The organism is Collinsella sp. OF02-10, assembly GCF_003463445.1.
Lineage (GTDB): Bacteria > Actinomycetota > Coriobacteriia > Coriobacteriales > Coriobacteriaceae > Collinsella.
The window spans coordinates 52,298-96,881 of sequence record NZ_QSCW01000010.1; the positions used below are offsets into that span (position 1 = coordinate 52,298).

Genomic DNA, 44,584 nt, shown 5'->3' on the forward strand with positions numbered 1-44,584 from the left:
GACCGCGATGGTCGACGCCCTTTTTGTGCACGGGGATTGAGCTGGTCTGCACCACGGTGGAGGAGGCTATCCCCCCGAGCGGCTTTTCAGGCAAAGTTAAGTTGTTTAAACATATACACGAATCATTGAAATACAACCGCTTTAATGCAAAACCGTTAACAGGTAAATATCAACTGGTATTAAATTAAAAGACCTCTTTACCTGCGGTTTACATAACTGGTATCTATATTGTATTTTATGCATTGTGGCATAGACGAACCGTCTTAGAAGTTGCTCCCCGGTGGGTTCTTGCAATGCGCTAGGTAGGTTCTCGTTGATGTTGGGGTTTGTGTTCGATCCGACGATTCGCCGTATTCCACACTGTGTTATAGGAATTAGGGGACAACTATGGACGCACACCGCTCACGGTCGCTGGGTATGGCGGCCCTGGTCTTTATTTTAATTAGCCTCACCGCCGCAGTTTTTCACGGCGCAGCTCCCGTGCGCGCCGAGGACGTGACGACGCCGACGCCGATTGTGATTGATGATAAGACGGCGGACATTACGGTTGGGCTGTATGCCGACGAGAACCATACTCAAGAGCTCAGGGATCCTGTAACGTCCACTTCGACGCTCTATGGAGCTTTCTCGGCACGGTTCATAAGTGGTAAGGCGCCTACGCCTCAGAACTACATCGCTGTCTACGAGCTCCCCGATACCATAGTCGTTGACAATAACGCCGGTGGCGACCTCATGGAGGGTCCGGAGGCTACTGCTGAAAAGGCTGGTACGTGGGAGATCAAGGGTAATAAGGTCATCTTTACGTTTGATAAGAGCTGGCTTGATGAAAACCCCGCAGAAATTTCAGTTGGAGCAAATTTTTCATTTGAGCTGGCAAATAAGAACGCCGGGTCCGACGGCAGAGCATCCATCGAGTTTCCCGGTGCGGGATCAATCGATATTCCAACTAAGGATGGCGCCGTCACGGGGGAGAAGTCAGGAGCCTTCTCCCAGGGTGCCGACGGCGTGGCCAAAGTTACGTGGACCGTCAAGCTTACCGTCGAGTCGTACGCCACGAACGTTAAGTTCACTGACAGCCTGGGCGACAACTTCGAGTTTGTGGACGGCAGCTTCACACTCGATGGCGAGAAGCTCGACCCGCAGCCGACGTTCGGCGGCCAGACCGCGACCCTCGATAATCTGGGCTACCTCACCCAGGGGGAGCACACGGTCGTCTATGAGACGAAGCTAAAGAGCGGCGTTTCAGCAAGCAACGGCGAGTGGATAAACGACCAAGAAGCATCCAAGAACACGGCGGCGTGGGAGTGGGGCGGCTCGAGCGATCGCCAGAGCGACTCTGCGACTGGTGTTCCCAGCAAGTTTCGCTACGACATGATCAACAAGTCCAACGGCTCGGGCACGCCGTCCGACATCACGTGGACTGTCACACTCAACCAAGGCGAGCTCAAGGCCGATATGAGCGGCTACACGTTTACCGATACGCTTGACGCTAAGCAGGCCTATATAGGGAGCTACACGGTATACAAGGGCAGCTCGGGGTCGGAGGTTCTTGAGACTCGCACGCTCGGTCCGTCGCAGAACTCGTTCACCTACACGTTCCGGACCAATCTTGCAGACAAGTACGCCACCTACCGCATCGTCTATCACACCAAGATGAAAGACGCGAGCTCGTACGACACCGTGCGCAACGATGCGACCATCGAGCGGGGGGGGACTCCGTTTCCGGTACCGATGAAGGCAGTTTCACGCCGCAGCTGACGGGTGTTGTGCCGATCACCAAGAGGCTCGTGAGATCCAATGAGGCGGCGACGACGGGCAGGGCGACATGGGAGACGAAGGTCGCGCTGAAGGCGATCGTCAATGCGGTCCATCCAGGCGAGGTGACGGTGAAGGACACGTTTCAGTCGGCATGGTCGCAGAAACTTGGTGTCGACGAAAACTCCATTACCATTAAAATCGGCGATACCGTGCTGGAACGGGGTGCCGACTGGAATCCAACGGCTAGCTTTCTGGGTAATGAAACAAAGAAAAACTACGACCTCAAAATCATCGTTACCAACAAAGTGAAAGACGCCCTCGAGAAAGAGGACTACGCTGTTATCACCTACGACACCACATCAGAAGCGCTGTCGGGCTGGTACTCAAACTTTGCGTCGGTCAGCGCGCCGGGCCTGAAATTACGGTGGCCGTTCACCGAACCCGTCAAGTACGTTGTCAACCGAGAAACGAAGCCCGCGGTCGAGAAGCCGGAAGCGGAGTCGAAGGTGTCTTGGGTTGAGAACTTCGATTGGCATACCGTTGACGGCTCGGATGAGAAGGGCGCCTGGATCGTCGACTGGACGGTGTATGCAAACCGCCAAAAGGGTAATAAGGGCGCAAATGGCGAGTTCGAATACTTTGGAGCTGGAAAGCTGGGCGGGAAACCGCTGAATATCGTCGACACCCTTCCGAACGGTATGAGCTATGTCGCGAATTCCGCAAAGTTCACGCTCGTGCAGAATCCCTACGATCAACATACGGGGCTTGGGCGCGGAGGCGAGGCCGAGGAGGTCGTTAAGAGTCAGACGCTTGCCGCCGGCAACGTTAGCAGCAGGGGCAACACGGTCACTTTCTCCATTCCCACGACGGAACTCGGCGACTACGCCGGTTACGCCAAACTTACGTATCAGACGGCGGTCAAGCGCAGCGAGCTCGATGTCTCTAAGAATAAGGTGAAGTTCACCAACTCGGCAAGCGCCGAGTCGGGAGACAAGAAATTCGATACCGGTAGCGGCACCGTCACCATCAAGAACAACGTCATCAAAAAGACCGGTGAGCAGGTCGGTAATAGCAACCGTATTAAGTACACCATTCTTGTTAACGAGTCTGGCGTTGCCCTTAAGAATGGCACCGACTTCCTTGAGCTCGTCGATACCATGGATGCCAAGTGCACGCTGGTGCCGTCGACGCTTAAGGTCTATGAGCGGGTGAATGGTGCCTGGTCACCGCTGGTTGATAAGGACCATTCGTCGAAGATGGAGCAAGTCAAGGATGAATCTGGCTCGCGTACGAAATTGACTCTTGAGGTGCCCGACGAGAAATACCTCAAGGTCGAGTACGAGGTTATCCCGACCGGAAACCCCGGTGAAGAGGTGTCTCTTTCCAATACCGCCAAGCTTACGGGTGTGACGGAAGGCACGGCGATTGACGAGCAAATATGGACCATCCAGAACGCTTCTGCCAGTGCGGGCGGCAATGGTTACGGCATCACGATGACCAAGTACGATGCGCAGCAGGTTGGAGCGACGCTCAAAGGGGCGGAGTTCACGCTCTACAGCGTGAATATGGACCAGGTTGCAACGGCGGGTATCGAGAATGCAAGGACTGAGTTTGAAACCGCCACGACCGACGACAACGGTAGGATCTCGTTTGGCGAAGAAAAGAAGGCGATGACCAATTGCGAGCTCTACCAGCTTGTGGAGTCGAAGGCGCCTGTTGGCTACGCCAAGGCCGAGTCCACGTGGATCATGCTCAGGGGCAGCGCGAGCAACGAGGATTATCAAACTGCGCTAACTGAGGCGAAGGCCATCGTCCGCGGCGCGGAGATCATCGGTGATGACAAAAAGGACGAGATTTGGGTCTATGACAATCGTCTAAGGGGATCCGCGACAATCCGGGCTAGAAAAGTGCTTGAAGGCGGAACCTTCAAGAAAGGACAGTTCTCGTTCGAACTCAAGGATGGCGACGACAAGGTGCTCCAGACGGTGACCAACGACGCCGAGGGCAACGTCTCCTTCAACGTCGACTACAACAAGGCGGGAATCTATACCTACACCATTTCCGAGGTCGAGCCCAAGGGGGCCGTCGACCATGTTAAAGATCACATCACCTATGACACGACCCCGCGAAAAGTCACGGTTGAGGTGACGAATGGCGCGGACCAGCTCAACGCCGTAGTTACCTACAACGATAGCTCTCAGGATCCGCCGACCTTTACCAACAAATATTCGACCACGCTTCCTGAGGCGGGCGGGGCTGGCTTGACTATGACGTATCTGGCTGGTGCATCGCTGCTGTGTTTTGCTGCGACATGGATGCATGCTCGCCGCCATCGCGATCAAGATCGAGGTGGTCGCCGTGAGTAGGCTTTGTCGCCACTTGTTGGCAGTCGCGACGATAGTTACGGTTGCCATGCTCTCTCTTGCAATGTTACCCGGGACGGCCCGCGCGGCAGGTACCGGTGCCATTACGGTGGACGGTACAGTCGCGACGCGGTATGACGCGTACCAGCTCTTTTCGGCGACCGTTGTCGACGATGACGATGCTGGCCAAAAAGTTGCAACCGATGTAACGTGGGCGAACGATGCCGTTTGCCAGGCCGTTCTTCCCGTGCTTCATGATGCCGGACTTGATAGCTCGGCATCGACGGCGCAAGAGGCTGCCGAATGGATTAATGCTGACGGGCACATGACGACCGCGCTGACGGCAAAACTTGCCCGCGCAATTGCCAAAGCAGGCGCCGTGTCCGTGGCCCTTAACGCGGGCACGGCGGCCGAGCTACCCTGTGGCTACTGGCTCATCGTCGCCAAAGACGACGCCATCGCCCAGAACGAGGCCGGCACCGCGCCGATCATGACCCTGGTCGGCGGCAGCGCCGTCACCGTCAAGCCCAAGGCGGCGACCCCCAAGGTGTCCAAGCACGTGCTGGAGGACAGCACCGCCGCCTGGCAGAAGGCCGCCGACGCCACGGTCGCCGACGACCTGTACTGGCGCCTCTCGGCCACGGTCCCGGCGGGCCTTGCCGCCTACGACACCTATACGGTGCGGTTCGCCGACACCATGAGCGCGGGGCTCGACCCCTCCAAGGTCGCCGCGAGCATGCGCGTGTACGCGGCGGCGGGCGCGGACGGCGGCTTCGACGCCGTCTCGGCCGGCAAGGACGGGCGCGCCGGCACCGAGCCCGCGCAGGGCTGGACCGACATCACGGCCCAGTGCGCCACCAAGGTAGCGGCGGACGGGACCTTCGCCGTGCGCACCGGCGACCTGATCGCCGCGCTCGGCGGGGCCGACGCCTTCGCCGCGGGCGCCCGCGTGGTCGCCGTGTACAATGCGCCGCTCAACAGCGCATGCAACCACGGCATCGCGAAGGGCAATCCCAACGAGGTCTACCTGCGCTATCCGCGCTCTCCCCTCGCCGACCAGTCCGGCGATGCTGGATTCACCCGCACGCCGAGCGATGACGCGTGCGCCTACACCTGGGGACTCAGTCTGATCAAGCGCTCAAGCTCGGACGATAAACCGCTCGCGGGCGCCAAGCTGCGCATCATCGATGACCGCGGGCGCATTCTAACGACTGACGGCTCGTGGTCGACGGATGCCGCCGCGCACGTCACCACGGGCGCGGACGGCCACGTGGAATTGACCGGTGTGGACGCGGGTGTCTACACCGTCGAAGAGGCCGCGGCTCCCAAGGGATACGCCGCCTTTGAAGGCAAACGTACGGTGACGGTTACGGCCGAGGGCCTGGACGTTAAACAGGTGACGGCCGCGAAGCCCAAGGTGACCGTGTCGGTCGAAAGCCCCCTACGGGTTGATACCGCCGATGCCGGGACGGGTTCGATTGAGCTGTCGGTGCTCAACACCCCAAGCAAAGAAGCAAGTCGAGGCTTTATGCCCTCGACGGGAGATAGAGCGTTGGTGCTGGTGGCGGCTTTGGCTGCCATCGGAGTGGCGGCTATTGTTGTCGCGCTCGTCATCAAGCGGGGAGGAGGTCGCCGTGAAAAATAATTGTCCCCCCTTGCTCAATGGCGTACTGCCTCCGTAGCGAGTGACGCGCAGGCCTACCGACCCGATGATCATTGGTTTTGAAAAAGTTACTAGAGAACCCTCCATGAAAAAGCGGGGCACCCGGTCGATGCGATCGGGTGCCCCGCCTCGTTTGTTGGTGCAAAGTAACCTGACCCCTTTGCACCACCACAAAGGTGCCTGTCCCCTTTGTGGTGGTTGGCGGCTAAGCGGCGGGGAGTTCCGGCGTATTAGCCGGCTGTTGCGACTTGAGGTGGGCGTTGCGCCAGATGATCTGGATAACGTAGCCGAGCATAAAGACAAAGGCCACGCCGCTGATGAAGCCGCCTACGAGGGGGATTGCCGTAAGCGCGCCTGCGATCACGCCGCCGGCGACTGCCATGGCGTAGCGGTTCTGGCTGTGTCCGACCATGCGGGCGATCGCGCAGCCCGCGAAGGCACTCGACACCAGCGCGATGCCAATAACACCGCACATGAGGGCTCCGGCAAGCGACAGACCAGCGATAGAGATAATTAGCAGTAGGACGGCGGGGACGATAGCAATCGTGCCCAGAAGACCGCTCACCCACAGGGGCATGGGGCGCTGGTGGAGCATGCCGGCGGCGCCGGCGGTCGCGCGCGGAAAGACGAGCTCGAGCAGCAGAGCGACAAAGCAGGTCGAGAGGGCCGCGGCGACGATGCCGCCGATGACATCGTTGGCGGTGGAAGTATCTTCGTTTTCGGTGCGGTCGATCTTGAGCGCGCCGACCTCGGCTCCCGTGGCGCGCTCGGGGTCCTCGGAGACGTGCGCGTTCACGGTGCCGGTGATGTGGGCGTTCTTGCCCAGGATGAGCTTGTCGGCCCAAACCTCGACATCGCCCTCGACGGTGCCATCGATGGTCACCGTGTCGCCCGCGAGCGCTGCCGACTTGGTAGAGCCGCGCAGGGCAACCGTCTCGCCTATCGCATAGAAGCAGTTGGCGGTGCTGTCGGAATTGAGTACGACATGCTGACCGACGACCGTGACGCTGCCATCAACCGTAGTCTTGGCAATGTCGATGGTGCGCGCCGCAAGACGAACGGCGCCGCCCACCGTGCAGTCGCGGATCGAGAGGGTATCGCCCGCAGCGATGATATCGCGGTCGATGGAGGTGTCGTCCAGGTTGAGGCTCTGACCTGCCCAGTACAGGTCACCTTCGACGCCGGACGGAGTGGCGTCATTGTCGGTCGCAAGTACGTTGCCTGCGGTGTCCGTGCCGGCAAGAGCCGTAGCGGGAAGTGCGGTGAGCGCCAGAGCGATGAGCGCGAATAGGATGGTGATGCGGCCCCACGCTTTACGGCGTTGGGTCGACGGGAATTGATTGTGGGGCATAGTGAATCCTTCGTCAGATGCTCGATATGCACCTAACAGGGTACCCAACGCGTGGGCGCTCTAAAAGAACCTCTCGGTTGCATTTCGAAGGATGAGCCCGCGCAATCTACTTTTTGTGGTGCAAAAAGCGCGCGATGTCCTCTTCGGTGGGGCTTTTGATGTCAAAACGCAGCGACAGCCAGCGCAGCCCCATGGTTACCGCAACGCATACGATCAACGCGGTGATGTTGCTGACGACACCGCTCATGACAAGGCATACATAGCTCGCCGAGCCGGCGATGGCTGCGATGGCATAGAAGTTGGTGCGCTGGAAAATGCCCGGTACCACGCCCATAAAACTGTCGCGCAGCATGCCGCCGCCCACCGCGGTGAAAAAGCCCATCATGATGCACACCGCCGGCGCAAAGCCGTAGACCAGTGCTTTGTCTGCTCCGGTGGCGGCGTAGATGCCGACTGAGATGATGTCGAGCAGGGGAATGAGTTTTTCGGGCTTGTCGACGATTGCCGGGAAAATGTAGATGATGGCTGCCGTGGCAATGGAAAGCGGGAGCGCCATCGGCTGGTTGAGGATGTAGACGTTGCCCACCTGCAGCGTCATGTCGCGCAAGAGACCGCCGCCCAGACCGCAGACCACGGCGAGCGCGACCGCGCCCACCAAGTCGAGCTTGTGCTCGCGCGCGACCAGCACGCCTGAGATCGATGCCGCGACAACAGCGAACATCTCGAGCCAAAACGGAATAGCGACCATGGCATCCGTGGCGTGTGAGGTAACGGTCATAGCGGCGACGACGGGCAAGATGGGGTCCTTTTGGTTGCGGGTTTAGACAATGCCCGTACATAGTACATGGTTGGCGGGCGTGGTGACCCTATTGCTCGGTAAACGGTCGGGACTGGGAACGGTCATGGGTACCAAACATGTACATCAGCCTTCAAGGATGTCGAAAAATGTCGGTTTTGGAGGGTGACGTACATGTTTGAGATTCAAGGTGAAATCGAAAGCAATGGGGGCGTGGCTGAATAGGAGGGATGTCCAAATTTTGAGCGGAGCTCAAAATTTATTCGGTCGGCTTGCACCGACCGCACTGCGCTAAAAACGCGCCAGTGGCGCGTTTTCTTTACGCTCCGCGCCCTGGCGGGTTCGAATCCCTCCTCCTCCGCCGTATTTGCTTGTAAGGGACTCTAAACAAAAAAGCCCCCGTTTTCGGGAGCTTTCTCAACCAAAATGGCGGAGGAGGAGGGATTCGAACCCTCGTGACCTTATACAGGCCAAACGGTTTTCGAGACCGCCGCATTCAACCACTCTGCCACCCCTCCGCGTGGGGTAAAAACAAAGCAGGCTCGAAGGCCTGCTTTGGAATTAACTGGCGGAGAGTCAGGGATTTGAACCCTGGAGACGCTTTTGACGCCTACACGATTTCCAATCGTGCTCCTTCGGCCACTCGGACAACTCTCCGTTAAATGCGAAAGTCAGTATACACGAGGAATCGCAAAGTGCAAACAGAAAAGTTGGCATTTTTTAAAACGCTTGGCCGTGCTTGGCGCTGCAGTGGGGCTTGAGGTGCCAAAAAACGGCTTCCGACCAGCGTGGTTGATCAACTCAATTGTTCAAAAAAGGGTATTCATAAGCGACTTGGCAATGAATTTAAAAATCTTTGGGTGGTGCTGTGGGCCACTGGTATGCATTTTGCGACCACAGCCTTGTGCCCGCTGACCTGCGGCTTGGCTCAGCTTGTCCCCACGGCACCGTATCTTGAACACAGATCCGTCAAGCATTTGGTCAGCATTTGGTTGGAATGCGCATGAAGTGCCGTGTGAGCATGGACATATGTGGAGGTCATGAGGTTGTAGCTGCATATTCTTGCAGCCTGGGAGGTTGAAAGATATTATTACCGAGTCTTTTCCTGCTTCAGGCGCACCTTCACGACCTGAAGCCACATTTGCCCAGAGGAGGTGACAATATGAAGGCTTATGAACTGCTGTTCTTTGTTGACCCGTCGCTCGACCCCGAGACTCGTCTCGCTGTTATGAAGCGTATCGATACCACGATCGCTGAGGGCGCTGGCAAGGTCGACTCCGTTGACGAGTGGGGCAAGCGCAAGCTCGCCTACGAGATCAACGACCTCACCGATGGTGACTACACCCTCATCAACTTCCACGCAGATCCTACCCAGATCGCCGAGCTTGATCGCGTCCTGCGCATCACCGACGCTGTGGTCCGCCACATGATCGTCCGTCGCGACGACCAGGAGTAAGACTGTCGTTTTGGACTGGGCTTGTGCCCCAAGAGGAAGTAGTGAGTTATGAGCATCAATCGAGTGAACATCACCGGTAACCTCACCCGCGATCCCGAGCTGCGCGCCACCGCCGGCGGAACCCAGGTTCTGTCCTTTGGCGTCGCCGTGAACGATCGTCGCCGCAACGCGCAGACTGGCGAGTGGGAGGACTATCCCAACTTTGTCGACTGCACCATGTTCGGCACCCGCGCCGAGGCCGTGAGCCGTTTCCTGGCAAAGGGAAACAAGGTCGCGATCGAGGGCAAGCTGCGCTACAGCTCTTGGGAGCGCGACGGCCAGCGCCGGAGCAAGCTTGAGGTCATCGTCGATGAGATCGAGTTTATGAGCTCCCGTGGTGGCCAGGGTGGCTACGACCAGGGCGGTTACGCCCCCGCAGCTCCCGCGCCCGCAGCACGTCCTGCCGCACCGGTGGCTACGCCGCCCGCGGTCGACGTCTACGATGAGGACATTCCGTTCTAAGGGTTGTTCACCTATTTTTGAGTGAGAGGCGGCTTCGGTTCGCCGAAGTTGCCAAACGAAAGGTATTTTGACATGGCTAATGATTTTTCTGCACGTCAGCCGCGTCGTAAGTACTGCCAGTTCTGCAAGGAGAACACTGAGTTCATCGACTATAAGGACACTCAGCTTCTCCGTAAGTACATGACCGACCGTGGCAAGATTAAGCCCCGTCGCGTCACTGGCGCTTGCACGCAGCATCAGCATGACATCGCCAACGCCATCAAGCGCGCCCGCGAGATGGCTCTCCTGCCGTACACCGTCCCCGTGGTTTCCTCTCGTGGCAACCGCGACCGCGGCTAAGAAGGGAGACGCATCATGAAGGTTATTCTTCTCGATGAGATCAAGGGCAAGGGCGGCGAGGGTGACGTCGTAGAGGTCGCTCAGGGTTACGCTGAGAACTTCCTGTTCCCCAAGAAGCTCGCTGTTGCCGCCACCAAGGGCAACCTCAAGCAGCTTGACGAGCGTCGCAACAACATCGCCAAGCGCGAGGCCGTCCGTCTGGCTACCGCCAACGAGACCAAGGCTGCCTTCGAGGGCAAGACGGTCACCGTTGACGTCAAGGTCGGCGACGAGGGCATCCTCTTTGGCTCCGTTACCGCCGCTATGATCGCTGACGCCATCAAGGCTCAGCTCGGTATGGACATCGACCGCAAGCGCGTCGAGCTCGGTAAGCCCATCAAGGTTGCCGGTGCCCACACCGTTGCCATCTCGCTGTACCGCGAGATCAAGGCCGAGGTTGTCGTTCTCGTCGGCGTTACCGCCGAGGAGCTCGCTGCCGAGGCTGAGGTCGAGGAGGCCGCTGAGGTCGCCGAGGCCGAGACCGCCGAGGTCGAGACTGAGGCTGCTGCCGAGTAGCATTTGCTGCAACGCAACAATCTTGTTCTAAGAAGGGCGCTCTGGGAAACCAGGGCGCCCTTTTGTTTTTTGCGCTGAGTGAGTGTCATGGTGAACGTTGCGTCGAAGTCCTATATACGGGACCGTTCATCCGTTTGGTTCGGTGATGATTGGCGGCGCGCGGCGCGTTTTGGGACCGTGGCTGATACTATGGATGCTCGCAAGCGATATGAATGAGGATGCTCATGGCATATGACGATAGGGAGACCGGGCTGACGGTTGAGGACCGCGGCTCCAAGTTGGGTCTTCCCCAAAACCAAGATGCAGAGGCCAATGTACTGGCCGCTATGCTGCTATCGCCCGAGGTGGTCGAAGAGGCCCAGGTCGAGCTGCAGCCCGATGACTTCTACCGGCCCATTCATAAGACCATCTATACCGCGATGGTCGATATGTACAACAGCCGCATTCCCATCGACTCCATCTCGCTGATCGATTACCTGCGAAGCATCAACAAGCTTGATGCCGTGGGCGGCGAGGCCTACATTTTGGAGTTGATGGGTCAGACCCTGTCGCTCGTCAACTGGCAGCACCATGCCGCTATCGTTCGCCGCGATTCGATGCTGCGTGAGCTGATCGGCGCCACCAACGAGATCAACGCGCTGGCCTATAACGCTCCCACCGATACCAAAGAGGTCGTGGAGCTGGCCGAGAGCAAGTTGCTCAAGGTCACGGCGCGCGAGGTCAAGTCGAGCTACAAGACGTTGACCGAGTTTATGGTCGAGGCCTATAACGAGGCCGAGGAAGTGTGCCAGGCCGGTGGTCAGGCTGCGGGCGTGCCCACGGGTTTCCCGTCGCTCGACCGCATGCTCATGGGTTTCCGCGAGGGTCAGCTCATCATTATCGGCGCTCGCCCTGCTGTGGGTAAGACGTCGTTCGCCCTGAATCTGGCACTCAACGCTGCCGCTGCCGGTTATACCGTCGGCTTCTTCTCGCTGGAGATGTCGGGTAAGGAAATTGCCCAGCGTCTGATTTGCGCCTATGCGATGATCTCGATCAGTGACTTTCGCATGGGCCGCATTAGCCCCGAGCAGTGGGCCAATATCAACGAGGCCACGCAGACCTTGTCTAAGCTCGACATTCTGATTGACGATACGCCCGGCACCACGGTGACCGAGATCCGCGCAAAGAGCCGCCGCATGCTCCACAACAAGGAGAAGGCCATCATCATCCTGGACTACCTGCAGCTGGTGAGTCCTCCGCCGGGACGTCGCTCCGAGAGCCGTACCGTCGAGGTCTCCGAGATGTCGCGAGGTCTGAAGATTATGGCCAAGGAGCTCAAGATTCCGCTGATCGCGCTGTCGCAGCTGTCGCGTCAGGTTGAATCCCGTACCGGCAAGCGCCCGCAGCTGTCCGACCTGCGTGAATCGGGCTCCATCGAGCAGGACGCTGACATTGTTATGTTCTTGGACCGCTCCGCCGATGAGGCCGAGGCCTCGCGTGACGATCGACCCGACGAGGGCGTTACGCGTATCGTCGTGGCCAAGAACCGTTCGGGCCCGATCGGTGACGTCGACCTGATGTTCCTGCCGGCATCCACCAAGTTCTATGAGCTTGATGGGGCGCATACCGAGGAGTAGGACAGGCGCCCGTTGCACGGGTATACTGGGAATGTTTTGTGCTTCTGCGTGCCGGCGTGGCACGTAGACAGTCCATGAATGTAAGGAGTAAACATGCCGTCAACCGTTTTGGTCGGTGCCCAGTGGGGCGATGAGGGCAAGGGTAAGATTTGCGACCTGGTCGCCGGCGACTTCGATGCCGTCGTGCGCTATTCGGGCGGTAATAACGCCGGCCACACCATCGTCGTCAACGGCAAGAAGTACGGCCTGCACCAGGTGCCCTCCGGCATCATGTATTCCGACCATGTGTCGGTGATCGGTAACGGCTGCGTCGTCAACCCCAAGGTTGTCCTTGAGGAGATTGACATGTTCGAGGCCGACGGCATCACCACCAAGAACCTCAAGATCAGTGGCAACGCGCACATCATCATGCCGTACCACATCGATCTGGATGGTGCTTTTGAGCAGAAGCTCGGCAAGAAGAACATCGGTACCACCAAGCGCGGCATCGGTCCGTGCTACCAGGACAAGATGGCCCGCATCGGCCTGCGCATGCAGGACATGCTGGACGAGGCGCTGTTCCGCGACAAGCTGGAGACCGCTCTTGCCCGCGTGAATCCCGAGCTCGAGCTCATCTACCACCTGCCCACCTACACCGTGGACCAGATCTGCGACGAGTACCTGCCCATGGCCGAGCGCCTGCGCCCCTACATCACCGAGACGAGCCTGCTGCTCAACAACATGATCGACGAGGGCAAGGACCTGCTGTTCGAGGGCGCCCAGGCGACGCTGCTCGACATCGACCACGGCACCTATCCGTACGTGACGTCTTCTAACTGCACCGCTGGCGGCGCCATCACCGGCTCCGGCGTCGGTATGAAGAATGTCGACCGCGTGCTGGGCGTCATGAAGGCCTATATCACCCGCGTCGGTTCGGGCCCCATGCCCACCGAGCTTTCCTATGAGTCCGAGGCCGGCCACACGCTGACTGAGGAAGGCTATGAGTACGGCGTGACCACCGGTCGCCGTCGTCGTTGTGGCTGGTTCGACGGCCCTATTGCCAACTATGCCTCGCGCGTCAACGGTCTCACCGATATCGCCCTGACCAAGCTCGACGTGCTTTCGGCCTTCGACACCATCAAGGTGTGCGTGGCCTACGACGTCGACGGCGAGCGTTACACGAGCGTGCCCGAGCATCAGGTGCGCTTTGAGCAGGCCAAGCCCATCTACGAGGAGCTCCCTGGCTGGAAGTGCGATATCACCGGTTGCCGCAGCTTTGACGAGCTGCCGCAGGAGGCTCAGGACTACGTGGCGTTTATCGAGGATCTGGCACACACCCGCGTGACGTTCATTGGCGTCGGCGCCGATCGCGAACAGATCATCAACCGATTCTGGAAGTAATCGGCACTATTCGGTTATTGCGATATACCCCTTTGCAGCCCAAGCGGGCGGCCGAGGGGTATATTTGCTTGCAAAGGGCTCGCGCGGAGCGAGCCATTCATCCATAGAGGAGGCACCCTTGAAGGCGGACACTCAAACCATCGACATCCTGTTGTTGGGCAGCGGCGGCCGCGAGCACGCTTTGGCAGCTAAGCTCGCAGCATCACCGCGCGCCGGCAAGCTCTACATTGCGCCGGGTAACGGCGGCACCGCGAGCTGCGGCGAGAACGTGGTTCTCGACGATTGCGATCCTGCGGCCGTGGCGGCGTTTGCCCAGAGCCATGGATGCGGACTCGTGGTGATTGGCCCCGAGGCTCCGCTCGTGGCGGGCGTGGCCGACGCCGTGCGCGCGGCGGGTATTCCCTGCTTTGGTCCGGGTGCCGAGGGTGCCCAGATGGAGGGCTCCAAGCTATTCTCCAAGCAGCTCATGGAGCGTGCCGGCATTCCGACGGCCGCCTATGGCTCGTTTACTGACGAGGCTTCGGCTCTCGCCTATGTGCGTGAGCAGGGTGCCCCGCTGGTCGTGAAGGCTGACGGCCTGGCCGCAGGCAAGGGCGTTATCGTGGCGACTGAGCTCGAGCAGGCCGAGGAGGCCGTGCGCGAGTGCTTTGGCGGCACCTTCGGCGATGCCGGCAACACCGTGGTTATCGAGGAGATGCTTGTTGGTCCCGAGTGCTCGCTGCTGGCCTTTACCGACGGCAAGACCGTGCGCCCCATGGCCACCTCGCAGGACCACAAGCGCGCGCTCGAGGGCGACAAAGGCCCCAACACCGGCGGCATGGGCGTTTACAGCCCGGTGCCCATCGTGACCGACGAGGAGCACGCCACCATGGTGGCGGTCATGGAGCAGACCGTTGCCGAGCTTGCTGCCGAGGGCATCGACTACCGCGGCTGCCTGTACGGTGGCTTTATGCTCACCCCCGCCGGCCCCAAGGTGCTGGAGTTCAATGCCCGCTTTGGCGACCCCGAGACGCAGGTCGTGCTGCCGCGCCTCAAGAACGACCTGGTCGAGGTTATGCTCGCCTGTGCCAACTGCGAGCTTGATCAGATTGAGCTCGACTGGCGCGACGAGTGGGCCGTGGCTGTTGTCCTGACGAGCGCGGGCTACCCCGGCAGCTATGAGAAGGGCAAAGTCATCACCGGCATCGCCGATGCCGAGGCCATGGAGAACGTGACCGTGTACCATGCCGGCACCGCCGTGGTGGACGGTCAGCTCGTGACCAACGGCGGCCGCGTGCTTGCCGTGACCGCGCTGGGCGACACGTTCGAGAACGCTCGCAACCTTGCCTACGAGGCCTGCGAGAAGATTGATTTTGAGGGCAAGACTCTGCGTCATGACATCGGCCTGCGCGCGCTGCGTGGCCGCGACGCCTGGGATGCCTAAAGTCCGAGAGGAATGAGACGGATGGACGAGAAGAACGAAGAGCTCGTGGACGCGCAGATCGTCGAGGAAGATAGCCGCGCGTACGGACACGCCGAGGGCGAGCCGGGTGGCGAGGTTGTCGACGAGCCGATGCTGGTGCTGGGCGATGACGACCCGCACGATGCCGAGCTGCACGAGAAGATTCTTTCGGAGGAGTGCGCCTGGAAGGGCAAGATCCTCGACGTCCACCGTCTTGAGGTTGAGCTGCCCAACGGCCACCGTAGCGCCCGCGACATCATTCGCCATCCGGGCGCGGCGGCCGTTGTGGCGCTGACCGAGAGCGGCAAGATCGTGCTGGTGCGTCAGTACCGCACCGCTATCGACCGCGTGACGGTTGAGATTCCCGCCGGCAAGCTCGATCCGGGCGAGGACCCGCTCGATTGCGCCAAGCGCGAGCTGCACGAGGAGACGGGCTTTAGGGCCGGCCGCATTCGTTTTTTGACGTCGATTGTCACGACCTGCGGCTTCTGCGACGAGATCATTCATATCTACCTGGCCACCAAGCTCGAGTTCGATGCGCCCAACCCCGATGATGACGAGTTCGTCAACGTGGACCTCGTGCCGCTGCACGAGCTGATCGACGCCGTGCTCGACGGCAAGATCGAAGACGCCAAGACCGTCGTAGGCGCCTTGGCCTGCGATAGCATCGCGCATCGACTTGGTGGAGCCGAACTGTAACGAGCGGGGATGATCCCGCAGGTTTGTGTAAGTCAGCGAAAGTGCTCCATTTGAGACAAGGTGGCCTAAAAGAGGAGGGAAGCGTATGGATATACGCGACCGACGATTGAAGGCCAGATTGTCCAAATGGAGCACTTGCAGCGTCGAGACGAAACGCGGTTTGGTAAAACCGCGTAAGGTGATTATGCTGAAAAGGTTTCTCTCGTATTACGAGCCCCAGATGGGGCTTTTTGTTGCCGATACTGTTTGCGCTCTGGTGCTTGCCGCCATTGACCTGGCGTTCCCCATTATCCTGCGCAATTTGACCGGTGGGCTCTTTACTCAGGGTCAGGCTGTCATTATGCAGGCGCTCGGCATGATTGCGGTGGGCTTGGTGCTGATGTATGCCGCCCGCTGCGCCTGCCGCTATTTTGTGAGCTATTGGGGTCACGTGATGGGCGCGCGTATGGAGTCCAAGATGCGCGAGGACCTGTTTGACCAGTATGAGCGCTTTAGCTTTGCGTACTTTGACCGCAACAGCTCGGGCGACATGATGAGCCGCGTGGTCAACGACCTGTTCGATATCTGCGAGGCGGCGCACCACGTGCCCGAGTGGATCATCATCTGCGGCACCGAGATTATCGGCTCGTTTGTGATCCTCTTTACCATCGCCCCGGTGCTGGCGCTCGCCATGGCCGTGGTGACGGCGGCGTTTGCGGTCATCATGTTTTGGCAGAACATGCGCATGCGCGAGGTCTTTAGCGACAACCGCAAAAAGATCAGCGGCATCAATGCGCAGCTGCAGGATTCGCTGGCGGGCATGCGCGTGGTCAAGAGTTTTGCCAATGAGGAGACCGAACGCTTCAAGTTCCGCGCCTCCAACAATCGCTACCTTTCGTCCAAGGAGAACATGTATCACGCCATGGGCGTCTATACCGCGACGTATGGCCTGCTCTCGGGTGTGCTCTATGTGATCGTGGTGCTGCTGGGTGGTTGGCTCGTTGCCCAGGGTCAGCTGCAGGCGGTCGATATGGCGACGTTTGCACTCTACATTTCGCTGTTCTGCACGCCGCTCGAGACACTCGTCAATTCGGCCGAAACGTATCAGAAGGCCATTGCCGGCTTTAAGCGCATGGACGAGGTGCTCTCGACCGCGCCGGATATCCAGGACAAGCCGGGCGCTACGGATCTGCAGGTGACTGCCGGCGCCGTGGAGTATCACGACGTGTGCTTTAACTACGAGGATGTTGAGCTGGGCGAGGGCGATGCCGACGAGCGTCCCGTTATCGACCATATGGACCTGTCCATCAAGCCCGGGCAGACCATCGCTTTGGTTGGTCCTTCGGGCGGTGGCAAGTCCACGACCTGTTCGCTGCTGCCGCGCTTTTATGACGTGGCTGCCGGATCCATTAGCATCGACGGCCAGGACGTGCGCGATGTGACGCAGCAGAGCCTGCGTCGCGCCATCGGCCTGGTGCAGCAGGATGTCTATCTGTTTGACGGCACGATTGGCGAGAACATCGCCTACGGCAAGCCGGGCGCTACGGCAGGAGAGATCGCCGAGGCCGCCCGACGTGCCAACATCGATGCCTTTATCGAGTCGCTTCCACAGGGCTATGACACGGTCGTGGGCGAGCGCGGCAGCCGTCTTTCGGGCGGACAGAAGCAGCGCATCGCCATCGCGCGCGTGTTTCTCAAGAACCCCAAGATCCTGATCTTGGACGAGGCGACGAGTGCTTTGGATAACGAGAGCGAGGAGGCGGTGCAGGAGTCACTCGAAGAGCTGGCGCGCGGCCGCACCACGATTATCATCGCCCACCGTCTCTCGACCATTAAACACGCCGATGAGATTGCGACCGTTGAGCATGGTCGCGTTGTGGAACGTGGCACGCACGAGGAGCTTCTCGCCCGTGGCGGCACCTATGCCCGTTACTATCGAATGCAGTTCGAAGGTGCGCGTGCGCACGAGCTCGACTGATTGATATGACAGGAAGATTATGGCTGATAAGAACCCTTTGACTCCGGAAGAGGTGACGGAGTTATTCTCCGAAATCGATGCATCCGGTGTCTTGGATCCCACGCTTGCCAAAAAGCGAACCGAGCGCATGCGTGAGAAGGAGGCTGCGGCCAAGCGCGGTGACAAAGCGGCGCTAGCGCAGCTGCGCAGCGAGGACCGTGCGAGCCAGGCAAAACATATCGACCCGCTGTCCGAGGACGATTCTTCGGGTTCGCAGGTGAGTCATACCATTACGAAGACCGCGATGGCCGTGGTCATTGGTATTTTGGTGCTGATCGTGGGCATGCAGATTGGCTACGGCGTGATGCGTCGTCTGAACACCGCCAACCTGTCCGAGAGCGTTTCAGTCGATACCGTTTCGACGGCGCTGAAGGGCGGCCTTGAGTGGGGTAACGGCTTTACGCAGTTCCCGCTCGACTTTACCGTCGATGAAGCTGATGAGCGTACGGGCACGGTCGAGGTGACGGTGTTGGACACATCGTCTGCCAACGAGCTCGAGCTGCTGTCCAACGGGCAGATTCAGGCCGCTGCGCTTGCGACCAACGCGCTGCTCAACGATAAGATCGACCGCGTGGTGTATAACGTTCACGCCTATATCGACGAGGATAGCAACATTCAGCACGATTCCTTCTTTGGCATGTTTCCCGCGCGGGGTCATCAGAGCGCCATTTTGACGTTTGTGTGGACCAAGAGCTCATCCAACGCCACGAGTATCGACTGGAAGATGCGCATCGTAAGCATGGACGACACCATTGCCGAGCGCATTCAAAAACAGGTGAACTCGGTTTCGTCGCTGATCGAGGACCCGGTGGTGAGCCAGACCAAGATTGACGAGGAAAAGGCCGAACGTGACCTGGAGCATCGTCTGCATGGCCGCGAGATTTTCCGCGGCGGCAAGCCCGATCGCTCACCGTCCGATCTGCTGGAACAGGACAAGCAAAAGTAAGAGGCCATTATCCCGCGTGAGCCACAAGCCCACGCGGGATAATTTTTCTGGGACGGGGATTAAATAATCATTATGCATAGAAAGTCATAATTATCATTTCGTAAACATTTCGATGAAATTAACGCCATGAGGCATGCTTGCGGTTACAATACCGCGAGGCCTAACTACACACCTTTAAGCCGGTCCTGTGAGACCGGGAAGGAGAATTATGGCGAACAACCATACCGCGGGCGCTGCCGCCCGCACCTTCGCGCCCAGCGAGCTTTGCCAGCGTATGCTGGCCAAAACCAGCAAGGGCACCTGCGGTCCCTGTATCCTGTATCTTGAGGATGGGACCATTTTTTATGGACGTGCATGCGGCGCCGAGGGCACCGCGACCGGCGAAGTCTGCTTCAACACCTCGCTCGAGGGCTACTTTGAGGTCATGACCGACCCGAGTTATGCCGGCCAAATTGTAACCATGACCTATCCGCAGATCGGCAATTACGGTATCGACGAGACCGATGTCCAGTCGGCCTTCCCCGGCGACGCCGTGCGCCCTGCGAGCGCTCCGGCTATGCGCGGCATGATCGTTCGCGATATGTGCGCCACGCCTTCTAACTGGCGCTCGGCCGTCAGCGTGCCGGAGTACGTGCGCGCTCACGGCATCGTCGCTATCGAGGGTATCGACACCCGCGCTCTGGTGCGCCATCTGCGCGACAATGGTTCCAAGATGGGCATTATCTCGACCGAGATCTTCGACGTCGACGAGCTTGCCGAGCGCTTGTCCGCTGCGCCCACGCTGGTAGGCGAGAACCTGGTCAAGACCGTAAGTTGCCCCGCGCCTCACGAGTTTGTGGCCGCCGACCTGCCTGCCACGCATGACTTTGCGCTTGCGGCTGCCGCTCCTGCCCGTCACAAAGTGGTCGCCTACGACTGCGGTGTGAAGCGCGGTATTCTGGAGGGCCTGGTCCGTGCCGGCTGCGATCTCACCGTCGTGCCGTGGGATACGCCCGCCCAGCAGGTGCTCGACATGAATCCCGATGGCGTCTTTTTGTCCAACGGCCCCGGCGACCCCGATGCCGTGGTGGAGACCTATGAGCAGGTACAGCAGCTGATCGGCAAGGTGCCGGTCTTTGGCATTTGCCTCGGTCACCAGATGATCAGCCTGGCCTGCGGCGCCCAAATGGAAAAGCTTAAATTCGGTCACCGTGGCGGTAACCAGCCGGTCATGAATCTGGTGAGCCGTCGCGTGGAGATCACCGCGCAAAACCACGGCTTTGGCCTGCTGTTCCCCAGTCTGGGCAAACTGATTCCGGAGCTTTCCGGCGGCGAAACCGAGTATGCGGCCGACGGTGACCTGCGCGCCTGGGTGCGTCGCGGCATCGCGCCGGTCGTGATGAACGAGCGCTTTGGTCGCATTCGCCTGACACATGTGAACCTCAACGACGGCACCGCCGAGGGCATCCAGCTGCTCGACGCCCCGTGTTTCTCGGTCCAGTACCACCCCGAGGCTTCGCCTGGCCCCACCGATGCCCACTATCTCTTTACCGCCTTTACGCGACTCATGGACGGCGAGGAGAACTACCTGGACATCGACACCGCGAAGGACCGCCTCGCCGGCTGGAATTTCGCCGAGTCCGAGAACGCTGCGACCGAGGAGAACTAACATGCCGAAACGTACTGACATCAAGCGCATCCTCGTTATTGGTTCGGGCCCCATCGTTATTGGCCAGGCCTGCGAGTTCGACTACTCCGGCGCCCAGGCCTGCAAGGTGCTCAAGGAGGATGGCTTTGAGGTCATCCTGGTCAACTCCAACCCGGCGACCATCATGACCGACCCGGGCTTGGCCGACCGCACCTATGTTGAGCCCATCACCGCCGAGTTTATCGAGCGCGTAATCAAGAAAGAGCATCCGGACGCGCTGCTGCCCACGCTGGGTGGCCAGACCGGTCTGAACGCCGCTGTTGAGCTGGCAAAGGACGGCACGCTCGACAAGTACGGCGTCGAGATGATCGGCTGCGACCTGGCCGCTATCGAGCGCGGCGAGGACCGCAAGCTCTTTAACGAGGCCATGGCCGAGATCGGCCTGGAGGTCGCGCGCTCGGGCTATGCCTACAGCGTGGCCGACGCCGAGGCTATCGCCGAGCGCGTGGGCTATCCCTGCGTGCTGCGTCCGAGCTTTACCCTCGGCGGCGCCGGCGGCGGCATCGCTCACACCCACGAGGAGCTCGTCTCCATCGTGGGTCAGGGCCTCGAGCTCTCGCCCGCCCGCGAGGTGCTGGTCGAGGAGTCCATCGAGGGCTGGAAAGAGTATGAGATGGAGGTCATGCGTGATCATGCCGGCAACGGCATCATCGTGTGCTCCATCGAGAATCTCGACCCCATGGGCGTGCATACCGGCGACTCCATCACCGTGGCGCCGGCGCAGACACTAAGTGACCTTGAGTACCAGCGCATGCGTGTCGCGTCGCTCGCCATTCTGGAGAAGATCGGCGTCGAGACCGGCGGCTCCAACGTGCAGTTTGCCGTGAACCCTCAGACCGGCCGCCTGATCGTCATCGAGATGAACCCGCGCGTGAGCCGTTCGTCCGCGCTGGCCTCCAAGGCCACGGGCTTCCCCATCGCTAAGGCCGCCGCGCGCCTGGCCGTGGGCTACACGCTCGACGAGATCGTCAACGACATTACCAAGGCAACGCCTGCCTGCTTTGAGCCCACGATTGACTACTGCGTGGTCAAGGTGCCGTGCTTTGCCTTCGAGAAGTTCAAGGGTACCGACCCCACGCTCACCACGCGCATGAAGGCCGTGGGCGAGATCATGGCGATCGGCCGCACCTTTGAGGAGGCCTTCGGCAAGGCCATGCGTTCGCTGGAGGACGGGCATCAGGGCATTTGTGCCGGTGGCAAGGAAGGTGCCGACAAGCTGAGCGACGATGAGCTCGCTCAGGCCGTGGCAACCCCGACCGAGCACCGCATCTTCTTTGTGGTCGAGGCCCTGCGCCGTGGCTGGGACATCGCCCGCATCCATGCCACCTGCGGTATCGATCCGTGGTACCTCAACCGTATCAACGACATGGTGCAGGTCCAGGAGAGCATCCGCGGCCTGCGTGTGGAGGATATCGACGCCGACGCGATGCGCCTGCTCAAGCAGTACGGCACGAGCGACGCCGAGATCGCCGCGCTGACCGGCTCGGACGAGCGCTTTGTGCGCGCCTATCGCAAGGGTCTGGGCGTGGTTCCCAGCATGAAGACGGTCGATACCTGCGCGGCCGAGTTCTCAAGCGCCACGGAGTACCACTACAAGACGTACGAGAACATCTACCGCACGAGCCCGGATGCCAAGAAGTGCGTGGCTCCCGACGAGACCACGCCGGCGGACAAGCCCAAGGCGATGATCCTGGGCGCTGGCCCCAACCGCATTGGCCAGGGTATCGAGTTCGATTACTGCTGCGTACACGCGAGCTACGCGCTGACGGCCCGCGGCTTCGAGACCATCATGGTCAACTGCAATCCCGAGACCGTCTCGACAGACTATGACACGTCCGACCGTCTGTACTTTGAGCCGCTCACCTACGAGGACGTCATGGATGTCATCGATGTTGAGCGTCCCGACGGCGTCGTGGTGACGCTCGGTGGCCAGACCCCGCTTAAGCTGGCGCGCATGCTCGAGGAGAGCGGCGTGAACATTATGGGCACCAAGCCCGATGCCATCGACTTTGCCGAGGACCGCGAGCGCTTCGCCGCTCTGCTCGACAAGCTGGGCATCATGTACCCGCCGGCGGGCCAAGCCACCTCGTTTGAGGAGGCCGAGGCCGTGGCCGCGCACATTGGCTACCCGCTGCTGGTGCGTCCAAGCTACGTGCTGGGCGGCCGCGGCATGATGATCGCCTACGATGCCGAGCATCTGCGCGATTACATGGCCGAGGCTGCGCGCATTAGCCCCGACTACCCGGTGTATCTGGACCGCTTCCTGGAGGGTGCGATCGAGTCCGACGTCGACGCCCTGTGCGACGGCGAAGAGGTCTACATCGGCGGCATCCTGGAGCATATCGAGGAGGCCGGTATTCACTCCGGCGACTCCGCGACCTGCATTCCGCCGTTTAGCTTTAGCGAGAGCCTGCAGGCGAAGCTTCGCGAGACCACGCGCCGCATCGCGATGGCGCTGGGCGTACGCGGCCTGGTCAACGTGCAGTACGCCATCAAGGGCGAGACCGTCTACGTGATCGAGGCCAACCCGCGCGCGAGTCGCACCGTGCCGTTTATCTCCAAGGCCACCGGCGTGCCGCTGGCCAAGTGCGCGGCGCGTATCATGGCGGGCGATTCCATCGCGAGCCTGGGCCTGCCGAGCGACGAACGTCAACTGGACTGGTTCTGCATGAAGGAAGCCGTCATGCCCTGGGGTCGTTTCCCGGGCGCCGACGTCATCCTGGGGCCTGAGATGAAGTCGACGGGCGAGGTCATGGGTATCGCTAAGAGCTATCCTGAGGCATACGCCAAGACGCAGCTGGCGATCGACTACAAGCTGCCCGACCCGAGTTGCGGCAAGGTGTTCATTAGCGTGTGCGACCGCGACAAGCGCCATATCCTTTCGGTCGCCCGTATCCTGCGCTATCTGGGCTTTGACATCTGCTCTACCGAGGGTACGGCGCGCGTGCTGCGTGGAGGCAACGTGACGTGCGAGATCGTGGAGAAGATAAGCGGCCCGCACGACGGCGAGCGCCCCAACATCGGCGACCTCATCGCCGATGGCAAGATCGCGGTGATCATCAACACGCCGTACGGTCCGGGCTCGCGCGGCGACGGCTATCTGCTGCGCACCGAGGCAGTGCGACGCGGTGTGACCTGCGTGACCGCGATGTCTGCCGCCAACACGTACGTGAGTGCCATCGAGGCGGTGCGTGAGGACCAGCAGGGTCACGGCAGCGCCAACGACATGGGCATGGACGTCATCGCCCTGCAGGACCTGCCGCAGCACACGGTGTAGATTGACCTGTCCGGCCGGGGCGGAGGGGGCCGAGTTTCCCCCTTCGCTCCGGCTGCAAGCAGAGTCGCTCAGTGGGAAACTCGGCCCCCTCCGCCCCGGCCTGCGGTGACTCGGCTGCACCGTGTGCTGCCGAAGGGGCTTTGCGCGATGACTAGGGCTGAATAGAAAATGAGTGTGGGCGCCGTCGTTCGTTTGAACGACGGCGCCCACGTTTTGGATTTATTGGGCTGTGGCGGTGAAGGTTGTTTTGTCGGCGGCGATGTGCACGTGCAGCTTTGCCTGACCGTCGCAGCTGATGAGCACGCCTACCTCGAACGGGGTTCCCGTCTTGTCGTAGGTCGAACGCACGATGCGCATCGCCGCCTTACCGGTGTTCTGTCCCAAAAGGCGCGCCTCATGCTTGTCGAGGTTGACCGTCTCGTAGACGGCATCGACGCTTGCGGGCAGGATGCCGGTCTTTTCCGCGATATAGGCGTAGAGCGAGCCATCCACGTCTTTGCGTGTGAGCTCGGGGCAAAGTGACACGGGGATATAGACGTAGTTGAGCTCCATGGGTTTGTCGTTGGCGAGACGCAGGCGGCGAATCTCCCAGACGGGTGTCCCCTCGGGCACTTTGAGCCCAGAGGCGATGCCGCGGACGGCCGGTATGCTTGAAAAGGCGAGAATCTGCGAGCTCGGAACCCGTCCCGCTTCGCGCATCCGCGCGCTGAAATTCAGGGCCAGGTCGATGCCGGGTGCTGAGGTTTGGGGTTTGATGAACGTTCCCTGCCCACGTTTGCGCACCACGCGCCCCTCGATGACGAGATCTTGGAAGCAACGGCGCACGGTCGAGCGCGATAACTCTAGCCGCTCACAGATTTCGAGCTCGCGTGGCAGCGGCGTCTTGGTGTCGAACGCCTGGCTGGCGATAAGCAGGGCGATTCGATGTTTAAGTTGGACATAGAGCGGCGTATCACCGCTGCGGTCGAAGGGTTCGGAGGCGAGAAACGAGATCATATCCATGGGGTACCTCCATATCGTGGGCGTACGTGACATGGTCTGACACTGCGGGGCAAACCGGAGATGCCAGGCCCGATTCTTGCTGGTATGTATGGTGCATAAGGAACATAAAACATTTATCAGACAATCTACCTGCTATTTTAAAAATAATTAGAAGAAAAAATAATTTAGGCACAAAAATAGTTGCTACCGTTAACCGATGAATAGTTGCCGTTCGCAACTATTTTCTTGTACCGAACATGCCCCGGCGCAACAATAATCTCAGCAAAAAGCAAAGCCGTGCGACACACGGCAGGTCGAGAGGAGACCGCATGCGGTATCTGGTAATGGTCAGTCACGGAACGCTCGCTCCCGGACTGCACAGTGTCCTCAAGATGCTCGGCAATGACGCCCCGAACATCTTGTCGACGAGTCTCGTGGACGGCATGGGCGCTGACGAGTATGTCGAGAACGTCAAGGCGATGCTCGCTCCCGTTACCGCCGATGACGAGGTTGTCCTGCTTGGTGACATCCTGGGCGGATCGCCGCTCACCAATGCCATGAACACGCTGGCCGAGAAGGGTCTGCTCGCCCACACCATTGCCTTCGGCGGTATGAATCTGCCCATGGCTATGACCGCCATGATGGGGCTTGCCACCATGGACCTGGATTCCCTCAAGCAGATGATGCTGCAGGAGGGCAAGAACGGTATGTCCGAGCTCGTTGTCCCGACCGATGACGCCGACGACGAGGACGACGACATCTAGGCAGCGCATCCGCCCAAATTTTCGTGATGGAGCGGGGGTTAAGAGGAAAGACCCCCGGTGATAAAGAAAGGGAGAACGCATGATTTCGTTCATCCGTATTGATGACCGTATGATCCATGGACAGACCGTTACCCGTTGGGCCCTCGAGTATCCCTGCGACGGTCTTATCGCCGTCAACGACGCTGCAGCGTCCAACCCCGTGCTCAAGGAGGCCTACAAGAGTGCCTCGGGCAAGAAGACGTTCGTGTGGACCAAGGAGCACTTCAAGGAGGTCTCCGAGAAGGTTATCAAGTCTCCGACCAAGTACTTCCTGATCACCAAGAACCCGCTCGACATGAAGGAACTTCTCGTCGATTTTGGCTTTAAGCCCGGCATGGACCGCATCATCGTCGGTCCCTGCAACGATCGTCCCGGCACCACCAAGCTTGGCAACAACCAGTCGATCACGCAGGAAGAGGCCCAGGCGCTCGAGGATCTCACCAACGCCGGCTACACGGTCGAGTTCGCCCTTATCAAGGAGAAGTCCATCGGTGAGTGGCCCAAGTTCCGCGGTCAGTTTGGCTTCTAGTTAGGCGCCAGCCGCATTTTGGTATCTACAGCCCTTGGTGAAAGGGGCTGAGGAATAAAGAAAGGGGAAAGCATGGCAATCAATGCATTCCAAGCCGCGCTGTTCGGCCTGTTCGCCTGCCTGGCATCACTGCCTGGCATGGGCGGCACGACGATCGGCAACTACACTCTGGGTCGTCCTCTGGTCGCCGGCCTCATCGTCGGCATCATCATGGGCGATATGCAGACGGGTATCCTCGTCGGCGCTGCCATCCAGGTTGTCTACATCGCTCTCGTGACCCCCGGCGGGACCGTCTCCGCCGACGTCCGCGCCGTGTCCTATATCGGCATCCCGCTGGCGATCCTCGCCATCAAGAACTCGGGCATCGATCCCGCCTCCGCTGAGGCTGCCGGCATGGCCGCATCCCTCGGTGCCGCCGTCGGCACGCTCGGCACTGTGCTCTTCTATGGCACCGCCACCATCAACCTGGTGTGGCAGGGCATGGGGTGGAAGTGGCTCGAGAAGGGCGATCTCCACAAGCTCTACTTGGTCAACAACGTTCTGCCTTGGATCGGTCACATCGTCTGCTCGTTCCTCCCGACGTTCATCATCACCATGGGCGGCACCGCCATGGTCGACCTCATGAAGACCTACATGCCCATGGACGGCATCGCGATGAAGACGCTGTTCACCGTCGGCTCGCTGCTGCCTACCGTCGGTATCGCCATCCTGCTCAAGCAGGTCATCTCCAAGCCGACGGACTTTCTCACGTTCTTCTTCGGCTTCACCCTGTCCGCTGTCATGGGATGCAACCTGATTGCCGCTGCCGGCATCGGCTGCTTCTTCGCCCTGATCAACTATGAGATCGCTTCGCTCAAGATCGACCTCGCAAACGCTCCCAAGGCGGCTATCGCCTCGGGCTCCGATGATGAGGAAGAGGAGGACATCTAATGGCAGAGAAGAAGAAACTCTCTAAGAAAACGCTTGCCAAGTCGTTCCGCAACTGGTCCTATGGCAACCTGACTTGCTTCTCGCAAGAGCACATGCAGACCTTCGGTTACCTGTGCGCCATGCTTCCGATCGTCGAGGAGCTCTACGACACGCCCGAGGAGCAGAAGCAGGCCCTCCAGACCTACTCCGCGTTCTTCAACACCGAGCCGCAGATCGGCACCATGATTGTCGGCGTCACCGCCGGCCTCGAGGAAGCTCGCGCAAACGGCGAGGCCATCGATGACGACGCCATCAACGGCATCCGCGCCGGTCTCATGGGCCCGCTCGCCGGCCTTGGCGACTCGCTGATCGTCGGCACCCTGATCCCGATCCTGCTCGGTATCGCCCTCGGTCTTTCTACCGGCGGCTCCCCGCTCGGCGCTATCTTCTATATTGTCGTGTGGAACCTGCTCATGTTCCTTGGCATGCGCTTTGCCTACAACCAGGGCTATGAGCTCGGCGGCAAGGCGGTCGAGGCACTGGTCGGCCCCAAGGCAAAGGCTCTTCGCGATTCCATCGTGATGGTCGGTACCATGGTCATCGGTGCAGTCGGTGCTACCTGGGTCTCCATCACCTGCAGCCCCAACCTGGTGCTGCCCGGTGGCGGCAAGTTCCAGGACACGCTCGACGGAATCTATCCGCACCTGCTGCCCATGATCTTCATCATCTTCTGCTGGTACATGATGACCAAGAAGAAGGTCAACCCCATCGTCATGATGCTGATCCTCGTTGTGATCGCATTTGTGGGCGTTCTCATTGGCTTCTTCGATCCGGCGCTGAGCTACTAGTCATCATCCTTTGACCCCCTGCAAGGCCGTGCGGCCTCAGCCGCACGGCCTTCTGATTTTACGCCGCCCTTCAAGGGCAATATGGCCAGCGACCTCCATCGCCTACACGACACCCGCTATATTGCTCTTGAAAGATGACGTATTCGATAAACGATGGACTTGCGCATGATGCACACTTTGCACGAGGAGGACCATATGCACGAGAAACACGGACACGACCTTTCGCGCGACGACTTGATCCGCGAGGCAAAGATGCAGACCGATGCTATTCAGCGGCTCAACGTTTGGCTGCGCCTGGGCTATTCGCTCGTGGCGATTGGCTTTTTGATGGGGATGTGGGGTATGCAGGGAGGCCCCGGCTGGGGTGTCCCCGTGGGCATCGTGTGCCTGGTGGTGGGCACTCCGCTTTCGATCGTGCTTAAGGTTGGCACGACCAACGCCAAAAAGAATGTCGAGCGCATGCTTGAGGCCGCGGGTATCGACGTTGAGGAGCTTATGCGACGCAAGAAGGACGAGCAATAGACTTCCGCGTCGGGGTATCATAAATAATTGTTGCGAATGTTAACTAATGTACGGCAAATGACGGTTTTATGGCCCTTCTAGAGTTGCAAAGGACAATATCCCCAGTGGATTACGATGACGTTGCTCGAAAACTGATCGTGTACTCACGTTCCCTTGCCAAGGGATCCTTGAGTGCTGCCGGCGGCGCCAGTGTGGGCGAGGCGCCGGTTTTACAGTATCTATCGGGTATTGACGGTGATGTCATTCCCTCCGAGATTGCCAAGAAGCTGAAATTCTCCCGTGCGCGCATGTCGCATATCTTGGATTCACTCGAGAGCAAGGGTTACGTTCAGCGCAGGACCGATCCAAACGATCGTCGGCGTGTGCTGGTGAGCATTACCGAGGAAGGCCGTGATTTCGCGGCGAAAAAAAATGCCGAGAGTGTGGCATCGCTCTCGAAACAACTCTCAGCGCTCGGCGAGCACGATGCTCAGGAGCTCGTGCGCATCCTGAATAAAGCCTACAGCCTTACCTATGATGCCGACGACTACCTGGACAATCTATAAGGATAAAGACAGACATTTAGGTGCATCATGAAATGCACCCGGGACAGTTGTGCCCATCAGCCACCGTCAACATCTCATTCCAAACCAAATCAGCCAACGTACGTCATGGCAATCCCCGGTAGGTCGCAGGGCGCTTCGCGGGCGGGCCAGGCTTTATCTGAACGACTTTGCGAAGCAACCGGAGTGAAGATAAAGCCTGGCCCGCCCGCGAAGCGCCACAAAGACCGCAGGGACGGGAGCAGCTATACTACTCTCAGTAGTTAAGGGTCGCGGATTCGCTGCGTCACCGCTCTCAACAGGAGGTCTATGTTTATGGCAGATCAAAAGCCGGTTGTCGGGATCATCATGGGTTCCAAGTCCGATCTGGGCGTTATGGAAGGCTGCACCGCCGAGCTCGAGGCACTGGGTGTGCCCTATGAGCTCGTCATTGCGAGCGCGCACCGCACGCCGGCGAAGGTCCACGAGTGGGCTTCGACTGCCGCCGATCGCGGTATCAAAGTGATTATCGCCGCCGCCGGCAAGGCCGCTCACCTGGGTGGTGTCGTGGCTGCCTTTACGCCGCTGCCGGTTATCGGCGTGCCTATGAAGACGAGTGACCTGGGCGGTATGGATTCGCTGCTGTCGATGGTGCAGATGCCTTCGGGCGTGCCCGTGGCCTGCGTTGCCATCAACGGTGCCAAGAACGCCGCCATCTATGCCACACAGATTCTGGGTGCTTGCGACCCCGAGTACCGCAAGGTTATCGAGAAGATGAAGCAGGAGATGGCTGACGCCTAAGCGTTCCGCCGTTTCACCGCAGTATAAGGAGAGCCATGTCCGATTATCAGGGAAAACGATTCAAGGCTTCTCAGATTCCCGATCCGTCGAAGCCGGGTGCTGCCCGTGCGGCACAGCAGGGTCGGACATCCTCTCCTCAGCAGCCGCGCGCGCCGCGCCCCGTGACACCGGCGACGCATCGTCGACAGGACGCGCCGGCCGCATATCGTCCTTCGTCTTATAGCTCCGCTAAGAAGCCGCCCCGGTCTTCATCGCATGCCGCGCCGTCGGATCGCACCGAGCCGCCGTGCAAAAAGCGCCACTCCATTATTCCCATTCTGCTCATCATCATCGGTATCGGTCTGATTGTCGCCGCCGCCGCTATTTTTATTAATGCCCAGATTGGCTATAAGCAGGCGAGCGATTCGTATCAGAAAATCGAGAAGCAATATGTAAGCGATAAGGACGCCAGCGGCGTGCCGATTATCGACTTTGATGCGCTTGCTCAGACGAACCCCGAGATTGTGGGTTGGATTTACGTGCCGGGAACCAACATCAACTATCCCGTGGTGCAGACCAACAACAACTCCAAATACCTCAACACGCTGTTCGACGGAACGGCTAACGCGTCCGGTGCCATTTTCCTGGATAGCGATGACACCGCGCCGGGAATGGTCGACCAGCAGACCACGATCTACGGCCACCATATGAACGACGGATCGATGTTCAACGTGATTTCGGACACCACTGATCAGGCGACGTTCGATAGCATCGAGTTTGTGTACTACATCACGCGCGATGCGACGTATAAGCTGCGTCCGCTGGCGACCAAGGTGGTCGAGGACACGTATGCCAAGGCGCGCACGACCAATTTTGAGGGCGACGACGGACTCAAGAACTACCTGTCCGAGATGCTCGACGGCGCTTCCGCCGTGGCGAGTGATGCTACCGATCGTGCCGCTTCGGCAACTAAGGTTGTAACGCTTGTGACCTGTCGTTCGCTGTCGCTGAGCAACACACGCGCCGTCATGGTGCTCACGCCGGTCGAGGAATAAGTTGTTCGAGAGTAGCTAAAAAGGCCCCGTCCCAAATTGGCTACTCGACGACGGTAAGGGAGAAATGATGCTCGAGAGTGGCAAATTGATGCCTTCGATTGATGCTTGGCTGCGCGAGGCCAAGGCCGATGCTTCGGCGGCAGGCTGTGGGATGTATCTGACGCATAACGGTGTGGTGCGCGCGACGCCCAAGGCCGAGGTGCGCGGAGTCGAGACCGATGGCGTGGCGCCAGGCCACAGGGTGGGCGGCATGGTCTTTGACTACGACGCCGAAAAGGTACGGTCTGCTATCGAGGCCACGCGCGCGATGCCGGGTATCGGCTATGTGCGTGTGTGGCTGGCAAGCGGCGAGCTTGCCGTAGGTGACGACATCATGCTCGTGCTTATCGGCGGGGACATTCGCCCGCACGTGGTCGATGCGCTGCAGGCGCTCGTTGGCACCATCAAGAACGAATGCGTGAGTGAGGTCGAGCGCGAGGCGTAGAGGCTTGCGTCGATAGAGGGATCGTTTATAAAAATGCCCACCGGTACGTGTGATACCGGCGGGCATTTTGCGTTTTGGGCGCGGTGAGCGCTACACGCGCGTCGCATCCTTGGGGCTCATGGTCATGCTCTGGAAGCGGTTTTCCATGTACTCGTTATCGAAGTGCTCTCCGTAGAACTGTGCGACGGGAATGTCCGGCTCCGTGCCGTTAACGCGCTGGTACCAGTAGTCGAGCGACTGCAGCGTCATGACGCCGTCGACCAGCATGATAACGGTAAAGATGACGGTGGCCGAGTAGCGGCTCTTCCAGGGGATCTTGTTGATAAGCTTAAGCAGCCTCGGCAGCAGCAGCTTGATCCAGATGAGGCCGCCCAGGCCCCACAGGCAGGCGAAGCCCGTGCAGGTGCGTCCGCCCGTGAGGACCACGAGCGGATCGGGCAAACCGAACAGCGTTATGTGCGAGTAGCTCCACGAGACCACGCCAAACGCGGTCTGCATAAACCAGCCCACGAACACCTCAAAGCTGGCGCCGAGCAGGGCGCTCACCAGGAAAATGATGATGGGGTTCTTTTTGTAGAAGCGGTTAAGCACCATGGTCATGAGCACGGCGCCAAATCCGTAGATGGGGCTGAAGGGGCCAAACAGCATGCCGGCGCGGTTCTGATAGACGCCCGGGTCGTCGACTGTCATGTGCCAGATGTCCTCGGCGATCAGGCCGAGTATGCAGCAGACAAAGAACACCCAGAACAGGTTGAAGTAGTTGAGCTTGATGTAGCCCTCGCCGGTTTCATCGCGGCCGAGCATGCCCTCGGCGGCGGCGTCGCGGTCGAGCATCTCCTGCAGGCGGCGCTGCAGTTCGCGCTCCTGACGAAGCGTGGGGTCGACGGTTGCCGAAAGTGCAACAAGGATGCCGAGCTGGATCGCGGGACGCAGCAGGAAGGGCCCGATGCCCTGGAGCATCACGTCGACCAAAAGCTCGACGACGGTGAATGCAATAAGGATGTAGGACAGGCGGGCGGCGTTGCGGCGCTGGTTTTTGATAAGGTCCAGGCCAAAGATGATTAGGATGACGGCACTTGCCGCAGAGAGCATGATGCCGGCGACGATAAGGCCGACTGCGACGAGCGTGTTGTCGCCGAGCTTTTCGGTGGCGTTGCCGTTAACAAGTGCCGTGATGACCTGCCACATAAAGGCAGCGACCGACGGGAGCGTGCCCACGCCGGAAAGGATGCACAGGACGGCGTACACCTTAATGATGAGGGGAATCTTCTTGACCTCTGTGGCGCTGGGGACGCTGGGGTCGAGTTCGTTTCGATCCATACAGAACCTTTCTCGCTTTGTTGTAGGTTATAAGGATACGCCGCCGACCTGCCAAAAGACAGGACGAACGTCCCAATTGCAACTTTGTAATCCCCAACGGCGGACGCGGCGGCCATCTGGGGGCGCGGGCACTTACACTGGACAGACCGATAAAATGTTTGGCAACAAAACTGATTATTAGCTCGGTGGGCTTTTAAAAAGCGCTGCTCATGCGCTGGGGAGCACGTCGCGCCGTGCGTATAATAAGGCGGGTAACGCCAAAAATACGAGGCTCTGAGGGGATACCATGTCTCAAGAAACCATCCGCGCGGCCGAGCGTGCCGCGGGACAGGTGAACACCATGTCGACGTATGATCCGGACTCCGACCAGCTGCATGAGGAATGTGGCATTTTCGGCGTATGGGCGCCCGATCGCGACGTGGCTCGACTGACGTACTTTGGCCTGCGTGCGCTGCAGCACCGTGGCCAGGAATCGGCTGGAATCGCCGTGGGTGACGGCGGCACGGTTATGGTCCGCAAAGATCTGGGCCTGCTCGACCGCGTGTTCTCCAACGCCGACCTGTCGACGCTCTCCGGCCAGCTGGCCGTGGGCCACGTGCGCTATGGCACCGCCGGCGCCAAGAGCTGGGAAGCCTCGCAGCCGCATCTTTCCACCATCAACAGCGTCATTATCGCGCTTGCTCACAACGGCACTCTGGTCAACACCGACGAGTTGCGCCGTCAGCTGATCGAGCTGGGCGTGCCGTTCCTCTCCAATTCGGATTCCGAGGTCGCGACCAAGCTTATCGGCTACTTTACCCAGCGTACGGGCCACCTGCGCGAGGGTATTCGCAAGACCATGGAGCTCGTGCGCGGCGGCTACGCCATGACGCTCATCAACGAGCAGGCGCTCTACGCATTCCGCGATCCACACGGCATTCGCCCGCTCGTGCTGGGCAAGCTGGTGGACGAGGGTCTGGACCAGGCCGATGCCGCAGCCGTTTCGCAGCTGCCGTCGCAGGACGGCGCCGCGACGGTCGACTCCGCCGTCCGTGTCACGCGCGCCGGCGGCTGGGTCGTTGCTTCCGAGACCTGCGCACTCGACATCGTGGGTGCCGAGTACGTCCGTGACGTCCGTCCCGGCGAGATCTTGCGCATCAGCGCCGAGGGCCTGGTATCCGAGCAGGGCGTGCCTGCAGCCGAAGAGCCCGCCAACTGCATCTTTGAGCAGGTCTACTTTGCCCGCCCCGACTCCATCATGAACGGCAAGAGCGTCTATGCCTGCCGTTACGACATGGGTCGTCAGCTGGCACATGAGGAGCCTGTCGAGGCCGACCTGGTCATCGGCGTGCCCGACTCCGGCCTGCCGCCTGCGGAGGGGTATTCGCACGAGAGCGGTATTCCCTTTGGCGAGGGCCTTATCAAGAACCGCTACGTGGGCCGTACGTTTATCGAGCCTACGCAGGAGTTGCGCGCCATGGGCGTGCGTATGAAACTCAACCCGCTGCGCGACAACATCGAGGGCAAGCGCCTGGTCGTCATCGACGACTCCATCGTGCGCGGCACCACCATGGTGCAGCTCGTCAAGATGCTGCGCAACGCCGGCGCCAAGGAGATTCATATCCGCATCAACTCGCCCGAGGTCATCTGGCCGTGCTTCTACGGTATCGATACCGACGTGCAGTCGCAGCTTATCAGCGCCAACAAGACGGTCGACGAGATTTGCGAGTATATCGGCGCCGATTCGCTGGCCTTCCTTTCGGTCGAGGGCCTGCTTAAGGTCATGCCCAAGGGCGGTTACTGCGATGCGTGCTTTACCGGCCGCTACCCCGTGGCGATTCCTGAGAGCTTTGGCCGCGACAAGTTTATGGAGGGCTTTAAGCCCCGCAACATGGACAAGCCGCTGCACTTTGACGACGACGCCGTGATCGAGAAATACGACGACCGCAGCTGGGAAGAGGAGCACGGCGAGGCATAAAACCTGCCATATGGGGACAGGTTTATTTTGGTAGGTTTTACCTGCTGTTTTGTTGATATGACGGCGCGTGCTGTTATGGCGCGCGCCGAAATGAACGCAATTATGAGCACCGTTTGGCGCCCGCGCGGCGCGACGGTAGTGGGAGAGGAAGGCTCAGATGAGCGACAGCAAGCATGTGACGTACGAGGACGCCGGCGTCGATACCGCCGAGGGCGGCCGCGCCGTCGACGCGATTAAGCAAATGGTCAAGGACACCAATCGCCCCGAGGTTATCGGCGGCATCGGTGGCTTTGGTGGCCTGTTCTCGGCCGCCGCGCTTAAGGATATGGAAGACCCGATCCTGATCAGCGGTACCGACGGCGTGGGCACCAAGCTCGTGCTCGCCCAGATCATGGACCGTCACGAGACGGTGGGCCAGGACCTGGTCGCTATGTGCGTCAACGATATTCTGGCTTCGGGCGCCGAGCCGCTGTTCTTCCTGGACTACGTTGCCATCGGTCACATCGAGGCCGAGCACATGGCAAAGATCATCAAGGGCGTGGCCGACGGCTGCAAGCTCGCGGGTTGCGCGCTCGTGGGCGGCGAGATGGCCGAGCACCCGGGCGTTATGGCTCCGGCCGACTACGACCTTGCCGGATTTACCGTGGGCGTCGTCGACCGTCCCAAGATGCTCGACCCCGCAAACGTCCGCCCGGGCGATGTGATCCTGGGCCTGCCTTCCACCGGCGTGCACTCCAACGGCTACTCGCTCGTGCGTAAGGTCATTGGCGTCGACGGCGTTAAGCCGGGCACGCCCGAGGCCGTCGCTAAGGCCGAGGAGCTGAGCCGTCCGCTCGAGGAGCTCGGCGGCGCGTCGCTCGCCGACGCCCTGCTGGCCCCCACGCGCATCTACGTCAAGCCGATCCTTGAGCTGCTGCGCGGCGGCGCTCCGGTGCATGCCATCGCCCACATCACCGGCGGCGGCATCACCGAGAACCTCAACCGCGCGCTTGCCGACGACGTTGACGCCGTGGTCACCCGCAACGGTGCCGAGATGGGCTGGGACGTTCCGCCCGTCATTACCTACGTGTCGCGCCAGGCCGAGCTTGCGCCCAACGAGGCATGCAAGACCTTCAACATGGGCGTCGGCCTGTGCCTGATCGTCGCCCCCGAGGACGAGGCCGCCGTGACCGAGGCCCTGGTCGCGCTGGGCGAGAAGCCGTTCCGCGTGGGCGAGTGCGTCGAGGGCACCGGTGAGGTCGTGTACTCCGATGAGCACTAACGAGCAGATGACTGCCGCCGAGGGCCTGGGCTTTGTGCCCTACACCCGTCCGACCGGCACCGATACGGCCGAGCCGCTCAAGATCGGCGTGCTCATCAGCGGTTCTGGTACCAATCTGCAGGCGCTGATCGACCTGATCGCCGCCGGCAAGCTTAATGCTTCGATTGAGCTTGTGGTGTCGAGCCGTCCTTCGGCCAAGGGCTTGCAGCGTGCCGAGCGCGCGGGCATCCAGACGCTGACGCTGTCCAAGGATGTCTATGCCGAACCCATCGCCGCCGATGAGATCATTGCGCACGAGCTGCTCGAGCGCGGCTGCGAGTATGTGGTCATGGCCGGCTACATGCGCATGGTGCGCACGCCTCTGCTGGCGGCGTTTCCCAACCGCGTGGTGAACCTGCACCCGGCGCTGCTGCCGAGCTTTACCGGTGCACATGCGATTGACGATGCCTTTGCGCGCGGCGTCAAGGTGACCGGCGTGACCGTGCATTTTGCCAACGAGATCTACGACAACGGTCCCATCATCGCTCAGCGTGCGCTGGCTGTTGAGGAGGGCTGGGATGTCGATACGCTCGAGGAGCACATCCACGCGATTGAGCACGTGCTGTATCCCGAGGTCGTGCAGATGCTCGCCGACGGCCGCGTCCACGTGCTGGAGAGCGGCAAGGTCGCAATTGATGCGCCCCGCGGCTAGCGGCGCACAGTACAATTTAGTTGAGTGGTCAGGGTGGTCATTGGCGCCAAGGCGCGCGTGGCCACCTTTTGTTTTGGGTAGTCATCGGGGACGTTCTTGAATGACTAGGTGAGAGAGGTGAGCGCATGGCGGATAACGAAGCGCTGTTTGCGCCTGAGCTGGTGTTTTTTGATTGGGAGTGTGCGACGCCGGATGAGGTGTTCGCGCGGCTTGAGGGCGAGCTTGTACCGCGTGGCTACATTGCCGACGGTTGGTTCGACGCCGTTCGCACGCGCGAGGATGCCTATCCCACGGGTCTTGCCATGCCGGCGGCAAACATTGCCATTCCGCATACCGATCCGGGGTTTGTGGCCAAGCCCTATATCGCGGTGGTGAAGCCCGCCGCGCCCGTGACATTTAACGCTATGGCTGGCATGGGCGCTCCGGTGCCGGCGCAGATCGTCATCAATCTGGGCATCGCCGAGCCGGGCGGCCAGGTCGAGGCCCTGCAGGCGCTCATGAACATCTTTATGGACGCCGATGCCGCAGCCGACGTGCTCGGCCAGACCACGTCCCAGGGCATGGTCGACGCCATCCGCCGTCACTTCTAAGGTGCCGGCTGCCAGAGCTGTCCCCTTTGCACCAAAATGGTGCAGATTAACCTGTCCCCAATGCACCAAGCGTGCCGCGGGGGCTGCGTTGTGACACAATGGCGTTTGTTCGATTCGTTATGCGAAAGGCCAACTATGGCAAATAAGAAAAAGAACCCCGCACCCGAGCCGACGCCCGAGCAGCAGGCTCGCGCCGCCTCCAGCTCTCGCAAGAAGCAGCGCAAGACCCGCGTGTCCAAGACCGTCAAGATCGTTCTGGTGGTCATCGGCGTGCTGGCAATGCTGCTTTCCGTCTCGGCCATGGCGTGCTCCGGCCTGATGTCGCAGGCAGAGGATACCTCGGGCTACAAGCTTACCGGCGGTGTAGCTGCCACTATCAACGGCACCAACCTCACCGAGGACACCGTGACCAAGCAGATCATGAGCATGCGCACGTCCTACGGCTACACCAAGGACAAGGACTGGGCGCAGTACCTGGTCGACAACGACCTCACGCCCAAGAAGTACCGCAAGCAACTCATCGACTCCTACACGCAGCAGATTCTGCTTCAACAGGCACAGAAGGAGAACGGCGTGACGGTGTCGGACGAGGAGGTCGAGAAGGCTTGGAAGGACGCATGCAAGAGCGCGGGCGGTGCCAAGGCCTTTAAGAAGACCCTCAAGACCTACGGCTATACCGAGGATACCTACAAGGATTCGCTCAAGGAGAGTCTGGCGCAGCAGAAACTCAAGGATGCCGTCGCGCCCACGAGCAAGCCCAAGGACAGCGAGATCGTCGATTACATCAACGAAAACCTGTCCAGCTACAACGACGCCCGCCGCTCGTCGAACATCCTGATCAAGGTTGATTCCGACGCTTCCGACGAGAACAAGGCTGCCGCCAAGGCCAAGGCGCAGGAGTGCCTGGACAAGATCAACTCCGGTGAGCTGAGCTTTGAGGACGCCGTTGAGCAGTACTCCGAGGACACCGGTTCCAAGGAGAAGAAGGGCGATGTGGGTTGGGATAAGCTCACCACCTTTGTCGACAGCTACCAGACGGCGCTCGAGGGGCTCAACAAGGGCGACGTGAGCGAAGTCATCGAGTCGACCTATGGCTACCACATCATCAAGTGCACCGACTACTTCCATGTCGATAATCAGGTTGATGACATCAACCAGGTGCCCAAGGCCATCAAAAAGTACGTCTCCAACGTGGTGAAGACGCAAGCGGCCAGCACTGCGTACAGTGAGTGGCTGGAGCAGTACAAGAAGGATGCCGACATCACCGTCAACCCCATGCCCAAGGACGTACCCTATAACGTGAGTCTGAAGGGCGTTACCAAGAGTTCGACCGACGATTCGTCGACGACTGAGTAATCATGGGGCGGTGCTCGCGCGAGTGCCGCCCACGCTATTAGAGAGGATTTGCAGATGACCAACGAAGAGCTGCAGAAGGAAATGATCGCGGCCATGAAGGCTAAGGACAAGGTTCGCCTGTCCATCATTCGCCAGGTCAAGGCCGAGGTGAAGAATATCGAGGTTAACGAGCGCCGCGATGTGACCGAGGAAGACGTCAACAGCATGATCAAGCGTCTGATTAAGCAGACGAGCGAGACGCTGGAGATGTCCATCAAGGCCGGCACCGACCAAGAGCGTACCGACAACCTGACCGAGCAGGTCAAGATTCTGGAGAGCCTTCTGCCCGCGCAGGTTTCGGGCGAGGAGCTCGAGGCCCTGATCGAGCAGGTCATCGCCGAGCTGGGCGCCACGTCCAAGAAGCAGATGGGCCAGGTCATGGGCGCTCTGGGTAAGGCCACTGGCGGCAACTTCGATAAGCCGGCAGCAGCAAAGATCGTTGGAGCCAAACTCGCATAGGGGCCTAGCGGTACATAGTTGATATCGAGGGGGCGTGACCATTGCGGTCGCGCCCCTTTTTGCTGGGCTGGGCACTCATTGGGGACAGACTCAAATTGAGTGCCCACGGGGGGTACTCATTTAAGTCTGTCCCCAATGAGCACCAACGAGCAGGTGAAAGATTGCGGGTTCTTTACGGGGATGTAGTGTGGGCTGCGGAAACGTGGTTCTTTCCGTACAATAGTTCAACTCGTGTAAACGCAGGGAAGGGACATTCATGGCAGACATGATCGAGATCAAGCATCTCAACAAGTACTTTGGCGACCTGCATGTGCTCAAAGATATCAACCTCACCGTCAAGCGCGGCGAGAAGCTCGTAATGATCGGGCCCTCTGGTTCGGGTAAGTCGACGCTCATCCGCTGCGTCGATTATCTTGAGGAGCCCACGTCGGGCGAGGTCATCATCGACGGCACGCCGCTTACCAAGAAGAATCACCTGGAGATGGCTCGCAAGTATAGCTCCATGGTGTTTCAGCAGTTCAACCTGTATCCCAACATGACGGTGCTGGGCAATCTGACGCTCGCGCCCATCAAGCTGCAAAAGAAGAGCAAGGAGGAGGCGACCGAGATCGCCATCGCCGCGCTCAAGCGCGTTGGCATGGCTCATAAGGCCGGCGAGTATCCGCAGAACCTCTCGGGCGGTCAGCAGCAGCGTATCGCTATCGCCCGTGCCCTGTGCACTAAGCAGCCCATCATCCTGTTTGACGAGCCGACCTCGGCGCTCGACCCCGAGATGGTCCAGGAGGTTCTGGACGTTATGATTGAGCTTGCGCAGGAGGACATCACCATGATCTGCGTGACGCATGAGATGGGCTTTGCGCGCCAGGTGGCCGACCGCGTCATCTTTATGGAGGACGGCCGCATTCTGGAGGAGGGCACGCCCGAGCACTTCTTCGATAACCCCGAGAACCCGCGCTGCCGCGAGTTCCTGTCCAAGATTCTGCACTAGGCGCGGTGATGGACATGACGGATATGACGAGGGCGGCTGTATCGCGCCGTCACTTTTTGCAGCTGGCTGGCGCCGGCATGCTCGCGCTGACGGGGACCGCGCTCACCGGTTGCGGCAACTCTGCCAGCGGCGAGGCCTCCGACAAGGGGTCCAAGCTTGCGACCATCAAGTCGCGTGGCCACCTGAACGCCGGCGTTAAGAAGGATGTTCCCGGCTACGGCTATTACGACACCGCCAAGGGTCGCTTTGAGGGCATGGAGGTCGATCTGTGCTACCAGATCGCCGCTGCCGTCTTTGGCGTGAGCTACAAGGAGGCCCGCGCCCAGGAGCTGGTCGAGTTTACCGACGTAACGCCCAAGACGCGCGGCCCGCTGATCGACAACGGCCAACTCGATGTGGTCGCGGCGACCTACACCATCACCGACGAGCGCAAGAAGAGCTGGGATTTCTCGACGCCGTATCGCACCGACTACGTGGGCCTCATGGTCAAGAAACGTTCGGGCTTTACCTCGATTGAGGACCTGGACGGCAAGGTCATCGGCGTGAGTCAGGGTGCCACCACGCAGGGCCTGATCGAGCAGATGATCAAGGATAACGGCTTTACCTGCGAGCCCGAATTTAGGGTCTTTAGCGGCTACCCCATCATCAAGAGTTCGCTCGACGCCGGCAATATCGACGTCTTTGCCATGGACCGCTCCACGCTGGCCGGCTACATGAACGAGACTGTCGAGCTACTGCAGCCCGAGGTCAAGTTTGGCGAGCAGGGCTACGGCGTGGCGACCAAGAAGGGCTGCGACCTCTCGGCCGTGGTCAATCAGGTGGTCTGCGATCGCTTGGCCGACGGCTGGCTCGATCAAGAGGTCAAGACCTGGGGTCTTGTGTAGGCGCATCGTCCAAGGAAGGAATCAAATGCTCGAAGGATTGTTTGACGCCGACCGCTGGTCGACGACATTTCAAAACATGGGGCCCTTCTGGGAGGGCTTTGGCGTGACGCTGCAGGTGGTCGTTGCTGGTCTGCTGCTGTCGCTGGTGCTGGGCACGCTGCTGGGCGTGTTCTCGACCACCCGTTCGCGTGTACTGCGCGCCATCAGCCGCGTGTACGTTGAGTTTTACCAGAATACCCCGCTACCCGTGCAGGTGCTCTTTATGTATATGGCTGGCCCGCAGTTTTTGCAGGCTATAACCGGCGCCGACCAGCCGGTGCGCATCGCGCCGTTCGTGCTGGGCTTCTTGGGTGTGGGCCTGTATCACGCGGCCTACATCTCGGAGGTCATCCGCACCGGTATCGAGGCGGTTCCGCGCGGTCAGATGGAGGCGGCCCAGAGCCAGGGCTTCACCCGTGCACAGGCATACTGGTACATCGTGCTGCCCCAGACGTTCAAGATCATTCTGCCGCCGCTGTGTAACCAGGCGCTCAACCTGGTCAAGAACACGTCGGTGCTGGCGCTTGTGGCCGGTGGCGACCTTATGTACCGTTCCGACAACTTTGTGAGTCTGTACGGTTACCTGCAGGGATACATCGTCTGCTGCCTTATGTACTTCATCATCTGCTTTCCGCTCGCCATGCTGGTGCAGTGGCTCGAGCGCCGCTCCAAGGAGCGTCCGCGCGGAGTGAGCCTGGCCGAGCTGGGGCTCGACAACGTAGAGGAGGCCTAGCGCATGGAAATCTTCAACGCGACCAACCTGCTCTACATTTGGGGCGGTTTTGTTAAGACCATCGAGATCTCGGCGCTGTCGATCTTTTTCTCGCTCATCTTTGGCACGGTGCTGGCGCTTGTTAAAAGCTATGCGCCCCGCCCGTTCCGCATTTTGGTGAGCGCCTATATCGAGCTGTTCCGCTGCACACCGAACCTGCTGTGGATCCTGTTTATCTACTTTACGGTGCAGGGCTTGGACATCGTGATCTCGACCATCGCCTTTGCGCTGTTTACCAGCGCCGTTATGGCTGAGATCGTGCGCGGCGGTCTTAACTCGATTCCGCGCGGCCAGTTTGAGGCGGCGCAGAGCCAGGGCTTTGGCTTCTTTGCCACCATGCGCTACATCATTCTGCCGCAGACGTTTAAGACGATCATTCCGGCGCTGTTTAGCCAGTGCACGACCGTCATCAAGGACAGCTCGTATCTTTCGGGCATTAACGTGGCCGAGCTCATGTACACGGCAAACGTCGTGATGGCCCACGCGATTGATCTGTCGCAGGTGCTTATGCTCTACGGACTGGTGTTTGCGATGTACTTTGTGCTCAACTTTGGTATCTCGCTGCTGGTCCGAGCATATCAGCGCCGCATCGTAGCCGCATAGTCCTGCTTCCCCAAGCACGGCACCTTGCCCCTCAATCGTCGCTTGCGTACATTTAGTACGCGGCGCTCCTCTTTCGGGGCAATCTGCCGCACTTGGGAAACCAGGACGGTCGTAAGTGACAAAATGGGAATCAGGAATCGCCTTTTTCTCATTTGTTAGAAAGGAATCGCGATGAGCGATCTGGAGAATAAGAAGAATCCTGTGGTCATTACCATCGCGCGCGATTTTGGTGCCGAGGGTCACGAGATTGGCCGCATACTTGCCGACGAGTTGGGGATTCCGCTGTATGACAACGAGCTGCTGGTGCGTGCGTCGCTGCGCGCGGGCGAGTCACTCGACAAGATGGCCGCCTACGACGAGCGTCTGGCTGTGGAGAACATGGCGTTTCTGCCCGACCGCTACGATGCGCGTTCGTACTCGGACAAGTTGTTCCAAAAGATGAGCCAGGTGATTTTGGACCTGGGCGAGACCGAGAGCTGCATTATCGAGGGTCGCCTGTCCGATTACCTGCTGCGTAACAACCCCAACCACATTGCCGTGTTGGTGACCGCACCCTTTGAGGACCGCGTCGAGATTGTGCGCAAGAAGCGCGGACTTAACAAAAAGAAAGGTGCCAAGCTGGTCAAACAGCAGCAGAAGGCGCGCGAGGCGTTCTATAAGCGCTACAGCGCCGGCAAGTGGAAGATGACGAGCGGCAAGGATATCGTCGTCAACCGCGCCAAGCTGGGACGCGAGGGCTGTAAAGACGTCATCGCTGCAGCCTACCGCTACAAAGTGGCGCAGCTCGAAGGCTAGCCGACCAAAACCACCACAAAGGGGACAGCACCTTTGTGGTGGTTTTTGTTTTAGGCCGAGGGGAAGGCCTTGGTGAGACCAGCGCGCGTTTGCGTGTCGGTCTTTTGGTAGATGGAGCTCAGGTGACGCTGCACCATGCGCATCGAGATGCCGAGCTCCTCGGCGATCTGCTTGAGCGGGCGCTCGTCCTGGGTAACGGCTACCAGCACGTCGACTTCGCGCGGGGTGAGAGCGTGGTTGGCGATGAAGGCCTGGCGCTGCTCCTCGATACTTGGTGCTGCCAGCGCCTCCTCGGCAAGCTGTTGATGTTCGCGCTCCTGCTCGGTTTGGGGCAGGCGGAACAAGCCGGCTGCCACGAATGCTGCGCAGGCGGCGACGAGCAAAATGAGCGCGCCGATCATAATGAGGGCAACGTTATCCGAGGTCACGAGAGCAAGCGAGATGCCTGATGTGGTGAAAGCGCATACATTGTTGGCGGCGCGGCCCATGCCAGCCCAAAGAGCGGGCGCATGCATGCGCGGTGCCAGCTGTGTAAAGGTGGCAGTGAAGAACGTGACGAAAAAGCCCGAGCTCAGGTAAAAGACGACAAGGCCCAGGTTGGGATCGGCGCCGGCCTCCACGGCCAGGATGGAAATGGTCGAGAGCACGGCGATGCCGAGCATGACAAGTCCCATGTAGCGGCGCTCGGCAAGATCAAAGATAAGACCGGCGGCAAGGCCGCTTGCTGCCAAAAAGAGGCGCGGCCAGGTCTGCACGGCAATGGTGCCGTGGGCGTTGGAGAGCGTGACCACGTTGTCGAGGGTCGAGAACAAGCAGGCGAGAATCATGACGAGCGCGATGCTCCAACACGCCTGCTTGGCGAGGGCGTGAGAGGGCTCAACAAAGGGATTGATGGCGGGGTTCGCGGCTGTGTCTGTGTTTTGAGGAACAGCGCTGAGGGCAGAGATGGCGATCGTCGCTGTGCCGAGAACGATAAGCTCTGCGATACCGCCGCAATTGAGCAGGTTGACGGCGAACTGCATCAGGATGCCCGCGGCATAGGCCGCTCCCGCGCCGGTGGCGAGTTTGGGGTCATCCTGGAATGCCAACGAAAAGGCGTGGTGAGCAGCGGCGCCCAGCAGACCGAGCCCAAAGAATGCCACGCAGCCCAGAATCTCGAGCACAAGCGGGGCCGTAGGGAACTGAATTTGCGTCAGGCCCATGATGACGATAGGGACGGCGGCGGCGTTGACGGCTGCTAGTGAGTGGCCTTTGCGCTGTGCGAGCCCGAACAGCGGCGCGTACCCGATAAAGCCGAGCACGCTCGCACCCAGAATAACGCCCTGTGCGATTACAACGCGTTCGGCACCGGAGAGCAGCCCGACATTGATATCGAAGCGAAACTCGGCGGAAAGAAAGGCGAAGGTAAAAAGAGCGAGTGCCAGAAGCGCGTTGATTTTAGGCTTACTTAGGTTCAAGGACGGTCCTTTGGATGGACGAATAATCGTGTCCTCGATTGTAGACCATGACGGTAGGGGGTGGGCCTTTCGGGGGGTGTTCCTATAGTTTTGTCAACTGGGAAATGCTCTCCGTGC

The 44,584-nt window shown here is 60.0% G+C and carries 41 protein-coding genes and 2 tRNA genes; 36 read left to right on the forward strand and 7 right to left on the reverse strand.

The window, feature by feature from the left end:
• The 4 genes from DXA43_RS10460 to DXA43_RS06375 all read left to right on the forward strand — a co-directional run.
• Window positions 1-188 (forward strand): hypothetical protein (locus DXA43_RS10460; protein WP_233540034.1); only part of this gene is annotated, 188 nt, incomplete at its 5' end.
• 199 nt (window positions 189-387) lie between these two features.
• Window positions 388-1,758, forward strand: a complete 1,371-nt coding sequence (locus DXA43_RS06365) for an isopeptide-forming domain-containing fimbrial protein (RefSeq protein ID WP_117806593.1) — start codon at window positions 388-390, stop codon at window positions 1,756-1,758.
• Window positions 1,759-1,787: 29 nt separating this feature from the next.
• Window positions 1,788-4,124, forward strand: coding sequence for a Spy0128 family protein (locus tag DXA43_RS06370; RefSeq protein WP_158564950.1), 2,337 nt, complete (start codon window positions 1,788-1,790; stop codon window positions 4,122-4,124).
• Window positions 4,078-5,766 carry a SpaA isopeptide-forming pilin-related protein gene (locus DXA43_RS06375; protein ID WP_117806595.1) on the forward strand — a complete coding sequence of 563 codons (1,689 nt, stop codon included), beginning with the start codon at window positions 4,078-4,080 and terminating at the stop codon, window positions 5,764-5,766. Before DXA43_RS06370 ends, DXA43_RS06375 begins: the two co-directional genes overlap by 47 nt.
• A gap of 223 nt (window positions 5,767-5,989) precedes the next feature.
• On the opposite strand, the gene DXA43_RS06380 is transcribed toward DXA43_RS06375, so the two are convergent.
• From DXA43_RS06380 to DXA43_RS06395, 4 genes are all read right to left on the reverse strand, one after another.
• Window positions 5,990-7,135 carry a polymer-forming cytoskeletal protein gene (locus tag DXA43_RS06380; RefSeq protein ID WP_117806596.1) on the reverse strand — a complete coding sequence of 382 codons (1,146 nt, stop codon included), beginning with the start codon at window positions 7,133-7,135 and terminating at the stop codon, window positions 5,990-5,992.
• Between the two features lie 106 nt (window positions 7,136-7,241).
• A complete protein-coding gene (locus tag DXA43_RS06385) occupies window positions 7,242-7,931 on the reverse strand; it encodes a trimeric intracellular cation channel family protein (RefSeq protein WP_233504599.1) in 690 nt (229 codons plus the stop codon).
• 427 nt (window positions 7,932-8,358) lie between these two features.
• Window positions 8,359-8,449, reverse strand: a tRNA-Ser gene (locus tag DXA43_RS06390).
• Between the two features lie 48 nt (window positions 8,450-8,497).
• Window positions 8,498-8,588 (reverse strand) — tRNA-Ser (locus DXA43_RS06395).
• A 505-nt stretch (window positions 8,589-9,093) separates the two neighbouring features.
• Here DXA43_RS06395 and rpsF point away from each other — a divergent pair.
• From rpsF to carB, 12 genes are all read left to right on the forward strand, one after another.
• Window positions 9,094-9,387, forward strand: a complete 294-nt coding sequence (rpsF, locus tag DXA43_RS06400; RefSeq protein WP_006235831.1) for a 30S ribosomal protein S6 — start codon at window positions 9,094-9,096, stop codon at window positions 9,385-9,387.
• Between the two features lie 48 nt (window positions 9,388-9,435).
• Entirely contained in the window at window positions 9,436-9,888 is a 453-nt protein-coding gene (locus DXA43_RS06405) for a single-stranded DNA-binding protein (RefSeq protein WP_006235830.1), read from the forward strand.
• A 72-nt stretch (window positions 9,889-9,960) separates the two neighbouring features.
• Window positions 9,961-10,227: a 30S ribosomal protein S18 gene (gene rpsR / locus DXA43_RS06410; RefSeq protein ID WP_006235829.1), complete on the forward strand. Its 267-nt coding sequence runs from the start codon at window positions 9,961-9,963 to the stop codon at window positions 10,225-10,227.
• A 15-nt stretch (window positions 10,228-10,242) separates the two neighbouring features.
• Window positions 10,243-10,782, forward strand: coding sequence for a 50S ribosomal protein L9 (gene rplI, locus DXA43_RS06415; RefSeq protein WP_022094073.1), 540 nt, complete (start codon window positions 10,243-10,245; stop codon window positions 10,780-10,782).
• Window positions 10,783-11,000: 218 nt separating this feature from the next.
• The gene (gene dnaB / locus DXA43_RS06420; protein WP_117634693.1) at window positions 11,001-12,398 is read left to right on the forward strand and encodes a replicative DNA helicase; all 1,398 of its coding nucleotides are present in this window, start codon (window positions 11,001-11,003) and stop codon (window positions 12,396-12,398) included.
• A 93-nt stretch (window positions 12,399-12,491) separates the two neighbouring features.
• Window positions 12,492-13,778, forward strand: coding sequence for an adenylosuccinate synthase (locus DXA43_RS06425; RefSeq protein ID WP_117634691.1), 1,287 nt, complete (start codon window positions 12,492-12,494; stop codon window positions 13,776-13,778).
• Window positions 13,779-13,896: 118 nt separating this feature from the next.
• Window positions 13,897-15,201 (forward strand): phosphoribosylamine--glycine ligase, encoded by a 1,305-nt coding sequence (gene purD, locus DXA43_RS06430; RefSeq protein ID WP_117716204.1) that lies wholly within the window; start codon window positions 13,897-13,899, stop codon window positions 15,199-15,201.
• A 21-nt stretch (window positions 15,202-15,222) separates the two neighbouring features.
• Complete coding sequence (locus tag DXA43_RS06435; RefSeq protein ID WP_117806597.1) at window positions 15,223-15,918, forward strand: NUDIX domain-containing protein; 696 nt, start codon at window positions 15,223-15,225, stop codon at window positions 15,916-15,918.
• Window positions 15,919-16,102: 184 nt separating this feature from the next.
• Window positions 16,103-17,875, forward strand: a complete 1,773-nt coding sequence (locus tag DXA43_RS06440; protein WP_117806598.1) for an ABC transporter ATP-binding protein — start codon at window positions 16,103-16,105, stop codon at window positions 17,873-17,875.
• A 19-nt stretch (window positions 17,876-17,894) separates the two neighbouring features.
• Window positions 17,895-18,860 (forward strand): hypothetical protein, encoded by a 966-nt coding sequence (locus DXA43_RS06445; protein WP_117806599.1) that lies wholly within the window; start codon window positions 17,895-17,897, stop codon window positions 18,858-18,860.
• 208 nt (window positions 18,861-19,068) lie between these two features.
• Window positions 19,069-20,508, forward strand: coding sequence for a glutamine-hydrolyzing carbamoyl-phosphate synthase small subunit (gene carA / locus DXA43_RS06450; protein WP_117806600.1), 1,440 nt, complete (start codon window positions 19,069-19,071; stop codon window positions 20,506-20,508).
• A gap of 1 nt (window position 20,509) precedes the next feature.
• Complete coding sequence (gene carB, locus DXA43_RS06455; RefSeq protein WP_117806601.1) at window positions 20,510-23,824, forward strand: carbamoyl-phosphate synthase large subunit; 3,315 nt, start codon at window positions 20,510-20,512, stop codon at window positions 23,822-23,824.
• A 219-nt stretch (window positions 23,825-24,043) separates the two neighbouring features.
• Here carB and DXA43_RS06460 read toward each other — a convergent pair whose 3' ends face one another.
• Window positions 24,044-24,826, reverse strand: coding sequence for a GntR family transcriptional regulator (locus DXA43_RS06460; protein WP_158564951.1), 783 nt, complete (start codon window positions 24,824-24,826; stop codon window positions 24,044-24,046).
• Window positions 24,827-25,134: 308 nt separating this feature from the next.
• Here DXA43_RS06460 and DXA43_RS06465 point away from each other — a divergent pair, with 308 nt between their 5' ends.
• The 9 genes from DXA43_RS06465 to DXA43_RS06505 all read left to right on the forward strand — a co-directional run bounded on the left by DXA43_RS06465 (window position 25,135) and on the right by DXA43_RS06505 (window position 31,256).
• Window positions 25,135-25,569: a PTS sugar transporter subunit IIA gene (locus DXA43_RS06465; RefSeq protein WP_089572603.1), complete on the forward strand. Its 435-nt coding sequence runs from the start codon at window positions 25,135-25,137 to the stop codon at window positions 25,567-25,569.
• 79 nt (window positions 25,570-25,648) lie between these two features.
• The gene (locus DXA43_RS06470; RefSeq protein WP_117806603.1) at window positions 25,649-26,137 is read left to right on the forward strand and encodes a PTS sugar transporter subunit IIB; all 489 of its coding nucleotides are present in this window, start codon (window positions 25,649-25,651) and stop codon (window positions 26,135-26,137) included.
• A 72-nt stretch (window positions 26,138-26,209) separates the two neighbouring features.
• On the forward strand, window positions 26,210-27,067 hold the full coding sequence (locus DXA43_RS06475; protein WP_089572605.1) for a PTS sugar transporter subunit IIC: 858 nt from the start codon (window positions 26,210-26,212) through the stop codon (window positions 27,065-27,067).
• Window positions 27,067-27,894, forward strand: a complete 828-nt coding sequence (locus DXA43_RS06480; RefSeq protein WP_117646152.1) for a PTS system mannose/fructose/sorbose family transporter subunit IID — start codon at window positions 27,067-27,069, stop codon at window positions 27,892-27,894. Before DXA43_RS06475 ends, DXA43_RS06480 begins: the two co-directional genes overlap by 1 nt.
• Window positions 27,895-28,089: 195 nt before the next feature.
• On the forward strand, window positions 28,090-28,416 hold the full coding sequence (locus tag DXA43_RS06485; protein ID WP_089572607.1) for a hypothetical protein: 327 nt from the start codon (window positions 28,090-28,092) through the stop codon (window positions 28,414-28,416).
• Between the two features lie 104 nt (window positions 28,417-28,520).
• Entirely contained in the window at window positions 28,521-28,961 is a 441-nt protein-coding gene (locus DXA43_RS06490; protein WP_158550938.1) for a MarR family winged helix-turn-helix transcriptional regulator, read from the forward strand.
• 312 nt (window positions 28,962-29,273) lie between these two features.
• Window positions 29,274-29,738, forward strand: coding sequence for a 5-(carboxyamino)imidazole ribonucleotide mutase (gene purE, locus DXA43_RS06495; protein ID WP_006235810.1), 465 nt, complete (start codon window positions 29,274-29,276; stop codon window positions 29,736-29,738).
• 35 nt (window positions 29,739-29,773) lie between these two features.
• Window positions 29,774-30,772, forward strand: a complete 999-nt coding sequence (locus tag DXA43_RS06500; protein WP_117806604.1) for a class B sortase — start codon at window positions 29,774-29,776, stop codon at window positions 30,770-30,772.
• A 67-nt stretch (window positions 30,773-30,839) separates the two neighbouring features.
• Window positions 30,840-31,256, forward strand: coding sequence for a molybdenum cofactor biosynthesis protein MoaE (locus DXA43_RS06505; RefSeq protein WP_117806605.1), 417 nt, complete (start codon window positions 30,840-30,842; stop codon window positions 31,254-31,256).
• Between the two features lie 90 nt (window positions 31,257-31,346).
• Here DXA43_RS06505 and DXA43_RS06510 read toward each other — a convergent pair whose 3' ends face one another.
• Complete coding sequence (locus DXA43_RS06510) at window positions 31,347-32,576, reverse strand: putative ABC transporter permease (protein ID WP_117564037.1); 1,230 nt, start codon at window positions 32,574-32,576, stop codon at window positions 31,347-31,349.
• Window positions 32,577-32,862: 286 nt separating this feature from the next.
• On the opposite strand from DXA43_RS06510, the gene purF reads away from it, so the two are divergent.
• From purF to DXA43_RS06565, 11 genes are all read left to right on the forward strand, one after another.
• Window positions 32,863-34,533, forward strand: a complete 1,671-nt coding sequence (gene purF / locus DXA43_RS06515; RefSeq protein WP_117806606.1) for an amidophosphoribosyltransferase — start codon at window positions 32,863-32,865, stop codon at window positions 34,531-34,533.
• Window positions 34,534-34,690: 157 nt separating this feature from the next.
• Entirely contained in the window at window positions 34,691-35,794 is a 1,104-nt protein-coding gene (gene purM / locus DXA43_RS06520; RefSeq protein ID WP_117806607.1) for a phosphoribosylformylglycinamidine cyclo-ligase, read from the forward strand.
• Entirely contained in the window at window positions 35,784-36,485 is a 702-nt protein-coding gene (gene purN, locus DXA43_RS06525) for a phosphoribosylglycinamide formyltransferase (RefSeq protein ID WP_117806608.1), read from the forward strand. Before purM ends, purN begins: the two co-directional genes overlap by 11 nt.
• Window positions 36,486-36,610: 125 nt before the next feature.
• A complete protein-coding gene (locus DXA43_RS06530) occupies window positions 36,611-37,075 on the forward strand; it encodes a PTS sugar transporter subunit IIA (protein WP_117564041.1) in 465 nt (154 codons plus the stop codon).
• Window positions 37,076-37,210: 135 nt separating this feature from the next.
• Complete coding sequence (locus DXA43_RS06535) at window positions 37,211-38,431, forward strand: peptidylprolyl isomerase (protein ID WP_117806609.1); 1,221 nt, start codon at window positions 37,211-37,213, stop codon at window positions 38,429-38,431.
• A 54-nt stretch (window positions 38,432-38,485) separates the two neighbouring features.
• On the forward strand, window positions 38,486-38,929 hold the full coding sequence (locus DXA43_RS06540) for a GatB/YqeY domain-containing protein (protein WP_006235801.1): 444 nt from the start codon (window positions 38,486-38,488) through the stop codon (window positions 38,927-38,929).
• Between the two features lie 256 nt (window positions 38,930-39,185).
• Window positions 39,186-39,917, forward strand: coding sequence for an amino acid ABC transporter ATP-binding protein (locus DXA43_RS06545; protein WP_055251548.1), 732 nt, complete (start codon window positions 39,186-39,188; stop codon window positions 39,915-39,917).
• An 8-nt stretch (window positions 39,918-39,925) separates the two neighbouring features.
• Complete coding sequence (locus DXA43_RS06550; protein WP_117806610.1) at window positions 39,926-40,801, forward strand: transporter substrate-binding domain-containing protein; 876 nt, start codon at window positions 39,926-39,928, stop codon at window positions 40,799-40,801.
• 25 nt (window positions 40,802-40,826) lie between these two features.
• Window positions 40,827-41,573, forward strand: coding sequence for an amino acid ABC transporter permease (locus DXA43_RS06555; RefSeq protein WP_035136546.1), 747 nt, complete (start codon window positions 40,827-40,829; stop codon window positions 41,571-41,573).
• A 3-nt stretch (window positions 41,574-41,576) separates the two neighbouring features.
• Complete coding sequence (locus DXA43_RS06560) at window positions 41,577-42,215, forward strand: amino acid ABC transporter permease (protein WP_117806611.1); 639 nt, start codon at window positions 41,577-41,579, stop codon at window positions 42,213-42,215.
• Between the two features lie 171 nt (window positions 42,216-42,386).
• Complete coding sequence (locus DXA43_RS06565; RefSeq protein WP_117734775.1) at window positions 42,387-43,010, forward strand: AAA family ATPase; 624 nt, start codon at window positions 42,387-42,389, stop codon at window positions 43,008-43,010.
• Window positions 43,011-43,060: 50 nt separating this feature from the next.
• On the opposite strand, the gene DXA43_RS10380 is transcribed toward DXA43_RS06565, so the two are convergent.
• Window positions 43,061-44,467, reverse strand: a complete 1,407-nt coding sequence (locus DXA43_RS10380) for a helix-turn-helix transcriptional regulator (protein WP_199580539.1) — start codon at window positions 44,465-44,467, stop codon at window positions 43,061-43,063.
• Between the last annotated feature and the right edge of the window lie 117 nt (window positions 44,468-44,584).

Excerpts from the sequence above, each read along its gene's own strand:
- carA (WP_117806600.1), top strand. The coding sequence starts at position 19,069 with ATGGCGAACAACCATACCGCGGGCGCTGCCGCCCGCACCTTCGCGCCC.
- DXA43_RS06535 (WP_117806609.1), top strand. The coding sequence starts at position 37,211 with ATGGCAAATAAGAAAAAGAACCCCGCACCCGAGCCGACGCCCGAGCAG.
- DXA43_RS06480 (WP_117646152.1), top strand. The coding sequence starts at position 27,067 with ATGGCAGAGAAGAAGAAACTCTCTAAGAAAACGCTTGCCAAGTCGTTC.
- DXA43_RS06530 (WP_117564041.1), top strand. The coding sequence starts at position 36,611 with ATGGCGGATAACGAAGCGCTGTTTGCGCCTGAGCTGGTGTTTTTTGAT.
- DXA43_RS06485 (WP_089572607.1), top strand. The coding sequence starts at position 28,090 with ATGCACGAGAAACACGGACACGACCTTTCGCGCGACGACTTGATCCGC.
- DXA43_RS06510 (WP_117564037.1), bottom strand. The coding sequence starts at position 32,576 with ATGGATCGAAACGAACTCGACCCCAGCGTCCCCAGCGCCACAGAGGTC.
- DXA43_RS06365 (WP_117806593.1), top strand. The coding sequence starts at position 388 with ATGGACGCACACCGCTCACGGTCGCTGGGTATGGCGGCCCTGGTCTTT.
- purM (WP_117806607.1), top strand. The coding sequence starts at position 34,691 with ATGAGCGACAGCAAGCATGTGACGTACGAGGACGCCGGCGTCGATACC.
- DXA43_RS06375 (WP_117806595.1), top strand. The coding sequence starts at position 4,078 with ATGCTCGCCGCCATCGCGATCAAGATCGAGGTGGTCGCCGTGAGTAGG.
- carB (WP_117806601.1), top strand. The coding sequence starts at position 20,510 with ATGCCGAAACGTACTGACATCAAGCGCATCCTCGTTATTGGTTCGGGC.
- DXA43_RS06465 (WP_089572603.1), top strand. The coding sequence starts at position 25,135 with ATGCGGTATCTGGTAATGGTCAGTCACGGAACGCTCGCTCCCGGACTG.
- DXA43_RS06505 (WP_117806605.1), top strand. The coding sequence starts at position 30,840 with ATGCTCGAGAGTGGCAAATTGATGCCTTCGATTGATGCTTGGCTGCGC.
- DXA43_RS06540 (WP_006235801.1), top strand. The coding sequence starts at position 38,486 with ATGACCAACGAAGAGCTGCAGAAGGAAATGATCGCGGCCATGAAGGCT.
- DXA43_RS06545 (WP_055251548.1), top strand. The coding sequence starts at position 39,186 with ATGGCAGACATGATCGAGATCAAGCATCTCAACAAGTACTTTGGCGAC.
- DXA43_RS06460 (WP_158564951.1), bottom strand. The coding sequence starts at position 24,826 with ATGGATATGATCTCGTTTCTCGCCTCCGAACCCTTCGACCGCAGCGGT.
- DXA43_RS06435 (WP_117806597.1), top strand. The coding sequence starts at position 15,223 with ATGGACGAGAAGAACGAAGAGCTCGTGGACGCGCAGATCGTCGAGGAA.
- purE (WP_006235810.1), top strand. The coding sequence starts at position 29,274 with ATGGCAGATCAAAAGCCGGTTGTCGGGATCATCATGGGTTCCAAGTCC.
- purN (WP_117806608.1), top strand. The coding sequence starts at position 35,784 with ATGAGCACTAACGAGCAGATGACTGCCGCCGAGGGCCTGGGCTTTGTG.
- DXA43_RS06380 (WP_117806596.1), bottom strand. The coding sequence starts at position 7,135 with ATGCCCCACAATCAATTCCCGTCGACCCAACGCCGTAAAGCGTGGGGC.
- rplI (WP_022094073.1), top strand. The coding sequence starts at position 10,243 with ATGAAGGTTATTCTTCTCGATGAGATCAAGGGCAAGGGCGGCGAGGGT.
- DXA43_RS06470 (WP_117806603.1), top strand. The coding sequence starts at position 25,649 with ATGATTTCGTTCATCCGTATTGATGACCGTATGATCCATGGACAGACC.
- DXA43_RS06445 (WP_117806599.1), top strand. The coding sequence starts at position 17,895 with ATGGCTGATAAGAACCCTTTGACTCCGGAAGAGGTGACGGAGTTATTC.
- DXA43_RS06405 (WP_006235830.1), top strand. The coding sequence starts at position 9,436 with ATGAGCATCAATCGAGTGAACATCACCGGTAACCTCACCCGCGATCCC.
- rpsF (WP_006235831.1), top strand. The coding sequence starts at position 9,094 with ATGAAGGCTTATGAACTGCTGTTCTTTGTTGACCCGTCGCTCGACCCC.
- DXA43_RS06565 (WP_117734775.1), top strand. The coding sequence starts at position 42,387 with ATGAGCGATCTGGAGAATAAGAAGAATCCTGTGGTCATTACCATCGCG.
- rpsR (WP_006235829.1), top strand. The coding sequence starts at position 9,961 with ATGGCTAATGATTTTTCTGCACGTCAGCCGCGTCGTAAGTACTGCCAG.
- DXA43_RS06440 (WP_117806598.1), top strand. The coding sequence starts at position 16,103 with ATGCTGAAAAGGTTTCTCTCGTATTACGAGCCCCAGATGGGGCTTTTT.
- DXA43_RS06425 (WP_117634691.1), top strand. The coding sequence starts at position 12,492 with ATGCCGTCAACCGTTTTGGTCGGTGCCCAGTGGGGCGATGAGGGCAAG.
- DXA43_RS06475 (WP_089572605.1), top strand. The coding sequence starts at position 26,210 with ATGGCAATCAATGCATTCCAAGCCGCGCTGTTCGGCCTGTTCGCCTGC.
- DXA43_RS06555 (WP_035136546.1), top strand. The coding sequence starts at position 40,827 with ATGCTCGAAGGATTGTTTGACGCCGACCGCTGGTCGACGACATTTCAA.
- dnaB (WP_117634693.1), top strand. The coding sequence starts at position 11,001 with ATGCTCATGGCATATGACGATAGGGAGACCGGGCTGACGGTTGAGGAC.
- purF (WP_117806606.1), top strand. The coding sequence starts at position 32,863 with ATGTCTCAAGAAACCATCCGCGCGGCCGAGCGTGCCGCGGGACAGGTG.
- DXA43_RS06550 (WP_117806610.1), top strand. The coding sequence starts at position 39,926 with ATGGACATGACGGATATGACGAGGGCGGCTGTATCGCGCCGTCACTTT.
- DXA43_RS06500 (WP_117806604.1), top strand. The coding sequence starts at position 29,774 with ATGTCCGATTATCAGGGAAAACGATTCAAGGCTTCTCAGATTCCCGAT.
- DXA43_RS06560 (WP_117806611.1), top strand. The coding sequence starts at position 41,577 with ATGGAAATCTTCAACGCGACCAACCTGCTCTACATTTGGGGCGGTTTT.